This is a genomic window from Bradyrhizobium sp. UFLA05-112 (assembly GCF_053572325.1).
In genome coordinates, this window is the sequence record NZ_JBANBK010000020.1 from 1 (window position 1) to 57,671 (window position 57,671).

Consider the following 57,671-nt stretch of genomic DNA (forward strand, 5'->3'; position numbering starts at 1 on the left):
GGTACATCATGGACAAGAAATGGGCCGAGGCGAACAATGCGGTGGCACCGACGCCGGTCGCCGCCACGACCCCGAGCTACGCCTCGCTGCATGAGAACGGCACAGGCCCCTTCACGATCGAGAGCCATCAGCCCGGCGTAAAGACCGTTTTCAAGGCCAATCCGAACTACTGGAAGAAGCCGGAACATAATCTCAAGGAGATCGTGTTCACGCCGATCGCGTCGGACGCAACGCGCGTTGCGGCACTGTTGTCGGGTGAGGTCGACGTGATCGAACCGGTTCCGATCCAGGACATCCAGCGCGTCAATGCGAGCCCCAATGCGACGGTGCTGTCCGGGCCGGAACTGCGCACGATCTTCATCGGCATGGATGAGTCGCGCGATGAGCTGCTGTTCTCGAACGTCAAGGGCAAGAACCCGTTCAAGGACATCCGCGTCCGCGAGGCCTTCTACAAGGCGATCGACGTCGAGCTGATCAAGAATCGCGTCATGCGCGGGCTTTCGACCCCGTCCGCCCTGATGGTCGCCCCGGAGCTCTATCCCCTGTCGAAGGAGTTCACGCGGCCGAAATTCGATCTCGATGGCGCCAAGAAGCTCTTGACCGAGGCGGGCTATCCCGATGGCTTCGAGGTCACGATGGACTGCCCGAACGACCGCTACGTCAATGACGCCGCGATCTGTCAGGCCGTGGTCGGCATGCTTGCCCGCATCGGTGTCAAGGTGAGCCTGCTGGCGCAGCCCAAGGCGCAGTATTTCGCCAAGGTGCTGAAGCCCGGCGGCTACAAGACCTCCTTCTTCATGCTGGGCTGGACGCCGGCCACGATGGACTCCCAGAACGTGCTGCACGACATCATGGGCTGTCGCGACGATCCGAAGGATCCCAACCGCGGCGAAGCCAATCTCGGCGGCTACTGCAACAAGCAGGTCGACGCACTCACGGACCAGATTCTGGTCGAGCCTGACATGAACAAGCGCAATCAACTGATCAAACAGGCCTTCGAGATCGCCAACAAGGACTACGCCTATATCCCGCTGCATCAGCAGGCGTTGGCCTGGGGCGTATCGAAGAAGGTGAAACTGGTTCAGCGCGCGGACAACCAGGTCCTGCTCTACTGGGCCACCAAGCAGGAAGAGTAAGTGTCGACGAGTTGTGAAGTCCCGGAAGCCTCGGCTTCCGGGACTTGCCGTTTAGGGTTACGCAATGATGCGCACCGCTGAAGAGACGTGAAGGTATCAGATGCTCGCTTTCACGCTTCGCAGGGCAATCCAGGCCGTCGGTGTCATGATCGCCGTAGGCATCATTGCGTTCTCGATGTTCCGCTTCGCCGGCGATCCCGTGAACCAGATGGTGTCGATCGACACCTCGGGCGCCGAGCGCGCCGCGATCCGCCAGTCGCTCGGCCTCGATGATCCCGTGATCGTTCAGTTCGGCCGCTATGTCGCCAATGCAGCGCAGTTCAAATTCGGCATCTCCTACCAGTTCCGCCTTCCGGTCACGAATCTGTTGATGGAGCGGATGCCGGCGACGCTCGAGCTCGCGATCTGCGCCACCATCTTCGCGATGGTAGGCGGCATACTGATGGGCGTCTATTCGGCGCTCCGCCGCGACACCTGGCTCGCGCATGCATTCCAGGCGATCTCGCTGATCGGCATCTCGCTGCCGACTTTCCTGATCGGCGTCCTGCTGATCTATCTGTTCTCGGTGACGCTTGGCTGGCTGCCCTCGTTCGGCCGCGGCGACGTCGTTCATATCGGCTGGTGGACGACGGGGCTTCTCACGCTCTCCGGATTGAAGGCGCTGATCATGCCCTCGATCACGCTTGGCCTGTTCCAGATGACGCTGATCATGCGCCTGGTGCGCGCCGAGATGCTGGAGGTGATGCGCACCGACTATATCCGCTTCGCCCGCGCCCGCGGCCTCACGACACGCGCGATCCATTTCGGCCACGCGTTGCGGAACACGCTGGTTCCTGTGATCACGGTGGCCGGCCTGCAATTTGGCTCGGTAATTGCATTTGCGATCATCACCGAGACGGTATTCCAGTGGCCGGGAATGGGCTTGTTGTTCGTCCAGGCCGTTCAGAATGTCGATATCCCGATCATGGCAGCGTATTTGATGATGGTGTCCCTGATCTTCGTCACCATCAATCTCGTCGTCGACATCCTCTACACCATCGTCGATCCGCGCTTGCGCTCGACGGTCAGCCGGGCACACTGAGATGAGCGAGGCCGTCGTCCAGCACAAAACGGAAGAGCCCCTCGCGCGCAGTGCGGCCCATTCCGGCTGGTTCAAGCGCGCCGTTGAGAGCGACCTGTTCTATTCCTTCCGCCGCTCCAGGATCACCATGATCGCGGCTGCGATCACGCTGCTGTTCTTCCTGCTCGCCATCTTCGCCTCATTGCTGGCCGTGCAGAATCCGTTTGATCCGGCGCAGCTCCAGCTCCTGAATTCGCGCATCTCGCCACTCTGGACCGCCGACGGCCAGAGCCCGTTCCTGCTCGGCACCGACGAGCAGGGCCGCGACGTGCTCTCCGCGATCCTCTACGGGCTGCGGATCTCTCTCGTCGTCGGCGTGCTCGGTGTCGTCTTGTCCGGTGCGCTCGGCATTCTGCTCGGCTTGACCGCGGGCTATTTCGGCGGCGCCGTCGACGGCCTGATCATGCGCGTCGCCGACGTGCAGCTCTCCTTCCCCGCGATCCTGATCGCGCTTCTCGTCAACGGCATCGCCAAATCGGTGCTCGGCAACAAGCTCGACGAGATGAGCATGCTGGGTGTGCTGGTGCTCGCGATCGGCCTGAGCTTCTGGGTGCAATATGCCCGCACGGTGCGCGGCTCGGTGATGGTCGAGAAGAACAAGGATTACGTTGCCGCAGCGCAACTGATCGGCCTCCCCGCCCCCGTGATCATGCTGCGCCATGTGCTGCCGAACACGATGGGGCCGATCCTTGTCATCGCCACCATCAACCTGGCGCTGGCGATCATCACCGAGGCGACGCTGTCGTTCCTCGGCTCGGGCATGCCCGAGACCATGCCCTCGCTCGGCACGCTGATCCGCATCGGCAACAACTATCTGTTCGCCGGCGAATGGTGGATCGTCGCCTTCCCCGGCCTCGCGCTCGCGGCGCTGATCCTCTCCATCAACCTGCTCGGCGACTGGCTGCGCGACGCACTCAATCCCAAGCTCAGGTGAGTCCACCTCGTTCATGACCGACACAGTTCTCTCCGTGCGTAACCTTCAGGTGGAGTTCGCCTCCCGTCGCGGCACGCTGCGCGCGATCGACGACGTCTCCTTTGATATCGCCAAGGGCGAGGTGCTGGGCGTGGTCGGCGAGTCCGGCGCGGGCAAGTCGGTCACCGGGCTCGCCGTGATTGGCCTGATCGATCCGCCCGGCCGCATCGCCGGCGGCGAGATCCTTCTCGCCGGCACGCGCATCGACAACCTGCCGCCGGAGGAAATGCGCCGCGTCCGAGGCAAGCGGATCGGCATGATCTTCCAGGATCCGCTGACCTCGCTGAACCCGCTCTACAAGATCGGCGACCAGATCGTGGAGACGATCCGCACGCATCTGAACCTGTCCGAGCAGGCTGCGCGCCGCCGCGCCATCGATCTCCTCGCCGAGGTCGGCATCCCCGCGCCGGAGAAGCGCATCGACGGCTATCCCCACGAATTCTCCGGTGGCATGCGCCAGCGCGTGGTGATTGCGCTCGCGATCTGCGCCGAGCCGGAGCTGATCATCGCGGACGAGCCGACCACCGCGCTCGACGTCTCCGTGCAGGCGCAGATCATCTCGCTGATCAAGCGGCTCGGACGCGACCACGGCACCGCCGTGATGCTGGTAACCCACGACATGGGCGTGATCGCAGAGACCTCCGACCGCGTCGCGGTGATGTATGCCGGCCGCGTCGCCGAGATCGGCCCGGTGCAGGATGTCGTGAAGAATCCGCTGCACCCCTACGCCAAGGGTCTGATGGGCGCGATCCCGACGCTCGCCGGCGAAGACAAGCGCCTGGTGCAGATCCCCGGCTCCATGCCGCGTCTGTCGGCGATCCCGCGCGGCTGTTCGTTCAATCCGCGCTGCGCCTTTGCGTTCGACCGCTGCCGGGTCGAGCGGCCCGAGCCGCTTGCCCAGGGCGCGCAATCGGTCGCGTGCCATCTCTATGACAACGTCCCCGCGGAGAGCGCAGCATGAGCGCATCCTTCGTCCAGGCCAGGAACTTGCGCCGCGTCTTCGACGTCTCGAAGCCATGGTTGAACCGGGTGATCGAAGGCGGCCATCTCGAATATCTCAAGGCCGTCGACGGCGTCACCTTCGACATCAACAAGGGTGAGACTTTTGCGCTGGTCGGAGAATCCGGCTCGGGCAAGACGACGGTCGCACGGATGGTCGTCGGGCTGTTGCCGCCGAGTTCGGGCCAGGTCCTGATCGACGGCGTCTCGATGACCGATCCGAAGCAGGCGCCGGCGCGTCGCCGCTTGCGCCGCCGCATCCAGATGATCTTCCAGGATCCTTATGCGAGTCTCAATCCGCGTTTCCGGGTCGACGCCATCATCGCCGAGCCGATCCGCGCCTTCGACCTGATCCAGGGCGAGCGCGACATCCAGGCCCGCGTCGGTGAATTGTTGAGCCTGGTGGGGCTGCATCCCGACGACCGGCTGAAATACCCGCATGAGTTCTCCGGCGGCCAGCGCCAGCGCATCGCGATCGCGCGCGTGCTGGCGTCCGACGCCGAGTTCATCGTCTGCGACGAGCCGACCTCGGCGCTCGACGTGTCCGTGCAGGCGCAGATCCTCAACCTGATGCGCGACCTCCAGGACAAGTTCGGCCTCACCTACATGTTCATCAGCCACAATCTTGCAGTCGTTCGCCACATGGCGAGCCGCGTCGGCGTGATGTATCTCGGCCGCATCGTCGAAATCGCCGAAGGCCGTGAGCTGTTCGCGCGCCCGCGCATGCCCTACACCAAGATGCTGCTCGGCGCGGTGCCGGATCTGGCGATGTCCGGCCGCCAGCGTATTCCGGTCAAGGGCGAGATCCCGAATCCGATCAATCCGCCGCCGGGCTGCGCCTTCAATCCGCGCTGCCCTCTCGCCTTCGATCTCTGCCGCAAGAAGACGCCGCAACTGATCGACGGCGTCGCCTGCCACGCCGTCAACACCGCGCCGGTACCGGCGTGACGCGCGCGTGCCATGCTGCCCGCGCAATTGGCAGCGGGTCGTGCCTGTGATCAATTGTGGCCGCAGCAAACAAGAAAAGTGACCCCCCATGGCCAGCAATGTCAATCCCGATCCCTTCACGACGCGGCCCGAGATCGAAGGCACGTTCGGGGTCGTCGCCACCACGCACTGGATCGCGACCGCCGTCGGCATGGCCATCCTCGAAAAAGGCGGCAACGCGTTTGACGCCGGCGTCGCGACCGCCTTCACGCTTCAGGTGGTCGAGCCGCATCTCAACGGCCCCGGCGGGGACGTGCCCATCATCGTGTATGACGTCAAGCGCGGCCGCACCGAGGTGATCTGCGGCCAGGGACCGGCACCGGCGCGCGCCACCATTGCCCACTACAAGAGCGAAGGCCTGGATATGGTGCCCGGCACTGGCCTCCTTGCGGCCTGCGTCCCCGGCACCTTCGAATCGTGGATGCTGCTGCTCCGCGACTACGGCACGATGCGTGTGCGCGACGTGCTTGAGCCCGCGATCTCCTACGCACGCGACGGTTATCCGCTGGTCGAGCGCGCCTGCGCCACGATCAAGACCGTCGAGCAACTGTTCCGCAAGCACTGGCCGACGTCGGCCGCTGTCTATCTTCCGAACGGCGAGGTGCCGAAGCCCGGCACACTCTTCACCAATAAGACTCTCGCGGCGACCTACGCCCGCATTCTCAGCGAAGCCGAAAGCGGCGGCGGTGGCCGCGATGCCGAGATCGAGCGCGCGCGAAACGCCTGGTCGAAAGGCTTTGTCGCGGAGGCCATCGACAGGTTCTGCCGGACGCAGGAGGTGATGGACGTCAGCGGCGCGCCGCATCGTGGCGTTCTCTCGGCCGACGACATGGCGCGCTGGCAACCGACGATCGAGGCGCCGCTGACCTACGACTACGGCCGCTACACCGTCTGCAAGGCCGGCGTCTGGAGTCAGGGTCCGGTCACGCTCCAACAGCTTGCGCTGCTCAAAGGCTTTGCCCTCGACGGGCTCGATCCGACGGGCCCCGAGTTCATCCATGTCCAGATCGAATGCGCCAAGCTCGCTTTCGCTGACCGCGAAAAGTTCTACGGCGATCCCAAGTTCAACGAGATCCCGATCACAACGCTGTTGTCGGATGCCTATAACGACGAGCGCCGCAAGCTCGTCACCGAAAAAGCCTCGCTCGACTTCCGGCCCGGCTCGGTCGAAGGCTTTGGCGGGGTCGTCAAGCTGCGCCGCGCCGAAGGCCAACGCGAGGCGGTCGGCGCGCTCGGCGCCGGCGAGCCCACCGTCGGCAGGTTCGGCGAGGTACGCGGCGACACCGTGCATTTCGACATCATCGACAAGGCCGGCAACGTAGTGTCCTCGACGCCGTCGGGCGGCTGGCTACAATCCTCGCCGGTCATTCCGGAGCTCGGCTTCTGTCTGGGAAGCCGCGCCCAGATGTTCTGGCTGGAGGAAGGTCACCCCGCCTCGCTCGCGCCGGGCAAGCGTCCGCGCACCACGCTGTCGCCGACCATGGCGCTGCGTGACGGCGAGCCGTATCTCGCCTGGGGATCCCCGGGCGGTGACCAGCAGGATCAGTGGATCACGCAGTTCTTCTTGCGGCATGTCCATTGCAACCTCAATCTCCAGGAGGCGATCGACGCGCCGGCATGGCATTCGGAGCATTTCCCGATCTCGTTCTGGCCACGCACCGCGCGACCCGGCGTGCTCGTCGTGGAGAACCGCGTGCCGAAGGCGACGATCGAGAATTTGCGCGAGCGCGGGCATATCGTGGAGGTCGGTCCCGACTGGTCCGAAGGCCGCCTTACCGCCGCATCGCGCGTCGGGGGGCGCCGACGCGCCGCGGCGAATCCACGGGGTATGCAGGGATACGCGGCAGGGCGCTGACCGAGACGAGCACAACATGACCTGGTCGATCATCGCGCGAGATCCTGCCACCGGCCAGTTCGGCATCGCGGTTGCGACGCGCTTCTTCGCCGTCGGCGCGCGCGTCCCCTTCATCGCCGCTGGCCTCGGCGCCATCGCGACGCAGGCTTTCGTCAATCCCTATTATGGCATCGACGGCGTCAAGCTGTTGCGCGAAGGTCTGAATGCGCATGACGTACTCGCGGCGCTGCTCGCGACCGATGATGGCCGTGAAAGCCGCCAAGTCCACATCATGGATGCCAGCGGTGAAGTCGCGGCGCACACCGGCCGCGACTGCATCGACTGGTGCGGACACACGGCGGGAAACGGCTTCTCCATTGCCGGCAACATGCTCGCCGGCCCCGACGTCCTCAGCGAGACGGCAAAGACCTACATCGCCAATGACAGCCTGCCCTTCCCGCGCCGCCTGCTGGCGGCGATGCGGGCCGGAGAAGCCGCCGGCGGCGACAAGCGCGGCAAGCAGTCTGCTGCCTTGCTCATCCATGGCGAGGAGGAATGGTCCGCGCTCGACCTGCGCGTCGACGATCATCTCGATCCGCTTGCCGAACTGGCACGGCTTGAGCAGGTCAGCAACGAACTCTGGGTGCATTTCCGCGCCTCGCTGCCGACGCGCCGGAACCCGGCCGGGATCACCGACCGCGCCGTGGTCGATGCCCGCACCGCAGCGGCCCGCACGACAGAGCAATGAGCGCGGCGCCCCTCATCAAGATCGAGAACCTGCGCGTCCGCTTCCACGGCGACGATGGTCGCATCACCCACGCGGTGGACAGCGTCGATCTCAGCGTCGCCAATGGAGCGACGCTCGGCCTCGTCGGCGAATCCGGTTGCGGCAAGAGCGTGACGTCGCTTGCGATCATGGGACTGTTGCCGAGGCAAACCAGCGAGGTCACCGGCTACATCCGCTTCGATGGCGTTGATCTCCTGCAAAGCTCCGACAAGAGCCTGCGCGACCTGCGCGGCAATCGGCTCGCGATGATCTTCCAGGAACCGATGACCTCGCTCAATCCGAGCTTCACCATCGGCGACCAGATCATCGAGACGATTTTGCGCCACCGCGGCGGCTCGAGGAAGAACGCCCGCGAGCGGGCGATCGAGCTGCTCCGCCGCGTCCACATTCCCTCCCCCGAACGGCGCATCGACGAATACCCGCATAAGCTCTCCGGCGGCATGCGCCAGCGCGTGATGATCGCAATGGCGCTTGCCTGCGACCCGCGCCTTTTGATCGCCGACGAGCCGACCACGGCGCTCGACGTCACCTTGCAGGCTCAGATCCTGGAACTGATGCGCGAATTGAAGGCGGCGAGCGGCGCTGCCATCATCCTGATCACCCATGATCTCGGCGTCGTCGCCGAAGTCTGCGACGAGGTCGCCGTGATGTATGCCGGCGAGATCGTCGAGCGCGCGCCAGTGGACGAGCTGTTCGCCTCGCCGCAGCATCCCTATACCGTCGGCCTGCTCGGCTCGATCCCGCGCCTCGACCACCGCGCCGAGCAGCTTGCAACGATCGAAGGCATGGTGCCGAACATGGCACATCCGCCGGCCGCCTGCCGCTTTGCTGCAAGGTGCCCGTTCATGCTGGAGGCCTGCACGAAAGCGCCGCCGCCGCTTGCCGAAGTGAGCGCCGGCCATCTCTCGCGCTGCATCCGCGCGCCGCTCGAGCAGTTGGTGTCGTGATGGCGCTGCTCGAGGTCGAAAATCTGGTCAAGCATTTCGTTGCCGAGCGCTCGCTGCTCGGCAGGCCCAAGTCCCTGGTCAAGGCCGTCGACGGAGTCAGCTTTGCACTCGAAGCAGGCAAGACGCTGGCGCTGGTCGGCGAATCCGGCTGCGGCAAGTCGACGGTCAGCCGGCTGGTGCTGCGGCTGATCGAGCCGGATGCCGGTAGCGTTCGCTTCGAAGGTCGCGATCTGCTCGCGCTCAACGCCGATGCGCTGCGCGCCTTTCGCCGAAAGGCGCAGATCATCTTTCAGGATCCTTACGCCTCGCTCAACCCGCGCATGACGGTCAGCCAGATCCTGACCGAGCCGCTCGCGCTGCATAATCTCGTCCCGCCATCGCGCCGGCGCGAGCGCGTTGCGGAACTTTTGCAGCTCGTCGGACTGGAATCGCGGCTGGCTCGCCGCTATCCGCATGAATTCTCCGGCGGCCAGCGCCAGCGTATCGCGATTGCGCGGGCGCTCGCGGTCGAGCCCAGGCTGATCATCTGTGACGAGCCGGTCTCGGCGCTCGATGTCTCCATCCGCTCTCAGATCCTGAATCTGCTGCGGGAGCTCCAGGATCGGCTCGGCCTCGCCTACATCTTCGTCTCGCACGATCTTGCCGTGGTGAAGCATATCGCCGACCGTGTTGCCGTGATGAACCTTGGCCACATCGTCGAGACGGCCGACGCCGACGCGCTGTTCGCCGCGCCGCGCCATCCCTATAGCCGCGCACTTCTGTCCGCGATTCCTCTGCCGCAACCGCACGCAAAGCGAAGCACCATCCTGCTCAAGGGCGAGATGCCGAGCGCGCTCGCCCCGCCGGCAGGGTGCCGCTTCCACACCCGCTGCCCGTTCGTGGTCGACCGCTGCCGCAGCGAGGCACCGCAACTTTTGGCTGACAGCAGCGGCCATGCCACTGCATGTCACCGCGTCGCCGAGCTGCCCCCGGCCGATGCCATCCTGCCCGCCCCGCACGCTTTGTCGCCGGCGCTCGCGAAATTGGTTGCCGCCTTCAGCCGAAAGACGGAAGGCGCTGGCCCCTCCGGGGTTGGTATACAAGATGCACCGGCAACACCGAGATAGCCGCCAGTCATGTCAGATGAGTCTTGATAGCCTTGGGGATGATGCAATGAAGATGTTCCGCCTCGCGGCCACCGCCGCCGCATTGCTGGTGTCACTCGGCGCCGCGCAGGCCCAGACCACGCTGCGCATCGGGCTTGCCGAGGACCCCGATATCCTCGATCCGACCATGGCGCGCACCTATGTCGGCCGCATCGTGTTCTCCGCATTCTGCGACAAGCTGTTCGACATCGACGAGAAGCTGAACATCGTGCCGCAGCTCGCGCTGTCGAGCGAGACCGCCGACGACGGCAAGGCGCTCGTCATCAAGCTCCGCCCCGGCGTGAAATTCCACGATGGCGAGCCGTTCGACGCGGAAGCCGCAAAGTTCTCCCTCGAGCGACACCTCACCTTCCCCGGCTCGTTCCGCAAGCCCGAGCTCGCCTCGGTCGACCATGTCGAGGTGGTCGATCCCCTCACCATCAGACTGGTGCTGAAGGCGCCATTCTCGCCGCTGCTCGCGCAGCTCACCGACCGCGCCGGCATGATGGTCTCGCCGAAGGCAGCCAAAGCCGAAGGCGACAAGTTCGGCCTGCATCCGGTCTGCGCCGGTCCCTACAAATTCGTCGAGCGCGTGCAGCAGGACCGCATCGTGTTCGAGAAATTCGCCGACTATTGGAACAAGGACAATGTCTTCATCGACCGCGTCGTGTTCCAGCCAATCGTCGATTCCACGGTGCGGCTTGCCAATTTGAAATCCGGCGGGCTCGACCTGATCGAGCGCGTACTCGCGACCGATCTGAAGGACGTGCGGGCCGACTCGCGGCTGAAGGTCGCGACCGCGATCGAGCTCGGCTATCAGGGCGTCACGCTCAACATCGGCAAGGACAAGGCCAAGGGGCCGCTCAGCCAGTCCGCCAAGGTGCGCCAGGCGCTCGATCTTGCCATCGACCGGGACGCCATCAATCAGGTCGTTTTCAACGGCGAGTTTCAGGTCGGCAACCAATGGGTCAATCCCGACCATCCCTTTTATCAGAAGGCCGTTCCGGTCCGCGCCCGCAACGTGGAGAAGGCCAAGGCGCTGCTGAAGGAAGCCGGCGTGACGCCGCCTGTCAGCGTCGATTTCCTGGTGCCGAAAGGCGCGGAAACCGAAACGCCGGCGCAGGTGATCCAGTCGATGGCGGCGGAAGCCGGGTTCGACATGAAGATCCGTGTCACTGAGTTTGCGACCGGACTCAAGCAGGCCGAGGCCGGCGATTACCAGGCCTTCGTGCTCGCCTGGAGCGGCCGCGTCGATCCCGACGGCAACTCCTACATCTTCCTGCACAGCGACGCGCCGCAAAATTACGGCGCGTGGAATAATGCGCAGGCCGACAAGGCGCTCGAGGAGGCCCGGCTCGTCAGCGATCCCGACAAGCGCAAGGCGATCTATGAGACTCTGGCGAAGCTGGTTCAGGAGGAGGAGCCGATCCTCTATCTCTACCACCGCCGCATCATCATCGCCCACACGACCAGGCTGGAAGGTTACAAGCAGATGCCGGACGGCCTCGTGCGCGTCATCGGCCTCAAGCTGAAGTGACGTCCCGGGGATGCTGAACTTCCTCGCCCGCCGTCTTGCGCAGATCATACCGACGCTGTTCTTCGTGTCGGTGCTGATCTTCTCGCTCCAGCAGCTCCTGCCGGGTGATCCGGCGCTGGTGATGGCCGGCGAAGAGCGGGATCCCGCCGTGATCGCGCAGATCCGCCAGCAATACCGGCTCGATCAGCCGATCCCCGTGCAATACGCCTATTGGGTCAGGGGCGTTCTGACCGGCGACTTCGGGGAGTCCCTGCGCAACAAGATGCCGGTGCGCGCGCTGATCGCGCAGAAGCTGCCCGTGACGTTGCAGCTCGCGTCGATGGCAATTCTGATCGCGTTCCTGATCGGGATCCCCGCAGGCATCGTCTCGGCGGTCAAGAAAGGCACGGCCTGGGACTACGGCGCCAACCTGTTTGCGCTGTGGGGCATCTCGACGCCGAACTTCTGGCTCGGCATCATGCTGATCTTCCTGTTCTCGATCGAGCTCGGCTGGCTGCCGGCCTCCGGCTATATACCGCTGACGGAGGACTGGCGCGCGAGCCTTGCCGCCACGATCATGCCAGCCTTCGTGCTCGGCAATGCCATCGCCGCGATCCTGATGCGGCATACGCGCAGCGCCATGCTCCAGGTGCTGGAGAGCGACTATGTCCGCACCGCGCGCGCCAAAGGCCTCCTGGAGCGGACCGTCATCCTCAAGCACGCCATGCGCAATGCGCTGACGCCGGTGATCACGCTCGGTGCGCTCGAGCTCGGCACACTCTTGTCGGGCGCGGTGCTGACCGAGCAGATCTTTTCCATTCCCGGCTTCGGCAAGCTGATCGTAGACGCCGTGTTCAACCGCGACTACGCAGTCGTGCAGGGCGTGGTGCTGGTCACCGCGACGATCTACATCACGCTCAACCTGATCGCCGACATCGCCTATATCCTCGTCAACCCGCGGCTGAGGGGCTAGGTCATGACCGACGCCGTTCTCTCAGCCCATCCCGTCACTGATACGAGCGAGCTCGACAGCCCCGCACGGCGCGCCCGGCGGCGCCTGTTCAAGCGCAAGGCGGCGGTCATGGGGCTCGTCGTGATGACGACGTTCATCCTGCTGGCCCTGCTGGCGCCGCTGATCGTTCCCTACGATCCCGTCGCCACGAGCTGGAGCCTGGTGCGAAAAGCCCCCACCGCGCTGCATTGGTTCGGCACCGACGAGCTCGGCCGCGACATATTGAGCCGGGTCATCTACGGTGCGCGCGCCTCGCTGCTCGCCGGCGCCATCTCGGTCGCGATTGCGCTTGGCATCGGCGTACCGCTCGGCCTGCTCGCCGGCTACCGCGGCGGCTTCACCGACGCGCTGATCAGCCGGATCACCGATGCGATGCTCGCATGCCCGTTCCTGATCCTGGCTATCGCGCTCGCGGCGTTCCTGGGCCCGAGCCTCGGCAACGCCATGATCGCAATCGGCATCTCGGCCACCCCAGTATTCATCCGCCTGACCCGCGGCCAGGTGTTGAGCGTCAAGGCCGAGGACTATGTCGAGGCGGCGCGCGCGCTCGGCAACCCGTCCTGGCGGATCGCATTCGCTCACATCCTGCCGAACATCCTGCCGGCGCTGCTGGTGCAGGCCACGCTGTCGATCGCCGCGGCGATCATCGCGGAAGCCGCTCTGTCGTTTCTCGGCCTCGGCCAGCAGCCGCCGGCTCCGTCCTGGGGCAGCATGCTCAACGCGGCGCAGCGCTTCCTGACGCAGGCGCCGTGGATGGCGATCTGGCCTGGCCTTGCGATCTTCCTGGTGGTGCTATCCCTGAACCTGCTCGGCGACGGCCTGCGCGACGCGCTCGATCCGCGCCAGCGCTGAGGCGTTCCTCATGGTGAGGAGCGCGCTCTTGCGCGCGTCTCGAACCATGAGGCCCCGCTCTCGCCCCGGGGCCATCCTTCGAGACGCGGCCTGACGGCCGCTCCTCAGGATGAGGATTTCAGATCACGACTTCGCGCACCACGCGCCGGCAATCCATCTCGAATTCGAGATCGACCACCGGCGGCCGCGCGAAATGCCAGGTGAGGCCGGAGCGCAAGGCGCCGCGACGCACCAGCTCGTCGGCCAGCGCGTGGTGGAAATCGCGGATCGAATAGGCCTGCACGGCGGTCGTCTCCTTCCAGCCGAAGCCGAATGCCGCAAGGCGGCTTTCCATCTGCGCGGCGGTGAAGCGGACCTTCTCCGTGATGCCCTCCGGGCTGAGGTCCCGGTAGCGCACGCTGCGCTCGACATAGCTGCCGCTCCCCTCGCGCGCCTCGGCACCGCCGGCGATCACGAAGGTCGGTGTGCTCGATCGCGTCGGCCGCGTGAAGGAGAACGCATGGAAGGAAGGTTCAGTGGGTGGGTCGATCTCGGGACAGACATTGCTGCGTGCCACCGGATTGGTGGTGCCATCGAAGATGCCCCACTCGGACAGCGTCTTGACGTAGTGCAGATTGAAGTTGCGGAAGCCTTCTTCCGTGAACGCGGCCGGCGAGCGCAGCTCGCAGGCGCAGAACGCGGTCAGCGGACGCCCGGCCTCCCGGATCAACTTGGCGGCCAGGGCAAATCCTTCCGCGAGCGGCGCCAGGCGATCCAAGCGAACCCGCTCGATCTCGTAGCCGGGATCGGCGGCGGCACCCGCCGAATACTGGAACACGGACGGAATGAAACGATAGTTGCCGGCAGAGAATTCGCGGGTCATTTTCGAATCCCTATTCCAATTGCATGCGGACGCCCTTGGCGCCGTTGAGCAGGCGCTTGAGGTGGAAGCCGGCCAGCGCATCGTCGGCGTGCATGCCGACCAGCGCGGCGAAGGCTGGCATGGCCGCGACGTCGCCCGCCTCAAGCTTGGCAAAGGCTTCGGAGTATTGCGTCGTCAGAGGTGTTTCGAATCTCGCCGGCGGAAGCGGCTCGAAGGCCCGGAGCGGCTCGCTGCGGCCGCGCAACATGAGGTCGCCTACCGGGCGGCCCCGAAAATTCGCGGCCTCCTTGGCGATGGTGGCGCTGACGCAGATGCGCGTGCCCAGGTACTTGTTGGCGGCTTCCAGCCGTGCCGCCGTGTTGATAGTGTCGCCATAGGCAGTGTAGTCGAAGAAACGGCTGCCGCCGAAATTACCGACCAGCGCGGGCCCGGCATGGACGCCGATGCGTGTCGTGCCGAAATTGACGCCCTTGTCCTTCCAGCGCAGGCGGAAGTCCTCGGCCCATATATCGAGATCGTGGGCGCAGGCGACCGCGCGTGTCGCAAAATCGGGTTGATCCCCGGGGGCATTGAACAGCACTTGAATGGCGTCGCCGATGATCTTCGCAACGGTGCCTTCGTGCTGGAACACGATGTCGGTCATGCCGCCGACATAGGCGTTGAGGAGCCCGCCCAGCGTTTCCGGCGCAGCACTCTCGACCAGCGTCGTGAAACCGGTGATGTCGGTGAAAATGGTCGCCACGTCGCGCCACTGCACCTCCATGCCGTCGCTCTCGCCGCTCGCCGCGGCCAGACGCTTGGCGATCTCGGGCGAGAAGTAGCGCGACAGCGAGGCATGGGCACGCTCGGCTTCCGCCTGCCGGCGCCGCGCCTCGCGCAGCGTCTCGACGTGGCGGATGGTCTTCTGGATCGTCATCTCCAGATCCGCAAAATCAATCGGCTTGGTCAGGAAGTCGAAGGCGCCGCGATTCATCGCGGTCCGGATGTTGCTCATGTCGCCATAGGCAGAGACGATGATCGTCGACTTCTTGTCCTCGGCCTCCTGGAGCTTCTGGAGCAGCGACAGCCCGTCCATCCGCGGCATGTTGATGTCTGATACCACCAGGTCGACATGAGGATGCAGCTCGATCGATTGCAGCGCCTCGATGCCGTCATGGGCAAACATGAAGCTGACAAGCCCCTCGCGAATCTGCCTACGAAACTTCTGGAGGACCAGCGCCTCCAGATCGGGCTCATCATCGACAACGAGAATCGTGGATGTCATGCCGCTTGCTCGAGCCTGGTGTCGATCTCCTGCCGCAGCAGCGCAAAGTCGATCGGCTTGGTCAGAAGCCCGACCGCGCCGCGCTCGATCGCCTTCCGCCGTGTTTCCGCATCGCCGTAGGCCGTGATCATGATCACGGGCACATCCGGACGTGCCGCGCGCACCTTCGGCAACATCTCGAGCCCGCTCATGCCGGGCATATTGATGTCGGAAAGGATCAGGATCAGCGAGGCGTCGCGCACCGCGACGGCGCGTTCGATCGCCACCGGCGCGGACGATGCGAACTCCATCTGGAAACGGCCGGCGCGCAGGTCGCGCCGGAAATGTTGACGAAACAGCGCCTCAACGTCGGGCTCGTCGTCGACGACAAGGATATAGACGTTCAATTCCTGCCTCCGGTATGGCCTTCTGCCAGCATGCGCGGCAGCGTAATGATGAATTCGGTGAAAGCACCCGGCTCAGTGTTTACGTCGACTGTGCCGCCATGCTGTTTCACCACGATGTCGTGACTCATGGACAGGCCAAGCCCGGTTCCCTCGCCGGCCGGCTTGGTGGTGAAGAACGGATTGAACATTTTCTCCTTCACCTCGGGCGGGATGCCGGTGCCGTTGTCGCGGATCCTGATTTCGACCTTGTTGCCGAGATTCCTGGTTGAGGCGCTCAGCGTCGGCTCGAAACCGTCGCCCACCTGCTCCTTCCGTTTGGTCGCGGCATAGAAGCCGTTCGAGATCAGGTTGAGGAAGACGCGGGTGATCTCCTGCGGATAGATGTCGAGCATGCCGGCGGCCGGGTCGAGGTCGCGCTTGAGCGTGATGTTGAAACCCGGCTTTTCGGCACGCGCGCCGTGATAGGCAAGATTGAGGCTCTCCTCGACGAGCGCGTTGATGTCTGCCGCCCGCCGCTCGCCCGAGCCTTCGCGCGAATGCAGCAGCATGTTCTTGACGATGGAATCGGCGCGCTTGCCGTGCTGTACTACTTTCTCGAGGTTACCCTTGAGCATGTAGGTGAGCTCGGCGACCTCCTCCTTGGTCTTGTCGTCGAGGCCTACCGATTGCATGACCTCGTTGAGTTCGTCGATCAACTCCGTCGACACCGAGGAGAAATTGTTGACGAAGTTGAGCGGGTTCTTGATCTCGTGGGCGATGCCGGCGGTGAGCTGCCCCAGCGAAGCCAGCTTTTCGGTCTGGATCAGGCGGTCCTGCGCGGTGCGCAGCTCGTCGAGGGATTGCGAGAGCTCATTGGTGCGCTCACGAAGCTGCTTGAGCAGTCGAGCGTTCTCGATCGCAATGACCGCCTGATTGGCAAAATTCTCCACCAACGCGATCTGCTTGTCGGTGAACGCGCGAACCTCCCGGCGAAAGATCGTGATCACGCCGACCAGCTCGCTCTCCCGCAACAGCGGCACCATGAGCGTCGTGCGCGCACCCCCGACATCGGCGAGCAAGACCGCCATCTCGGATCCGGCACGATAGGCAGGGCCTTCGCGAACGTCGAGGACCTGGGCTACCTGATGCGTCCTGACAACCTGGGCAAGGCCGCTCTCGGGATGTGGAGCAATCGTGCCATCGTGCCGCCGCGTGGCTGCAAATTCCGGGGGAAGATTGTAGTCCGATACCAGACTGTATCGCTCTCCGTCCCAGAGATCCATGACGCCAAAGCTTGCGCCGCAGACCCGCGTTGCATTCTGCAACATCTTGTTGAAGACCGGCTGCAGTTCGCCGGCGGACGAACTGATCGTCTCCAGAACCTCCGAGGTTGCCGTCTGCTGCTGGAGGGATTCACTCAGCTCCGCCGTGCGCTGCTCGACCTTGTTCTCCAGGTCCGCATAGGACTCCTGCAAGCGCGCGCCCATGTCGTTGAACTGGTTGGCGAGCCCTTCCAGCTCGTCGCCGGTCTTGATCGAGATACGCTGCGAGAAGTCGCCACCGCCGATGCGCTCGGCGCCGGTGCGCAGGGCCTGGATCGGGCCGACCATGCGCCGCGCCAGGAAAATCCCTGCGAGCACCGCGAAGATGGATGCTGCGAGCAGCACGATGGCGAGACGTTGCAGGGAGGCATAGAGCGAGGCATAGGCCTCCTCGACCGGAAGCTCCACGAACATGGTCCAGCCCAGCGGCGCGATCGGCGCGGACGCGGTCAGCACCTTCTGTCCCTGGAGATTGGTCGCCTCCTGCAACGAGTCGGGCATGGTCCCGCCACCGGTCTGCGCGGCGCGCACCTGCTCGAGCCTGGACATGTCGGTGTTGCGCAACACCAGGCTGATGTCTGGATGTGCGATCAGCCGGCCCTGCGAGCCAACCACATAGGCATGCCCGTGCTCGCCGACCTTGATCTGCGAGACGACGTCCCAGATCAGCTTGAGATTGACTTCCGCGATGCTGACGCCGGCGTCCTTGCGCGTGCCGGCGAGCGCCAGCGTCATGTAGGGCTCGGATTCTCTCCGGAAATAGACCGGCCCGTAATAGACCTTGTGCGCAACGGCTTCGGTGAATTTCGCGTCATTGGAAAGATCGATCCCGCTATCGACGACGTCCATCGCCAGGCGCGAGACACGCAAGCGCTCCTTGCCGGTCGAATCCACCTGGGCGAGTTCGGTGATGGCCGGAACCTGGCGCAGCAGCCGCAGCGCATCGAAGCGGCGCTGCTCGATCGAGCCGGCCGACCACGGCAGTTGCGTGGTCCAGCCAAGCTGGCTCTCGATCTCCTTGACGAACTGGCTGATCTTGGCGGCGGCCGCCTCGGCCTGCTCGCGCTGAACGCGGATCAGCGCGGCCTTGTGCTCACGATAATAGAAGAACACCTCGAAGAGACCGTTGGCGAGCAGCGCAACCGCCACCACAGCCACGAACAGCCCGACATATTTGGTGAACAGCCGGGTCCGGATCCCGGGCCGCGCGCCGTCACCGGAAGCAACATCGCCCGCCGCTGCGCTACCAGGCAGCGACCGGCCCTGCGGCGTGTCGGGATGGAGGGAAATGCTCATCCCGCCAAACCTAGCAAGAAGGCCCGGGCTTGTCTCTTGCCGCAGCGCACAAGGTTACTCGATGACTTCGTCTGCGAGGGCCAGCAAGGTGGGCGGAATCTCGAGTCCAGTCGCCTTCGCCGTCTTCAGGTTGAGCACCAGGGGATAGCGGGTCGGCTGCTCGAACGGCAAATCGCCGGGGTTCGCTCCATTGAAAATGCGAGCGACCAGTGCTGCCGCCCGCTCGAAACATTCCGACACGTCCGGTCCGTAGGACATCAGCCCGCCGTCGCGGGCGAAATCATCATTTTCGTAGATCGCCGGCAGCTTCCGGACGGCGGCGAACTCGAACACCCGCTTTCGGTTGAGAATGGTGAGCGCATCCGCCACCATCAGGATGCCGTCCGGCAAATCGCCTGACATCACCGAGAAGGCCTCGTCGAAATCGTCGGGCTCGCGGACGCCGAGGGCCTGCACGGTCAGCCCAAGCGCCTGGGCGGCCTTCGCCGATGCCTGATAGCGCATGGTCATGCCGAGGTCGTCCTTGTTCCAGAGCATGGCGACCTTGGTCAGTTTCGGCGACATCTCCTTCAACAACGCCAGCCGCTTGGCACTGAGCGTCGCCGCGACGTCCGAAATGCCGGTGATGTTGCCGCCGGGATGGGCAAGGCTTTCAATGAGCCGGGTCTCGACGGGATCGCCGATGCCGCTTGCCGCGACAATGGGCATGCCCGCCGCCTTGGCGGCTATGGCCGTCGGGTAGCCTATGATGACAATGGCATCGACGCTCCTGGACTTCAGCTCCGCGATCAGCGAGGGGAGCTTGGCAACATCGCCTGCCGCGCCGCGGGGCTCGAGACTGAGATTCTGACCGAGGTTGAAGCCACGCTCGCCGAGCACCTTGATCAGGATCTTGCCGCCCGGTCTCGTCTCCGAAATGGGCACGATCGGTGTCAGCGTGCCGAGACGGTAGGTTTTGCTGCCCTGTGCCGCGACCGAACCCGGACACAACAGCGAAATGCAGCCAAGCCCTCCCAGGAATTCGCGCCGCCTCATCATGCCTTCCCTGCCCTGGTGCAACCTTTGCGCGGCAGAAGTCTAGCAGGGACAAGAAAAAAGCGGCAATGGCGATGTGCCATTGCCGCTCTTCACCTTGGATTGAACGGCCTCAGGTCGGCCGCAGCGCGCTGGAGTCCATATCCAGCGCCTCGATCTGCTTGTTCCGCTCGGATTCGGTCTTGGCGCGGTGGTCGGTCGCGAGCACCACGTAGACTGCCGGCAGCACGAACAGCGTGAACAGCGTGCCGATCGACATGCCGGCCACGACCACGAGGCCGATCGAGAAGCGACTGGCGGCACCCGCGCCGCTCGCGGTCAGCAGCGGGATCAGGCCGGTGACCATCGCGGCCGTCGTCATCAGGATCGGCCGCAGACGGATGCGAGCCGACATCTCGATCGCCGAACGGCGATCGAGCCGTTCGTTGACCTGGAGCTCGTTGGCGAACTCCACCATCAGGATGCCGTGCTTGGTGATCAGGCCGACGAGTGTCAGCAGGCCGACCTGGGTGTAGATGTTCATCGTCGCCGCACCGAAGAACAGCGGGATCAGCGCACCGACGATCGCCATCGGCACCGAGATCATGATGACCAGCGGATCGCGCAGGCTCTCGAACTGCGCCGCCAGCACCAGGAAGATGATGATCAGCGCGAAAGCAAAGGTGATTGCGAGCTGATTGCCTTCCTGCACGTATTGCCTGCTGTCGGCGAGATAGTCGTGGCTGAAGCCTTGCGGCAGCTTCTTGGCCTCGCCTTCGAGGAAGTCGACCGCCGCACCGACGGTGACGCCTGGCATCGGCACGGCCGAGAAGGTCGCCGAGTTCAGCTGATTATAGTGCGTCAGCGAGTTCGGCTCGGTCGAGGTCTCGAGCGACAGGACGGTGGACAGCGGAACCTGCTGGCCGGTGTTGGTCGTGACGTAGTAACCGTCGAGCGCCTCCGGCGAGAGCCGCTTCTCCCGCGGAACCTGCGGGATCACCTGGTAGGAGCGCCCCTCCAGGTTGAAGCGGTTGATGTAGTTGCCGCCGAGCAGCACGGCCAGCGCACTACCGACGTTCTGCATGTTGATGCCGAGGTCCTGCGCCTTGGTACGATCGATCCTCACCTTCACCGTCGGCTGGTTGAAGGCGAGATCGCTATCGGAGACGATGAACATGCCGCTCTTGCGCGCAGCATCCTTCAGCTTCTCCATCTGCTCATAGACGGTCTGGAAGCCCGCGGTCGAGTTGATCACCATCTGCACCGGCAGGCCGCCCGGGCCGCCCGGGAGCGGCGGCAGGTTGAAGGCGAACGCCTGCACGCCCTCGATCTTGGAGAGCTCGGCCTGCACCAGCGGCTTAAGCTTGATCGACGAACGCTGACGCTCGTCCCAGGGCTTGAGCAGCATGCCGGCGATGCCGCCCTGAGGGCCGTTGATGCCGTTCAGCACGAAGCGCAAGTCGGTCTCGGGGAAGCTTTGAAATTTCTTGTCGAGCTTTTCGCCATAGAAATCGAGATAGTCGATATTGGCGTATTTCGGCGCCTTGGTCACCGCGAACACGATGCCCTGGTCTTCTTCCGGCGCCAGCTCCTTCGAGGTGTGCATATAGAGGAAGCCGACGAGGCCGAGGATCGTCAGCGCGAACAGGCCGGTCACCGCCTTGTAGTCGAGCGAGCGGTCGAGCCTGCGGCCGTACCAGCGCGTCACGGCGCCGAACACCTTGTTGACGAGCTTGGCGAAACGGCCCTCTTCGGTGTTCTTGAGCAGCACCGAGCACATCATCGGCGACAGCGTCAGCGCGATGACGCCCGACACGATCACCGACCCCGCCAGCGTGAACGCGAATTCGCGGAACAGCGAGCCGGTGAGGCCGCCGAGGAAGCCGATCGGCGCGTACACGGCTGCAAGCGTGATGGTCATCGAGATGACGGGGCCGACGATTTCGCGCGCGCCTTGCAGGGCCGCCTGCACCGGTGACTTGCCCTCCTCCAGATGGCGGTGGATGTTCTCCACCACCACGATGGCGTCGTCGACCACGAGACCGATCGCGAGCACCATCGCGAGCAGCGTCAGCAGGTTGAAGCTGAAGCCGAATGCGAGCATCAGCGTACAGACGCCGATCATCGACAGGGGGATGGTGACGACGGGAATGATCACCGAGCGGAATGAGGCCAGGAACAGGAAGATCACCACGATGACGATGATCACGGCCTCGCCCAGCGTCTTCTCGACCTCGTCGATCGACGACTGGATGAACTTGGTCGAGTCGTAGGCGACCTTCATCTTCATCGACGGCGGCAGATTGCGCTCGAGCTCGGGGAACAGCGCGCGCACGCCCTTCACCAGCGTCAGCGGGTTGCCTTGCGGGGTGGCCTGCACGCCGATGAAGATCGCGTGCTCGCCATTGAAGGCGACGCTCGCATCCGTGCTCTGGGCAGCAAGCTCGACGGTTGCGATGTCCTCCATCCGGACGAAGCCGCCGTCCTTGGCCTTGACGATCATCTTCCTGAACTGGTTGACGTCGGTCAGGCCCGTGTTCGTCGAGATGTTCGAGACGATCAGATAGCCCTTGGTCTGGCCAGCCGCCGACTGGAAGTTGTTGGCGGTGATCGCGGCCGCGACATCGCCGGGCGACACGTTGCGGCCGGCCATCTTCACTGGATCAAGCCACAGCCGCATCGCAAAGGTCTGGCCGCCCAGAATGTCGGCCGACGCCACGCCGTCGACGGTCGACAGCACCGGCTGCACCACGCGCGTCAGATAGTCCGAGATCGCAGAGCCCGACAGCTCCTCCGAGGAGAAGCCGAGATACATGACGGCCGTGGTCTGGCCGGTCGTCTTGGTAACGATCGGGTCGTTCGATTCCTTCGGGATCAGATATTTGACCGAGTTCACCTTGGCGAGCACCTCGGTGAGCGCCTGGTTCGGATCGAAGTTCAGCTTGATGTAGATCTGGATCGTCGAGGTGCCCTGCACCGAGGACGAGGTGATGTAGTCGACACCCTCGGCCGAGGCGACCGCCTGCTCGATCGGCGTCGTGATGAAGCCCTGGATCAGGTCAGCGGACGCGCCCGGGTACACCGTCGTGACGTTGACGACCGTGTTCGACAGTTTCGGATATTGCCGGATCGGCAGCACCATCGCCGCGCGCAAGCCGATCAGCAGGATCAGCAGGCTGACGACGACCGACAGGACCGGTCGCTTGATGAAGATATCGGTAAAGGCCATCGCGGCGATCTCGAATTCGTTTGCTTGAGTGGCGTGATCCGGCGTCAGGCCGGATCACGCGAGCGCGTCAATCAGTAGCGCGGCGGCTGCGCAGGAACGGCCGGTGCCGGATCGGACGAAATCGCCACCGGCGCACCCGATTGCAGCTTGAGCTGGCCGACGGCGACGACCTTGTCGCCCGGCTTCAGGCCCTTCAGGATCTCGACGCGGCCTTCGACCCGGTTGCCGGTCTGCACGAAGGTGCGCACCGCATTCAGGCTGGTCTTGCCGTCATCCTCCTTCTTCTCGGTGATGACGAACACGGAGTCGCCATAGAGCGTGTAGTCGACCGATGTCTCCGGAACGGTGATCACCGGCGGCTTGTCCGGCAGCACCACGGTGGTGGTCACGAACATGCCTGGCTTGAGGATCTTGCCCGGGTTCGCGATCGTCGCCTGCACGCGGATGTTGCGGGTGTCGCTCGCGATTTGCGGTTCGATGGTGGTGATCTTGCCCTCGAAGACGCGGCCCGGATAGGCATCAACCTTCAGCCGCACGGCCTGGCCGACCTTGAGATTGCCTGAGTCCTTCTCCGTCACCGTGAAGTTGGCCCACAGCACCGACAGATCCGTCAGCGACACGATCGCCGTGCCCGCGGTGAGATACTGGCCGACCTCGACCTTGCGCACGCCGAGATCGCCGGAGAACGGCGCCCGCACCAGCTTCTGCGAGATCAGCGCTTCCGTCTTGGCTATGCCTGCCATCGCCTGATCGTAGGAGGCTTGCGCCTGGTCGACGGTCGCCTGCGGACTGAACTGGCGCGCGGCGAGCTGCTTGGCACGATCGAGCGAGAGTTGCGCGACGGTCGCCTGCGCCTTGAAGTTGGCGAGATCGCCCTGCTCCGGCGCGTCGAACAGCTGCACCAGTGGCGTGCCTTCCTCGACATGCGCGCCCGGCTCGAACTTGATCTCCGTGACACGGCCGTTGACGTCGGCGGTGACATTGACCTGATGCACGGCGGCGAGCTCGCCGACCGCGGTCAACAGATTCGGCACCACCTCGTTCTTCGCCTCGGCCGCGCTGACGCTCACCGGCGGCGGCTTGTTGTTGGCGAAGAACTGCTTGATCATCTGGCCACGGAACGAATTGAACCAGACCAGCCCGCCGACGAGTGCGCCGAGCAGCAAACCGACAATGATGAACCAGCGCACCGGCTTCACCGGGCGCTTGGGCGCCTTGTCGATCGGTTCGCCCGATATCTTGTGTTCAGCCACGATGTTCATGTCATGCACTTTCTGCAATCGCCGCCTTGCCGGCACCCGGCGCCAAAGCGCGGCCCAGATGCGAAGCAATTGCGGCGTCGTTAAGTCCGATACCTCTCAGGAGAAACTCACAGAGCTGCCCTTCCAGATCGTCCGCCTTGCCGTAAGCGAGGCAGGGCGTGGCCGGCAGCCTGGTCAGCGCAGCCGTCATCAGCGAATGGTGCGCGAACCAGAACAGGTTGAGCGGCGCCGTTGCGCAGGGCCTCGCGTCCCCCGCCGCCACCGCACGCTCCAGCGAGGCGACGAAGACGGCTCTGTGTATAAGAGACAGGCTGCGGATCAGCTCGACCAGGGTGGCCGTCGACGGCTCACGCTCAAGAAGCTCCATCAGAGCCGGATCGGCCTCGCACTCGTCGCTGAGGATTTCGGCATAGAGCGCCGCCTTGGACGGAAAATGCTTGAACAGCAGCGCCTCGGAAATGGCAGCCGCGGCCGCCACGCTCTTGGTCGTGGTGCCGGTATACCCGTGACGGGCAAAACAACGTTTAGCGGCACCGAGGATGAGTTGCCTCCTCAGGTCGCTGGTCATACGCAATGAGCTCATGTGAGTGAGTAAGCACTCACCCACGCAAAAGTCAAGCAGGATGCTGCGATGCAACCAAAATGCGTTGGCGACTCAGCGGGATATCGCCCCCTGGGCCGCCGGCACTGAGCTAGATCGGCGGGAACCCGAGGTCGCCGCGCAGCCGGTTGACGATGTAGGTGCCGTCGCGCGTGGGCAGGATCCGGGTCAGTTCGGCACTGTCGATCTTCACATTGGCAAAGCGGGGGCCGGCCGAGACGTCATGGACGGACGCGGCGAAGGCCTCGACCTCCGCCATGGTGGAGATCGCCCGGCTGTCCTTGATACCGCAGGCCTTGGCGACGCCGACGAGATCGGCGGCGGCCGAGGTGTGACTGGTCTGGCCACCGGTCTCGCCATAGCGTTCGTTGTCCAGCACCACGATCGAGAGATTGGCGGGCTTCTGCAGGCCGATGGTGGCAAGACTCCCCATACCCATCAGCATCTCGCCATCGCCGGTGATGACCAGCACCGGCAGTTTTGGCTGGGCCAGCGCCAGCCCCAGGCCAATCATCGCGGCGCCGCCCATGCCGCCCCAGAGATAGAAGTTGCGCGCATGGTCACCGGCGGCGCTGATGTCGTTGGTCGAGGCGCCGAGACCACCGATCGCGACCACATCCCTGCGGTTCGCAAGCAGCGCGGTGACGACCTGGCGGCGATCGAGGAGATTGGTCTTGCTCATTTGGTGAAAACCTTGGCACCGATCAGGCGCTGCGACAGGAGAACGGCGGTCGGCGTCAACGCGTTGTAGGCCTGCGCTGCGGCGGCCTCCAGCACGGCCGGCACTTCGGCGGCCTGCGACGCGCGCAGCACCTTAACGCCGGAGAGTTCGAACACGCCCTGCGTGGTCGATCCCATTGGTACCTGCCAGGGATTGAACTCGCCCCATTCGCCGCGCATCGTCACCAGCGTGAGGAACGGAAAGCGCAGGATCGGGATCAGCGACAGCATGTTGATGCAATTGCCGACCCCGCTCGACTGCATCAGCAGCACGCCGCGCTGTCCGCCGGTCCAAGCGCCGGCAAGCAGCGCCACGCCCTCCTCCTCGGTCGTCAGCGGAATGCCGCGCATGCTGGAGGACGCGAGCACGCGCTCGATGAGTTTGGAGTGTCCGGCATCGGGCACATAAGGCACCTGCCGGACATCGAAGCGCTCCAGGGCCGCGAAGATCTCGTCAGGCCATGACGGCGGGGCATCAGCATCAGTGCGCGCGTGCATTTTGGTGTCCAGTCGGCTAGCAAGTCGGAAGAAGTCTAGACGGACGCACGCGTCGTTCGAAGAACAATAACGGCATATCGGCTTTAACCGGTGAGTATAGCGGGATGAACGCACACGCGAGAGAGCTGGCGGCGAGCTTCGACCTGGAGAAGCTGACCGCGGAATTCTACGACAACCCCTATCCCACCTATCGTGCACTGCGGGAGAACGAGCCGGTCAAGCGCCTGCCGAACGGCACGGTGTTCCTGACGCGCTATGACGATCTGGTCGCCGCCTACAAGAACACGAGATCGTTCAGCTCGGACAAGAAGAAGGAGTTCGCGCCGAAATACGGCGCCTCCCTGCTCTACGAGCACCACACCACGAGCCTCGTCTTCAACGATCCGCCCGCCCACACCCGCGTGCGGCGCCTGATCATGGGCGCGCTGTCGCCGCGCGCGATCGCCAGCATGGAGGTCGATCTGGTTGCGCTGGTCGATCGGCTGCTCGATGCCATCGCTGCCAAAGGCGACTGCGAACTGATCGGCGACTTCGCCGCCTCCATCCCCATCGAGGTGATCGGCAACCTGCTTGACGTCCCCCATGACGAGCGCGAGCCGCTGCGCGGCTGGTCGCTGGCGATTTTGGGCGCGCTCGAGCCAGTCATCTCGCCGGAAGCTTTTGCACGCGGCAATCAAGCGGTGAAGGACTTCCTTGCCTATCTCACAACGCTTGTCGCGCGCCGGCGCCAAAAACCCGGCAATCCCGAGCGCGACGTGCTGACGCGCCTGATCCAGGGAGAAGATAGCGGCGAGGACAATGGCGAACGGCTGACCGAGACCGAGCTGCTGCACAATTGCATCTTCCTGCTCAATGCCGGCCATGAGACGACCACCAACCTCATCGGCAACGGCCTCGTGGCACTCGACCGCCATCCCGACCAGAAGCAGCGGCTGATCCAGAACCCCGAACTGATCAAGACGGCGGTCGAGGAGATGGCGCGCTACGAGAGCTCAAACCAGCTCGGCAACCGCATGACCACCGAGCCGGTCGAGCTCGGCGGCGTGGCGTTGGAGGCCGGCACCTCGATTACGCTGTGCATTGGCGCTGCGAACCGCGATCCCGCGCAATTTCCTGATCCCGAAGTCTTCGACATCGCGCGCGCACCTAACCGCCATCTCGCCTTCGCCACCGGCGCGCATCAATGCGCCGGCATGGCGCTGGCGCGGCTGGAAGGCGCCATCGCGATTTCGCACTTCCTGGCGCGCTTCCCGAACTATGCCTTGAGCGGGAAGCCCGTGCGTGGCGGCCGCGTCCGGTTCCGCGGCTTCCTCAGCGTGCCGTGCTCGATCGGCTGATGGGTGGCGAGGAAACACATGAGCATCGAGAGCTTGCGTAAGCGCTGGGCCGATCCGCTCTTGACGGCGCTGACCGGACTCCTCGTCGTCATGATGTTCGTCGTTGCGCCGCTCCAGGCCCTCGGAATCTTCGCCTTCCAGGTATCCGAGCTCGTACTCGCGCTGCTGCTCGTTTGCGGCATCTTCATCATCTCGGGGAGTCCGATCGCGGTCGCGGCGATGCTGCTCGCACTCGTCATGATCGTCATCGGCGCCGTCCTGCGCTTCCACTCGCCCTCGCTGCTCGACCTCAACCTCTTCGCCGGCTCATGGTTCATCCTCGGCGTCGCGATGGCGTGGGCTGTGGCGCGCGCGACCTTTGCACCCGGGCGCATCAATTTTCATCGCGTCATCGGCGCCGTCCTGCTCTACTTCACCGTCGCCGTGATCTTCGCAGCTCTTTTCACCTTCGTCGGATCGCTCGTGCCGGAAGCCTTTTCCGGCATGAAGGTGCAAGATAGTCCGGCGCTGGCAAGCCAAGTGATCTATTTCAGCTTCGCAACCATGACGACGACCGGCTACGGCGACGTTGCACCCGTGCATCCCATCGTTCGCAGCCTCTGCAATCTCGAAGCCATATTCGGACAGCTCTATCCGGCGACCCTGCTGGCGAGGCTGGTGACGCTGGAGCTCGAGCACCGCGACAAGGAGTGAGTTTCGAAACGTGTCTCGCATTTTCGGCCAAGGCCCGAATGCCTACGGCAGACAAGCTGGAGTGACGGCTGCCTGCGTCGGAAGATCCCAAGGCCGGTGGCCATCAACAACGAACGATTTCGCCAATCGGGTGCAGCCGGCGTTGGACGAGTTCTATGCGACGCTGAGCAGCGAGCAGAAGGCGCTTCAACGCGCTGCCCCGGACGGCAAGCCAGTGATTGCAAGCCAGTGATTTTCGCATCGCTGCCTGAGTACCGATCCTACACCACGCTCCGGTGCCGTTCGATGCAGGTGCGCAACACCTCATCCATCGGCTTGTCCCACCAGTCATTGGAGAAGATCTCGATCTCGGAATAGCCGGCATAGCCTTGGGCCTCGACCGCGGAGCGCACCGATTTGATATCGATCACCCCGTCGCCCATCATGCCGCGGTCGTTGAGGATGTCCTTCGTCGGCACCAGCCAGTCGCAGACATGGAACGCCAGCAGGCGATCCTGGCCCGCGCGCGCGACCTGGCTCATCAGCTCCGGATCCCACCAGATGTGATAGACGTCGAGCGCGACGCCCAACGTACCGCTGCGACCGGGATCGAGCCGGTCGCAGATATCGAGCGCCTGCTTCGTCGTGTTCACGCAGGCGCGGTCCGCGGCATAAGCCGGATGCAACGGCTCGATCGCAAGCGGCAGTCTTGCTTGACTGGCGTAGTCGAGCATTTCACCGAGAGCATCCTCGACCTGCGCACGCGCTGAAACGATATCTTTCGAGGCGCCACTGCCCGGCCGCGAATATTGCGGCAGGCCGCCGACGACCAGCACGATGCAGGAGGCGCCAAGCGCCTTGGCTTCGTCCACGCAGCGGCGATTGTCGTCGCGCACCTCCGTGCGGCGCGCAGCGTCGGACGTGAACATGCCGCCACGGCAATAGCCCGAGAGCTCCAGCCCGGCGTCGCGCACCGCGCGCACGGCACGGTCGAGCCCCACATTGGCGACCTGATCGCGCCAGGGATCGATGGCGCGAATGCCGTGGCGCGCGCAGGCGTCGATGATGGCGACGAGGTCGCCCTGCCTGCGGACCGTCGCCGTGTTCAGCGACAGCCAGCGATGATCGGAAGAGAAGTCGCGCATCAGGCTTCGATTCCGCGTGAGGCCATCACGGTCTTCATCCGCTGTGTCGCGGCTTCCGGATTGGCGAGCAGCCCGGCCTGATCAGCGAGCCGGAACAGCTCGGCCAGATGGAGCGTCGAGCGCGCGCTCTCCTGTCCGCCCACCATGGTGAAGTGATCCTGGTGGCCGTTCAGATAGGCCATGAACACAACGCCGGTCTTGTAGAACCGCGTCGGCGCCTTGAAGATGTGACGCGACAGCGGCACGGTCGGCCCCAGCACGTCGTGGAAACCGGCCTCGTCGCCGGCCGCGAGCCGCGACAGCGCATATGAGGCCGCCGGCGCGATCGCGTCGAAAATACCGAGCAATGCGTGCGAAAAGCCCTCTTCGTCGCCGGCGATCAGCTCCGCATAGTTGAAGTCATCGCCGGTGTACATCTTGATGCGCTGGTCGAGGCGACGGCGCATGTCGATCTCGCGCTGCTTGTCGAGCAGCGAGACTTTGACGCCATCGACTTTGGCGGCATTGCCGTTGATGATGGCGACGGCGGTATCCATCGCCTTGTCCAGATCCGTGGTGCCCCAATAGCCCGTCAGGGCCGGATCGAACATGTCTCCGAGCCAGTGGATGATCACGGGCTCGCGGACTTGCGACAACACACGGTCATAGACCTTGGCGTAGTCGTCGGCATTGCGGCCGAGTCTTGCCAGCGCCCGCGACGCCATCAGGATGATGCGGCCGCCGACCTTCTCGACCGCCGCAATCTGCTCCTCATAGGCGCGGATCACGTCGTCGAGGCCTTTGGCATCCTCGACCGCGAGGTGATCGGTACCCGCCCCCGAGAACACCAGCGCGTTGCGCCGCTTTGCGGCTGCGACCGATCGCGTGATCAATTCCAGCGAGGTCGGCCAGTCCAGCCCCATGCCGCGCTGCGCGGTGTCCATGGCTTCGGCAACACCAAGACCGAGATCCCAGACATGCTCGCGGAAGGCAATGGTCTTGTCCCAGTCGATAGCGGCGGAGAGCCAGGGATCGTTGTCGGCGAGCGGATCAGCCACCATGTGCGCGGCCGAGAACGCAACGCGGTTCAGCGTGCCCTCGAGCTTTGCAGGGAAGCTGCGCGAGGCAGCAAGCCGATAGATCTCGATCGAACGATCCGCCTTCGGCAGTTTCAGCGACAAGGACGATGTCGGCATGACCGGCTTGTTCATGGCTTCCTCCTCAGACCTTGATCGGGGCAACGTCGATCCAGCGCCGCTCCTTCCAGCTCTTCAGCGCACATTCGGCGAGCTGTACTCCCTTGGCGCCTTCGAGCAGCGTGAACTTGTACGGCGCATCCTCGCAGACGTGCCGGATGTACATCTCCCACTGCTCCTTGAAGCCGTTGTCGTAGGAGACATTGTCCGGCAACTTCTGCCAGTCGCCGTAGAAATCATGCAGCCGCTTCTCGTCGGGATTCCACACCGGCCGGGGCGTCGCCTGGCGCGCCTGGATCATGCAGTCGGAGAGGCCCGCCACGGCCGAGCCGAGCGTACCGTCGACCTGGAAGGTGACGAGATCATCGCGATAGACGCGCGTGACCCAGGACATGTTGATATGGGCGATGATGCCGCCCTTGAGCTGGAAGGTGGCGTAGGCGGAGTCATCGGCCGTCGCCTTGTACGTCTGGCCCTGCTCGTCATAGCGTTCGGGAATGTCGGTGTTGCCGATGCAGACCACGCTCTCGACGTCGCCAAAGAGATTGTCGAGCACGTATCGCCAGTGGCAGACCATGTCCAGGATGATGCCGCCGCCATCCTCATTGCGATAGTTCCAGGATGGCCGCTGCGCCTCCTGCCAGCCGCCTTCGAATACCCAATAGCCGAACTCGCCGCGCACCGAGAGGATGCGGCCGAAGAATCCGGAATCGCGCAGGAACGCGAGCTTCTTCAATCCCGGAAGGAACAGCTTGTCCTGCACCGTGCCGTGCTTGACGCCCTTCGCGTTGGCGAGCCGCACCACTTCGACAGCTTCCTCGAAATTGGTCGCAATCGGCTTCTCGCAATAGACGTGCTTGCCGGCGTTGATCGCGCGGGTCAGCAGGTTCGGTCGCGCCTGCGTGGTCGCGGCGTCGAAGAACACGCTATCGTTCTCGTCGGCCAGCGCCGCATCGAGATCGGTGGTCCAGCGCGTGATGTTGAACTGCTTTGCCAGCCGCTCGATCTTGTCGGCGCTGCGGCCGACCAGGATCGGATCGGGCATCACGCGGTCGCCGTTCTTCAGCTTGACGCCGCCCTGGTCGCGGATCGCGACGATCGAGCGGATCAGATGCTGGTTGAGCCCCATGCGGCCGGTGACGCCGTTCATGATGAGGCCGAGGCGTTGCGTGGTCATGCCGATTGCTCCTGGAGTGATCTTGGCTGCTCGAGCGGCGCCAGTGCCGACCAGTCCGGATGGACCGACGTCGCAAAGCCCGGTATGGCGAGCGATCCCGTCAGGAGATCGCCGTCGTGAATGGAAAGGCGGATGCCCCGGCCGGTATCGGCATAGAGATCGGGGTGCGCGACCGCGAACGCCCTTGCTTCGCCTGCGGGCGCATCGCCAAAGCCGTCGGCATAGTGGTGGCCGTTGCGCTCGGCGTGGGTGATGCCGATGAGGGCGCCGAGCGCGAGATCCTGCTGGACTGCAAGGCCGGCCTGGCAGGTCAGGTCCTCGCTGGTGACGAAGAACTTTTCGCCGCCGGCACTCCATTTCGCGGCGCGGGTAGCGTTGATGATCGACTTGTAAAGGCCCTTGCAGGATTTCGACGAAATGCCGCGATAACCGAGCGCCCGCGCTGCCGGGAAGGCATCATAGGAATCGTCGGCCTCGTCGATGATGAAGCTGCGTGCCGCGAGCGAGCCAAGCGGCGTCTGCCGGGTAATATCGCGGGGCATCGGCTGCTCGATGTAGAGCAGTCGCGTCGCGATCGACCGTAGCGCCGCGTCCCGGTCAAGCCGATCGATCAGCGCGTGCAGCGCGGCGAGATCGGCGTATTGTTCGTTGGCGTCGAGCGAAACCTTGTAGCCATGTCCGAGCGTCCCAAGCTCGGTGCCGATGCGCGCCAGCCGCTTCGCATCATCTTGCGGATTGCCGGAAAGCTTGAGCTTGAAATAACGCGCCCCGCGGTTTTCCTGCGCATCAGCGACGCCGCCCTTCCCTTCGATGTTGTCGTCGAGACCAACCGTGTGCCTGACCGCGACCCGCAGCAGCGGCTTACGCTCGCCCAGGAATTTTGCGATGTCGGCGCGGACCAGATCGGGCGCAAGCCGGGCATCGACACCGGCGATGTTCTCGGTCATGCCATCGAAGAAACTTGTCCCGGCTGCCCGCAGCAGCGCATCCAGGACGGCCTTGTCGATCTCGGCGGGGCCGTAGGCAGCCGTGAGCGCTGGGATGTCCCTTTTTGCGCAGGCGGCAACATGCGCGCCGGTACAGACGGCGTGCAGGCCGAATGCGGTATGGAATCCCGATTGCGCCAGATAGAGCTCGCGCGCGATCTCGAGCGAGCGGCGCAACTCATCGACCGTCTGCTCCGGCGAGAGCTCTGGCCGCTTGTCGAACCATTTTGGCACCAGCAGCTCGGCGCTGGCGCCGACTGCGGTTCCCCTACCCGTCCCCTTGCCCTCGACCTCGATCTCGGCCCGCACGAAGATCTGGGGCGTTGCGCTGATGGTGACAGCGCCGAAACGGAACGGCCGCGTGAAGCGCACGGGCCGTTCGAAAAATGCGATGTCTCGCAGCTTCAGGCGCGGGGACATGTTACGGCCTGACGAGGTTGGTGAGCGAGGTTTGGCCGCGGCCGCGGTGCAGCTCTCCCGCTTGCGGGAGAGCTCGGCACGAAGTGCCGGGTGAGGGTTTTCTCCTCTGGAGGGTTTTCGCGAGCGGAAACACCCTCTCCCCAACCCTCCCCCGCAGGCGGGGGAGGAAGCGCACCGTCTTCTTGGCTACGGCCAGAACCAATCGCATTGCCTTAATCCAATGCACCTTGCGTGAAGAAGTGCGTGCGGATGCGTTGCACGAGCTCGGTGAAGACGGGGTCGGCCATCACGTCGAGCGAACGCGGACGCGGCAGCGGCACGTCGTAGATCGCCGCGATCGCGCCCGGCCGCTCGGTCATGACCAGGACTCGGTCAGCGAGGAACACGGCTTCTGAAATGGAATGCGTGATCAGCAGCACCGTCTTGCCGGTCTCGCGCTGGATTCGCATCAGCTCCACGTTCATGCGCTCGCGCGTCAGCGCATCGAGCGCGCCGAACGGCTCGTCCATCAGCATGATCTTGGGATCGTGCACCAGCGCACGGCAGATCGAGGCGCGCTGCTGCATGCCTCCGGAAAGCTGCCAGGGCAGCTTCTTCTCGAACCCTTCGAGGCCGACCAGCTTCAGCAATTGCTTCGCGCGTTCGAGATATTTCGCCCGCGGCAGCCGTTTCATGTCGATCGGCAGCATCACGTTGGTCAAGATGTTGCGCCACGGTAGCAGCAGCGCGTTCTGGAAGACGATGCCGACATTGCCGTGCGGCTTCGTCACCTTCTCGCCGTCGACCAGGATTTCACCGCTCGACGGCGGCAAGAGCCCGGAGATCAGTTTCAGCAACGTGGACTTGCCGCAGCCGGAGGGGCCGACCACGACAAAGAACTCGCCCTCATTGATGTGGAAGTCGAGCGGCCGCAGCGACGGCACGTCGCCGTCGCGCGAACGATAGGTTTTCGACACGCCGGACAGCTTGATGCCCGACGTGTCGCTGCCGGCCCGGTCGCTCACCAGTCGAAGATGAGCGGCCGGCTGCACGTCGCTTGGTTTGGCCGCCGATTTCACGAGTCGCCCTTCGGCAGATAGTCGTTGGTGTAGAACGCCTTCGGGTTCTCCTTGGCCTTGGCATCGAGACCGCCATATTCGACCAAGAGGTTGACCGTATCGGTCATGTTCTGGTCGGTGACCTGGAACGGCCGCTTGTTCTTGGTCTCGGCGGTCCGGTAGAGCGGAATGGTCAGCTCAAAGCCCTGCGTCAGCGTGTCGATCTTGCCGCCCTTCGGATTGGCGTCGAGGATCGACTGCGCGGCGGCCTTCGGGTCCTTCTCAGCGGCTTCCACCGCCTTGGTCGTCGCCGACATGAAGCGGCGGACGAGATCGGCATTGGCCTTCACGTAGTCCGCGTTGGCGATGATGCCCGAGGAGACCATGTTGATGCCGTAGTCGGCAAACTTGATCGGATAAACATCCTTGCCGGTCGCATCCTTGATCTTCATCGACTGGTCCATGACATAGCCGAGGAGGAGGTCGGCCTGGCCGTTGATGACCGCGTTGAGCTTGGTCTGGCCGTCACCGGCAACGGTCTGGAAGTCGCTCTCCTTCAGGCCAGTCTTCTTCAGGAACAACGGCCAGATCTGCGTCATCGAGTCCGCGGGGGTGATCGCTACCGTCTTGCCCTTGATGTCCTCGGGCTTCCTGATGTTCTTGTCGACAAAACCCATCGCCGACATCGGGCTGGTCTGGAGCAGCACGCCGGTCGCGATCACGGGCGCACCCTTGATTGCGGCGCGCATCATGGTGGGAACGTCGACATAGCCGAAGTCGGCGGTCTTGGCCGCAACGGCCTGCGTCGTTGCCGCCGAGCCGCGGCCTTCCTGGATCTCGAGGTCGATGCCTTCAGCGGCGTAAATGCCCTTGGCCTTGCCGTAATAGAACGGCGCGTGCTCGCCATAGACATACCAGTTGAGCATCAGCACGACCTTGTCGGCGGCCTGTGCCGGCGCGACGAAGAGCGCCATCAGCGTCACCGAGACAACTCCTATCCACCGCCTCATCACGTCTCTCCCTTGTCGTTTTGTTTCGGCCGTTGCTGGCCATTCGTTGTTTTAGCTTTTGTTTGAGCATCGGAAAACCGCTGCACACTTTTCCGGATCATGCTCTAAGAGGCAAAAATGACGTCCTCGCGCTGGCTGACATGCCAGGGAATGACGAGGCGCTCGATCCGGTCGACGATCCAGAACAGCACCACGCCGAGCAGCGCCAGGATCACCAGCGCCGCGAACATCGTCGGCAGGTCGAAGGTTCCGATCGAGCGCTGCATGACGTAGCCGATACCGGAATTGGAACCGACGAACTCGCCGACAACTGCGCCAACGACGGCGAGCGTCACGGAGACTTTCAGGCCGGAGAAGATCGCCGGTAGCGCATGCGGCAGGTTCACCGCGCGGAACACCTGGAAGCGACTGCCCTGCATAGCGCGAGCGAGATCGACCATATCAGGATCGACCGACTTGAAGCCCTGCACGGCGGAAACCACCACGGGGAAGAATCCGAGCAGGAATGCGGAAATCACTTTTGGAATGATGCCGAAGCCGAACCAGACCACGAACAGTGGCGCGATCGCGATCTTCGGCACGGACTGCGAGAACACCAGAAGCGGATAGACGTAGCTCTCGACCGTCTTCGAGCCTGCGATCAGCATCGCCACGGGAATGCCGAACAGCGCGGACAGGAGGAAACCGCAGACCGTTGCATAGGTCGTCGGCCAGCACTGTCGCAACAGTTCCGGCCAGTCGGTGCGCAGCACCGCGACGACGTCGGCCGGCGCCGGAATCTGGTAGGCGGGAATCCTGAACAGCCGGATCGCGAGATCCCAGGCAATGACGACGAATACCAGGAACAGGAACGGCCGCACCCAGACCGCGTTCAGCATTTTCGACAGCGCACTCTGCGGTTTGGCCTCCGCCACATCTCACTCCCGGTCTTCTTTTTGGTTCTTGGGTTCGATCTTGGGAGAAATTAACTTGTTGGATAAATACTGTCCAGTGCTTTCCCTGTGGCGTTTTGCGGCTGTTCCCGTTTCTTCGTTTAGATAGCGGAACAGTCGCGCCACGCTTCCAGCGTCATTCCCCGCGAAAGCGGGGAATCCAGTACGCCGCAGCTTCTACGTATCCTCGCACTGCTCTGGAATACTGGATCGCCCGCTTTCGGCTTTCGCGGGCGATGACAGCTGGGGCTATCGAAGCAGTGCGCAGGATGGGTCGAACGGCATGCCGATGACGGCCTCGCGCCGCTGATTTACCCGACGCGTCAAAGGCTTCGCGGAATGCGCAAGGCATCAGACCGGCGGCTACCGGCTACTTTGCATGGGGTTGTTTTCGAGATTTTGGTTTGCCGTCGGCCCCGGCTAGACCGGCTGGTGCTGCGCCACGCGCGGCTTCGGCGCCTTGACCATGTCGAACAATTCCGCCGAGCGCCCGGTCAGTGCCGCCAGCACGAGGCCGACCATGTGCGCGAGCCGCTCCTCCTTGGCGTCTTTCGCGAGCAGGTCGCGGCCGAAAATCACGCTCAGCGTGGCGCTGTTGGAGAGATAGAAGAAGGTGAGCGCCGCGATCGAGATGTAGAGCTGCACCGGATCGACCGCGACCTGGAAGTCGCCGCTCTCGACGCCACGGCGGACCACGGCACGGATCATCTCGACGAAGGGCGAGTGCATCGACTTGACCTTGGTCGAGCGTTTCAGATGTCTTGCGCGCGCGAGGTTCTCGGTCTGGAGCAGCGACAGGAATTCGGGGTTTCGCAGAAAGTAATTCCAGGTGAACTCGATCAGCCGCTTGATGGCCTCGGGCGGATCGAGATGCTCCAGATCGAGCCCCCGCTCCTCGTTGCGTATCTTCTCATAGGCGCCCTCCAGCACCGCGAGATAAAGCTCGTCCTTCTTGCCGACGTGGTAGTAGAGCATGCGCTTGTTGGCGCCGGCCTTGGCCGCGATGCGATCGACGCGGGCACCCGCAAGGCCATGGGCCGAAAACTCCTGCTTGGCGGCTTCGAGGATGCGAAGCCGCATCCCTTCCGGGTCGCGCTGCCATTTGAGAGTTCGTTTTGCCTTCGCCAAACCGCTTGCCCGCCAATACTTGTCCCGATTGCATGTATCACGCGCGCGTGGGTTTGAGAATGCGAGCGATCACGCTGCCGGCTTTGGTGCGCGCTCGAGGAGGATCGTCTGGATGCCGCAGGTGCCGGTGCGCACCGTCATCACCCGCGTGCCCGGCTTTCGGCCGTTGCGCACCTCGCTGACGTCGACGCCCGCGGCGATCAGGCGGGCGCGGGTCGCTTCGATGTCGGCGACGCGCCAGCTCAGGCCCCAGAGCCGGTCATGGGTGAGGTCACCGCCCGCAACCGGCCGCCGCACCACCTCGACGATGAGATCGCCGCAGCGGAAGAACATGAGCTGGCCCCAGTCGTGATGCGAGCGGTCGAGCGCCAGGTCGAGCCCGAGCCGGGCGCCATAGAGCGACGCGGCACGCTCGGAATCCTCGGTCGCGACCACGACGTGGTCGAGCCCTTCGATCGGGCCGACGTCGGTTGCCGCCGAGATCGGGCGCTGCTCGGCGAGCTCGAGAAAGAACATGCGCACGCCGCGCGTGAGTTCGGTGGACGTGCGGGTGCGCCTCCAGTGCAGCACCGCGCCGCTCTCGTCGTCGCGACTCTCGACCTCGGTGACCGGCTCCGGCTTCAGCGCCACCCGGTCGAGCCGCCGGTGCACCTTGCCAATGTCTGCAACGCGGAAGCACAGGCTTGCGAGCATGCCCTCGTGGTCGTCCAGCAGCGCGCGCATCCGGTCGGCGGTGACGCTGAAGCCGCTCGGCGCCATCAATTCCAGCGTCATGTTGTCGAGGGTGAACAGTACGCGGTCGGCACCGTCGCCGGAGTTTTGCCAGGCCGGTGCCCGTGCCAGCAGGGTCTGATACGCAGCCCTGGCGGCGGCGATATCGCTGACCAGGGCGACCACGTGATCGAGGCCGGTGATCATGTTCCCCCCTTAGTTGATCGACCCGGAACAACGGCTCGAAATACGGCATTTGTCCGGGCTTGGCATTGCCCAGTGATGGTCGTATTCCGGCCCTATGCTCACCTCAAGCGCTGAGGGCGGTGCCTTTGCGAATAATTTCCGCGTTCCATCCGCGGAAGCGGTGCTAATGTAATGCCGCCGGCCGGGACCACCCAGCGCATCACGGACAACCAATGCAGGCTCTCTTTATCGGACAGACCTATATCGACGTCACCTTCATTACCGACCACATGCCGACCGGCGACGAGAAGCACGTGGCGGACGCCTACGCGGTCTCCTTCGGTGGTAATGCGGTCACGGCGGCTTTCTGCTGCGCCAAACTGGGAATCGTGCCCGACCTGATCGCGACCGTCGCGAACGACTGGCTTGGCCGCATGTTCCAGGACATGTGCGCCAAATACGCGATCTCGCTGCACAACCGGAAGGTCAACCAGTCCTCGCTGTCCTTCATCATGCCCAAGGACGGCAAGCGGGCGATCGTCCGCTGCCGCGACGATCACCACATCCATCCCTTCCCGATCCTCAATCTCGGCAGTTGTCGCGCGCTGCATATCGACGGCCACCAGCCGGATGCTGCGATCCACTACGCGAAGGTGTGCCGCGAGGCCGGCATTCTGACCTCGCTCGACGGCGGCGGCCTGCGCACCAACACGCATGAGCTCCTTGAATTCATCGATGTTGCAATCGTCGCGGAGCGGCTGTGCGAGCAGATGGATCTGACGCCGGACAAGATGCTCGATTATCTCAAGAGCCGCGGCTGCAAGATCGGCGGCGTCACCATGGGCGAGAAGGGCCTGCTCTGGTACAACGAGACCGGAGCGGTTGACATCATGCCCGCGATGCCGATCCCGCGCGAGCGCGTGATCGACACCAACGGCGCCGGCGACGTGTTCCACGGCGCTTACATCTATTCCTACCTCGCCCATCCCGGTAAAAGCTGGCGCGAGCATTTCGACTTCGCCCGCGCCGCCTCGACCCACAAGATCCAGCGCCTCGGTAACGAGGCCGGACTGCCGACCCTTGTCGACATCGCCAAAGTCAGGCAGGAATTCGAGGTGAGGGTCTAGGCTTCGCTGGGGTTTCACATGGGGCGTGTCTTCGTGGCCGGTAGCATCAACATGGATGTGGTGGCGACCGCCAATCGCCATCCCAGGGTCGGCGAGACCGTCGCCGGCAAAGAGGTGCTGTATTTCCCGGGCGGTAAGGGTGCGAACCAGGCGGTCGCGGCTTCAAGGCTTGGCGCGGGGACGACACTGATCGGCCGGCTCGGCAAGGACTCCTTCGGCACAGAGCTGAAGGCGTTCCTCGAAGGTCAAGGCATCGATCTTGGCTATGTCCAGGAGACGGCGGAGGCCCACACCGGCACCGCCATCATCACGGTCGCCGAGGCCGACAACACCATCGTCGTCATTCCCGGCACCAATGCGCTGGTCAGCGCCGAGGACGTCGGCGTTGTACCCCTGGTGATGGGCGATGTCGCCGTCAGCCAGTTCGAGATTCCGCTGCCCACGATTGCTGCCTTTTTCCGGCGTGCCCGCGCCGCGCAGGCGAAGACGATGCTCAATCCGGCTCCGGCACAGATATTCGGCCGCGACCTGCTCGAACTGGTCGACGTGCTGGTGCTGAACGAGACCGAGCTTGGCCTGCTCGCCGACGTGGCGTTGTCCGACAGCGACGACGTTGCGCGGATCCTAGATGCAGCGCGGCGGCTTCAGGCGAGCCCGGATCAGACCATCTGCGTCACGCTCGGCAAGCGCGGCGTCGTCGCGCTCGCGGGCCGCGAGGAGCTGGTCGTGCCGGGCCGCGTTGTGAAGGCCGTCGACACCACCGGCGCCGGCGATTGCTTCGTCGGCGCGCTGGCCGCTCAGCTTGCAGGTGGCGCGGCCCTGCGCGACGCGCTCGCCTTTGCCAACGCCGCCGCCTCGATCTCCGTGCAGCGTATGGGTGCCGGCCCTTCGATGCCGACGGCGGAAGAAGTTTCGGCTGTCCTCAACGAACGCTGATCAAGCCAGCGCGCTCTTCAGATCGAAGGTCTCGTCCGCGGCGTTCTCGGGAGCGAGCGAGCGGTCCATGCCGAGCAGCCGACGGCCGAACATGTGATCGCCGGCGCGATTGATGGATTCGATGCCGAGCAGCTTGTCGCCCTTGTAGCAGAAAGCCGAGAACGCCTTCTTCGTGGGACCGCCGCGCAGCACGACGCGGTCGTAGCCTGTCGTCAGCCCCGCAATCTGCAGCTTGTCATCGCCCTGGTCGCTCCAGAACCAGGGCTGGCCGTCATAGACCTTTTTGTCACCGGTCAGCCGCGCCGCCACGCAGCGGGCGTGGTCGGTCGCGTTCTGCACCGACTCCAGCCGCAGCGAGCCTCCGAAGCGCGGGCTCGCGAACAGCGCACAATCGCCGACTGCCGAGATGTTCGGATCGGCCGTCAGGAGATATTCGTCGACGATGATGCCCGAGGCGACCGGCAGCCCCGCCTCTGCCGCGAGCTCGATATTGGGCAACACACCGACGCCGACCACGACAAGATCCGCCGGCAGATGCCGGCCGTCGCTCAAGGAGACACCGGTGACCTCGCCGCCCTCGGCCTCGATGCTGGTCGCCTGCACGCCGAGATGGATGCGGATGCCTGCCTCGCGATGGCGCTCCTGGAAATACTCCGAGACCTCCGCCGTCACCGCCCGCGCCATCACGCGCGGTGCGAGCTCGAGCACGTCAACCTCCAGCCCTTTGATCCGGGCGGTAGATGCGAATTCGAGGCCGATGAAGCCGGCACCGATCACCACGACCCGTGTCTTTGACGGGATGATCTTCCGCAACGCCTCGCTTTCATCGAGGATACGCAGGTATTTGACGTCAGGCAGATTGGCGTTGGGCAGATCAAGCAACCGGTTGCGCGCTCCCGTCGCCAGCACGAGGTGGCCGTAGTCGAACGTCTCGCCGGAGGCGAGATGAACCTTGCCCGCGGCGCGGTCGATCGAGGTCGCGCGTCCCGCAATCAGCTCGATCTTCTGGTCGGTATAAAATTTCTCCGGCCGGAACATCAGGCTTTCAGGGCCAGCCGAGCCCTTGATATAGGCCTTGGACAAAGGCGGCCGCTGATAGGGTGGATGCGCCTCGTCATTGATCAGGCAGATGCGACCGGCAAAGCCGGACTGACGGAGCGACGCGGCAACCTGGTAGCCGCCATGGCCCGCGCCGACGATGATCACCGAACCGTCCGTCATCGGAACGGCCCAACTTTCTGGACACGAGCGTTACCCATGTCGTCTCCTCTCTCTCGCTGATTTTGGCTTGCTGGCCTTGTCGGTCGAGGAGCCGGCGCTCGTGTCCGTCCCTAAACGATGGCACCGCCATTTGACCCTATCGTTCCCGGTAACGCAAGAGCGACTGACGGTAGGGATTGTCTCCCCTCGCCTTCTGCGATTTAGTTGCGGCAAAGACCTCTTGCCGGGGATTTGCCATGTCCGCGTCCACCGCCTCCCACCCCGACGATGCCGCCCTGCTGCGCATCGACGGCCCCGTCGCCACCATCACGCTCCACCGCCCCGCAGCGTTCAACTCGATCAATCTCGCGATCGCGCAGAGGCTCGAGCAGCTCGCCGTCGAGATCGAGGCCTCCGATGCGATCAGGGTCATCGTCATCGAAGGCGAAGGCCGCGCCTTTTGCGCCGGCGGCGATCTGCAGACCATCGGTGCTGCGGCCGAAGCTAACACGGTGACACCGGTCGTCGGCGAGCTTTTGAAGCATTATCACGCGTTCATCGAGACGCTCAGGCGCATGCCAAAATTGTCGCTCTCGAGCGTGCACGGCTCGGCCGCCGGTGCCGGCATGGGACTGGCCTTCGTCACCGATCTCTGCATCGCCGCGGAAGATGCCAAGTTCACGCCGGCCTATGCCAAGATCGGCGTCTCGCCCGACGGCGGCAGCACGGTCGGGATTGTAGGAACCGTCGGCACAAGGCGCGCGCTGCAGATCTTCCTTGCGGAGGACAGCTTTACCGCGCAGCAGGCCCACGAATGGGGTCTCGTCGCCAAGGTCGTTCCCGCGGCTGAGCTCAAGGCGGCCACACGGCAGCTCGCAGAGCGCCTCGCGCAAACCCCGCCAGCGGCGATTGCGGGAACAAAGTCGCTCGTCTATCAGGCCACGACGACGCCGGTGAGGCAGCAGCTCGACGCAGAAGAGCACAAGATCATTATGGCGATGCACACGGACGATTTTCGGGTGGCCGTGAAGAAATTCACCAGCAAGGGCAAATAGCCGCCAACCTACTGAGGGCAGAGATAGCCTGTGCCCGCCGGCGATTTGAAGCAACCGACCGACTCGGGAAGCACGTGCCGCGGCAGCCACAAAACCACGCTCGGGAAATAGATCGCAAACGCGATGGTGGCGAAGAACACGACGTAGATCGGCAACGCGGCGCGCAGCGCCTTCGCAAAGCTGATGCCGACGAATTTCGATGCCATCAGCAGCACGAGGCCATAGGGCGGCGTGATCAGGCCGAAGGCGAGCGTTGCGATCAGCACCACGCCCATATGCACGCCGTTGATGTCGCCCGCCTCCGTCAGCGCGTTGACCAGAGGCATGAAAATGATGATGGTCGGCACCGGCTCGATGAAGTCGCCGACGACGGTGAACAGCAGCACCATCAGGAGCATGATCAGGTGCGGATCGTTACCGGCGATGGAGGTGATCCATTCCGCGATGTAGTTCGCGCCGCGCAAATAGGCGAGCATCCAGCCGAACGCGTTGGCGGCGCCGATCGTGATCAGCGGCAGCGCGAAGATCAGCCCGGCAAGGCAGAAATCGTACGGAATCTTCTTGAAGTGGCCGCGGTTCAGTGCGGGGATCACGACCAGGATGATCCAGGCCACGGCGACGACGCCGGCTTCCGTCGGCGTGAACCAGCCGGTCAAGATGCCGCCGAGCAGGATCACCGGGATCATCAGCGGCAAGGCCGCATCGCCGGCAGCGAACACCACCTGCCGCAGCGGCGCGCGCGGCTTGCGCAGGCCCGAGGGGCCAAAGAAATAGCAGTAGATCATCAGGCCGAAGCCGATCATCAGGCCCGGCACCACGCCCGCCATGAACAGGCCGGCGATCGAGACGTTGCCGACGGCGCCATAGACCACCGCGGTGATGCTCGGCGGCACCAGCGCCGCAATGGTCGAGGCCGACGCAATGATCGCAGCGATGAATGCGGGCTCGTAGCCTTCGCGCTTCATCGGGCCTCCCAGCGCACGGCTCATCACGGCGACGTCGGCCGTGGTCGAGCCTGACATTTCCGAGAAGAACATGCTGAAGACGACGACGACCTGGGACAGCCCTCCCCTGATATGCCCGACCAGCGATACCGAGAGGTTCGCGATACGCACCACCACGTTCGCCGAGCTCATGAGTTCGCCGACCAGCAGGAAGAACGGGATCGCCAGCAGTGCCTCGGAATCGACGCCGTCAAAGATCTTCTGAATGATGGCGGCGAGCGAGACGTCGGACAGGATTGCGCCAATGAAGACGCCCGCCATCAGCGAGAACGGCACGGGCACACCGAGATAGCCGAAGAAAAGGAAGCAGAACGACATCAACGCCAGGACGACGGGTGCGCTCACGGCTGCACCCTTCTCTCGCCGGCCGCGGGAGGCGCAGCAACTTCGTCTGGCGGCTCGGGATGATCAAAACCGTTGCGCAGGCCGTTGACGAGCTGCTCGATGGTGAACAGGCCGATCAGGACGCCCGACACCGGAATGATGGCATAGAGCGAGGCGATCGGCGTGCCCGACGGGAGACGAAAACTGCCGAAGCCACGGAGATAGTTGAGATAGCCGTACCAGATCAGGCAGGCGGCGACGCCGAGCACAACGATGCGGATGACGACCTCGACGATCAGCCGCGGCGTGCCATGCATCGCCTCGGAGATCGCGGTGAGATAGAGATGGTCGTTGCGCCGCGTCGCGGCCGCCGTGCCAATGAAGATCGCGTAGATGAACAGCGTCGAGGTGACCTCCTGCAGCCACAGCCAGGGATGACCGATGGTGCGCGTGACGATGTCGGCGGTCACCGAGAGCGAGAAACCGAAGCACAGCACGCCACAAAGCATCATCAGCGCAAGCTCGAGCCAGTCGAGCGAGCGCCATTTCAGATGACGCTGGCGTTGCAATACGAGCTTGTCGGCGATCGCCATTTTGGTCCCCGTCGTCCCGGCGAAAGCCGGGACCCATAGCCCCGAAAGGAAGTTGTTGCGCGAGCTGGCGACTCCAAGTCTTCGCCAAACTCAATCCTGTGGTTTATGGGTCCCGGCCTTCGCCGGGACGACGCAGAGAAAAGCCTGCACGCGGCCTAGTTGATCGACCGGATCAGGTTCTTGATCTTCTCGGCGTGCGGGCCGAGATCCTTGGCGAGCTTGTCGAGATAGGGATCGGCGATCGCCGTAAAGCTCTTCTTGTCGACGTTGTCTACGATCTTGACGCCCATCTTCTTCAGCTTCTCGGCCGCGCTGCGCTCGAGATCGAACGCCTTCTGTGGCTCCTTCGAGCTGATCTCGTTCGCCGCAGTCTGCACCCACTGCTTCTGCTCGGCCGAGAGGCTTTGCCAGAGCTTGTCGGAGACGAACACCAGCGCGTTGTTGGCCTCGTGCTCGGTGATGTTGAGCACCGGCGCCACTTCGTAATGCTTGTTGACGAGATAGACGTTGATGCTGTTCTCGGCGACGTCGACCACGCCGGTTTGCAGCGAAGTGTAGACGCTGCCGAAGGGCATGTGCACGGTCTGGGCGCCATAGGCCGGGAACATTGTGTCCTCCGTCGCGGTCGCCTGCACGCGGACCTTCAGCCCCTTGATGTCACCGACGTTGTGAATCTCCCGCTTGGAGTACATGTGGCGCACGCCTTGCGAGCCCGTCGCAATGACGTGCAGGCCCTGCGTGGTCTCGTCGATCAACGTCTTGAGCGCCTCGAACACTTTCGGGTCGGCCAATCCCTTGATCACGTGATTTTCGTCGCGGAACAGAAAGTGCAGCGACATCACGCCGGCCTGCGGCGAGATCGTCGCGGTGTTGGCGGAGGAGATGATTGCGAATTCGACGTCGCCCGCCTTCACGAGCTGGAGCACCTGCGGCTCCTGGCCGAGCTGCGCGCCGGGATATTGATCGATGATCATGGTGCCCTTGCTCAATTCCTTGAGCTTGTCGGCAAAGAGATCGCCGGCGATCGAATAGCCGGTGTTGCGCGGCTGGTCGTAGGCGAAGCGATAGTGCTTTACCTCCTGTGCGGATGCGCTAGTTGCGAACAGGATCGCGGCCGTTGCCGCCAGCCCAAGCATGGATCGTGCAATCATCGTCTCCCCCTGTTTTATGGTTCGCCGCTTTTGCGGCTGAACGGTTTTGCGGGTGGTCGCTCACCCCTTCTCGGTCTTTTGCTCGGTCTTTGGTCCGGTCCTCTGCATGAAATCGAAGTCACAGCCTTCGTCGGCCTGCAAGATGGTCTCGTTGAACAGCCAAGCATAGCCACGTCTGCTATTGTCCGGCGCGGCCGCTGGCTTCAACGCCGCCCGCCGTCGCGCTAGCTCCGCATCGTCAACCAGAAGCTCGATGCTGCGCTTGGCAACGTCCAGCCGGATCATGTCGCCATTCTTCACCAGAGCAAGCGGCCCGCCGACGGCGGATTCCGGCGTGATGTGGAGCACGATGGTGCCGAAGGCCGTGCCGCTCATGCGCGCGTCGGAGATGCGCACCATGTCCTTGGTGCCACCACGCGCGAGCTTCTTCGGGATCGGCAGGTAACCCGCTTCCGGCATGCCGGGCGCCCCCTTCGGTCCCGCATTGCGCAGCACCAGCACGTCATCGGCGGTGACGTCGAGATCGGGATCATCGACCCGCAGGGTCATGTCCTCGACGGATTCGAACACCACGGCACGCCCGGTGTGCTGCAACAGCTTGGGGCTTGCCGCGGATTGCTTGATGACCGCGCCGCGCGGCGCGAGATTGCCGTGCAGGACGGCAAGCCCGCCCTCGGGCTTGATCGGATTGTCGCGCGGACGGATAGCGTCCTGTCCGGGCACCTCTTCCGCATTGGCAACCACGTCGCGCAGCGTCTGTCCAGAAATCGTCTTGGCGTCGAGATCGATGAGATCGCCAAGCTGCGCGAGCAGCTTCGGCACGCCGCCGGCGTGATGGAAATGCTCCATATAGTGCTCGCCGGACGGTTTGAGATCGACCAGCACCGGCACTTCGCGGCCGAGCTTGTCGAAGGCGTCGAGATCGAGCCGGAGCGGCGAGCGATGCGCCATCGCCGTCAGATGGATCAGGCCGTTGGTCGAGCCGCCGATCGCTTGCAGCACGACCTGCGCATTCCTGAAGGACGCCGGCGTCAGCAATTCACTCGGCTTCGGTCCCTTGGTCTTGGCCATCTCCGCGGCGACCTTGCCGCTCGCCTCCGCCAGGCGGAAGCGCTCGGCGTGCGGCGCCGGGATCGTCGCGCTCATCGGCAGTGAAAGCCCCAGCGCCTCGATCATGCAGGCCATGGTCGAGGCCGTACCCATCACCATGCAGGTGCCGACCGAAGGCGCGAGCCGGCCGTTGACCGCCTCGATCTCGACGTCATCGATATCGCCCGCGCGATATTTCCCCCACAGCCGCCGACAGTCCGTGCAGGCGCCCAGCACCTCGCCCTTGTGGTGGCCGACGACCATTGGCCCCACGGGAATGACGACGGTCGGCAGGTCGGCGCTGATCGCCGCCATCACTTGCGCGGGCAGAGTCTTGTCGCAGCCACCGATTACGATCACCGCGTCCATCGGCTGGGCACGGATCATCTCCTCGGTGTCCATCGCCATCAGATTGCGTAGGTACATCGATGTCGGATGCGCAAAACTCTCCGCGATCGAGATGGTCGGGAACACGAAGGGCATCGCGCCCGACAGCATCACGCCGCGCTTGGCGGCCTCGATGATCTGAGGCACGTTGCCGTGGCACGGATTGTAATCACTGTAGGTGTTGGTGATGCCGACTATCGGGCGCTCGAGCGCGTCGTCGGAATAGCCCATGGCCTTGATGAAGGCCTTGCGCAGGAACAGCGAGAAGCCGGCATCGCCGTAGCTCGTCAGCCCCTTGCGCAAGCCACTCGTCATGACGCCACTCCGTTCGCCTCGCCATTGCCCCATTGTCGTACAGGCCGGCCCCCGATTGTCAACAACAGAGCACAAGTCGGATTATCTGAACCGGATCGCGGACGAGGAGACCAAGCGCTAAAGCGCGCGCTCTGCGCGTTCCACGAGCCGATCCAGAGCGTCGGCAGGCATGACCCACCGCCGCCACTCAGGATCCTCAGTTGCACCGAGACCGCGATAAAATGACCGCGCCAGCACGTTGTCGTTCAGCACGAACCAGCAGAAGCGCTTGTGTCCTGTCGCACGGGCATGCAGCGCCATTTGCCGCATGAGTCTTTGGCCGACACGCCCGCCTCGGCACTCCGGATCAACATAGAGCCATTTCAGCATCAAGAGTGGCCGCAGCGTATGCATAAAAGGGATTTCGTAATGAACGGCCATTCCGGCAAGCGACCCAGGACCTGCATCTGCGACGTAAGCGCCAAACTCGGGCCGCTCACCGAAGCCACGACGTAGCAGCTCCGCTTCATTAAGGCTGAAATTCTGACCACGCTCAAAGCTGACAATCGCACGCATGAGCCGAAGCAGTTCCGGTACGTCGCTCTCATGCATTGGCCGTATTGTGATTGCGGTGGTCGTTCCAGGGCGAGATGTTGCCGATTTCTCCATGTAACGCGCCTTTTTGGCGTCTCCTAGCGCTTGGTCCAGTCGATGATCCGGCTCTTGTCCGCATCGAATTCGATGCTGCAGAACGCGCCGCCCTGGTAGTAGTCGCCGACCGGATCCGGCTTGAGCTTGGCCTGCTCGGCCATTGCGTGCTGCACATGATCCTCGGCGCGGCCGGTCGGACGATAGCCGAATTCGTAGGCCCGATGGTTGTCCCACCAGGCGCGTTCGTTGAGCGAGGCGCCGTAGAAGATCTCGAAATGGATGTCGGGATGCTCGAGGCCAATGCGGCAGAGCTGCACGAGGTCCTCAGGCTTCAGCCAGATCGCGAGCCGGCGCTGGTCGAGCGGCTTCTCGCCGAAATTGCCGATGCGCAGGCAGGTGACCTTCAGGCCATGCTTGTCGGCATAGAGCGCGCCGACCGCTTCACCGAATACCTTGCTGACGCCGTAACGGCTGTCGGGACGCGGGGTGACGTCGGTGCCGATCTTGTGATGGCGGGGGTAGAAGCCGACCGCATGGTTGGATGACGCGAAGACCACGCGCTTGACGCCCTTCTTCCGCGCCGCCTCGAACAGGTTGTAGCCGCCGATGATATTGGCCTGGAGGATATCGTCCCAGGATCCCTCGACCGAATAGCCGCCGAAATGCAGGATGCCATCGACGCCATCGCAGATCGCCTCGCATTGCGCGAGATCGGCAAGGTCCGCCGCCTTGAACGTCTCGTTGGCGCCGAGATCGGCAGGCGGCTTGATGTCGGAGAGCAGGAGATCCGGATAGATCGGCGGCAGCAATTTGCGCATTGCGCTGCCGATTCCACCCGAAGCTCCCGTCATCAAAATACGCGGCATTTCTTCCCTCGTTGGTAGCGACCGGTTTGCGGTCTTGGGTCACTGATGATAGCAGACTTGGCCTGAGGGGACGCAACAACGAGAACTGCAAATGTCCGATGCATCGGTGCAATCCCAAGGTTGGCGGCCGGCGACCTATTACCCCGACCCGGCGATAACTGCACTAGACCCAAGGTTTGAGAAATACTGGCTGAAACCCGCGGCCGTGGAACGCCTCGCCACCGGCCTGCGCTGGGCCGAGGGACCGGTGTGGTTCGGCGACGGGCGATATCTCTTATGCAGCGACATCCCCAACCAGCGCATCATCAAATGGGAGGAGGAAACCGGAGCGGTCTCCATTTTCCGAAAACCCTCCAATTTCGCGAACGGCAATACGCGCGATCGGCAGGGTCGGCTGATCACCTGCGAGCACGGTGGGCGCCGGGTGGTGCGCACCGAATATGACGGCTCGATCACGGTGCTGATGGATTCGTTTGGCGGCAAGCGGCTGAACTCGCCAAACGACGTCGTCGTGAAATCCGACGGCGCGATCTGGTTCACCGATCCGGTGTTCGGCCTGCTCGGCAATTACGAGGGCCACAAGGCGGAGTCGGAGATCGAGCCGAACGTCTACCGGCTCGATCCCGTGAGCGGCAAGGCAACAATCGTGGCCGAGGGCGTGCTCGGCCCGAACGGGCTGTGCTTCTCGCCGGATGAGAAGATCCTCTACGTGGTGGAATCGCGCGGGCAACCGAACCGCAAAATCCTCGCCTATGACGTCTCGCCCGATGGCACCACGGTTTCCAACAAGCGCGTGCTCATCGATGCAGGGCCGGGCACGCCGGACGGAATGCGCTGCGACATCGACGGCAATCTCTGGTGCGGCTGGGGCATGGGCGATCCCGAGCTCGACGGCGTCGTGGTGTTCGCGCCCGACGGCGTGATGATCGGTCGCATCGCCCTGCCCGAACGCTGCGCCAATCTCTGCTTCGGCGGCGTCAAGCGCAACCGACTGTTCATGGCGGCGAGCCAGTCGATCTACGCGCTGTACGTGAACACGCAGGGGGCACTGGGGGGATAGTCTCTCCGCCGTTGCCGGAATCGTAGGGTGGGCAAAGTGACTTGTCCGCCGTAGCGCGAAGAGCGAAGGCGGAAGCGTGCCCACCACTTCTCGTTCATTACGCGACGGTGGGCACGTCGCTACACTCCTTTGCCCACCCTAAGAATTCTCTCGTTGTCGAAACACCGTCAGCAAAACGAAAAACGCCGGAGCGGTGTCCCGCTCCGGCGTCATGTTTGTTCAGACTACGAGGCTTACGCCGCGTTGAAGCCGGCGACAGCCTTCACCTCGAGGAAGTCTTCGAGACCGTACTTGCCCCACTCGCGGCCGTTGCCCGACTGCTTGTAGCCGCCGAACGGCGCGGAGCGATCGTTGGGCACGCCCTGGAGGTTGACGTTGCCGGCGCGGATCTGGCGGGCAACGCGCTTCGCGCTCTCGACCGTATCGGCCGAGACGTAGCCCGCAAGGCCATAGGGCGTGTCGTTGGCGATCTGCACGGCCTCGGCTTCGTCCTTGGCGCCGATGATGGTCAGCACCGGTCCAAAAATCTCCTCCTTCGCGATCGTCATATCGCTGGTGACGTCGGCGAAGATGGTCGGGCGAACGTAGAAGCCCTTGTTGACGCCCTCGGGCAGGCCCGGGCCACCGGCGACGAGCGTTGCGCCCTCGTCGATGCCCTTCTTGATCAGCGCCTGGATCTTGTCCCACTGGCCGCGGTTGACGACGGGGCCGATGGTGGTGCCTTCGCCGCGCGGATCGCCAGCCTTGGTCTTGTCGGCGACCGCCTTCGCGATCGCGGCCACTTCCTTCATCTTGGACAGCGGCACGATCATGCGCGAGGGCGCGTTGCAGGACTGGCCGGAGTTGTTGAACATGTGCATCACGCCGCCGGTCACCGCCTTCGTGAGGTCGGCGCCCTCGAGGATGACGTTCGGCGACTTGCCGCCGAGTTCCTGGCTGACGCGCTTCACGGTCGGAGCTGCGCGCTTGGCCACATCGATGCCGGCGCGGGTCGAACCGGTGAACGAGATCATGTCGATATCGGGATGCTCGCTCATGGCGGCGCCGACCTCGGGGCCGAGGCCGTTGACGAGGTTGAACACGCCCTTCGGCACGCCGGCTTCATGGAGGATTTCCGCGAAGATCAGCGCCGAGGTCGGCGTAAACTCCGACGGCTTCAGGATCATGGTGCAGCCGGCGGCGAGCGCGGGCGCCACCTTGCAGGCGATCTGGTTGAGCGGCCAGTTCCAGGGCGTGATCATGCCGACCACGCCGACCGGCTCACGCAGCACCATGGCGGTGCCAACCGGCTCCTCGAAATGATAGTTCTTGAGCACGTCGAGCGTGGTCATGAGATGGCCAAGGCCCGCGCCGGCCTGGAGTTTTTCCGCCATCGGCAGCGGCGCGCCCATCTCGTCGGACACGGCGGCGCCAATCTCCTTGAGACGGCCTTTGTAGATCTCGATGACCTTGGAGAGCAGCGCGACGCGCTCCTCGCGGCTGGTCTGGGAATAGGTGACGAAGGCGCGCTTGGCGGCAGCGACAGCCTTGTCCACGTCGGCCTTGGAGCCGAGCGCAACCTCATACATCGCCTCTTCCGTCGCCGGATTGACGACCGGAGTGGACTTCTTGACGGCGGGATCGACCCAGGCGCCATCGATGTAGAATTGCAAGCGATTGACCATTGTGAACCTCTTCTTGGGGAGCATTGGAGGGGCGTTTCGGCAGCTATCCTTGCACGAAAACCCGGGTTGTTGAACCCGCCCTCAGCTTGACCTGCGTTGCGGCGGACGCGCGGGAATATGATCGCGCGACCGGGAACTGGCAAGGTCTCGGTTGAATGTCGTCCTGGCGAAAGCCAGGATCCCCGCGCGAGCGCCCGCGCTCGTCGCGATTACCCCAGGGAGCAGTTTGGCGAAGGCTCGTTGCCGTGGGACGACCACGATCGGCGATCGATGGACCTCGCGGTATGGGCCCTGGCTTTCGCCAGGGCGAGGACACACTTCACACCGCCATCTTCCGATGCAGCACCGGCGCGCCGGTGGTGAGGCTTTCGGCCGCATCGATGATGGCGTTCGCGTCCAGGCCATAATGGCGGTAGAGGTCGGCGATGGTGCCGGTCTGGCCGAACTGTTCGACGCCGAGCGCCTCGACGCGATGGCCGCGGACGCTGCCGAGCCAGCCGAGCGTGGCCGGGTGGCCGTCGATCACGGTCACGAGACCGCAATCGCGCGGCAATGGCGCAAGCAGCTTTTCGATATGGCTCAAATGCTGCACGCCGCGGCGGTCGCGCCGCAATTTCCGCGCGGCGGTCCAGCCAGCGTGAAGGCGGTCGGCCGAGGTGATCGCAAGCAGGCCTATGTCGCGCCGGCTTTCGCCGACGAAGCCGGTCGCCTCGATCGCCTCCGGCGCCACCGTGCCGGTGTAGGCGATTACGATTTCGGCATTGGGGCCCGGCTTGCGCAACCAATAGGCGCCGTCGGTGATGCCCTGAGCGAGCTCCGGAGTCATGATTCGCTGCGCTTGCTCGATGGTGCGCGTCGACAGACGCAAGTAGACCGAGCCACCCTCGCCCGCCTCGCGCTGCATGTGGTCAAAACCCCAGCCCATGATCACGGCGAGCTCGTCGACGAAGGCCGGCTCGAACGATGCGAGCCCATCCTGCGCCATGCCGATCAGCGGCGTTGCGATCGACTGATGCGCACCGCCTTCGGGTGCGAGCGTGACACCGGAGGGCGTTGCCGCCACCATGAAGCGAGCATCCTGATAGCAGGCGTAGTTCAGCGCATCGAGGCCGCGCTCGATGAAGGGATCGTAGAGCGTGCCGACCGGCAGCAAGCGCTCGCCATTGATCTGGTGCGAGAGCCCCAGGGCCGACATCATGATGAACAGGTTCATCTCTGCGATGCCAAGCTCGAGATGCTGCCCCTTGGGCGATGCGTCCCAGTTGAACGTGGATGGAATTTTCTCGCTGCGGAATAAATCCGCCTTCTCGGCGCGCGCAAACAGGCCGCGCCGGTTCACCCAGGGACCGAGATTGGTCGAGACGGTAACGTCGGGCGACGTCGTGACGATGCGCTCCGCAAGCTCGCTGTCGGTGCGCGCGATCTCGTTCAGCACAAGCCCAAAACCCTGCTGGGTCGACATCTGCGCCGACGGCTTGAAGGTGAGCTGAGAGGGCACTTCGACGGCGGGCGCGGTCAGCCGGCGGCCATCCTGGTTGAAGGGCACGCGCGCGAGGAAGGCTTCGAGCCCGGCAGCGCCCTGCGCCATGCCCTCGAACTTGTCCCACTCGTGACCGGGGCGAATGTTCTGGCTCTCGCGAAACTTCTCCATCTGCGCAACCGTCATCAGGCCGGCATGGTTGTCCTTGTGGCCCTGGAACGGCAGACCGACGCCCTTGATGGTGTAGGCAATGAAGCAGACCGGGCGATCGTGATCGATCTTTTCGAACGCCTCCAGCATGCTCGCCATGTCGTGTCCGCCAAGGTTCGACATCAACGCCAGCAGTTCATCATCGCTGCGCCGGTCGATCAGCTTGGTGATCGGCCCCTGGTCACCGATCTCGTCATGCAGGTGCTTGCGGAAGGCCGCGCCGCCCTGGAAGCACAGCGCCGCGTAGAGCGCGTTCGGGCAGTTGTCGATCCACGCTTTAAGCGCTTCGCCACCGGGCTCGGCAAAAGCCTCGCGCATCAGCCGGCCGTATTTCACGATGACCACGTCCCAGCCGAAATTGCGGAACATGGTCTCGAACTTTTCCCAGAGCCCCTCGCGCACGACGGCGTCGAGCGACTGCCTGTTGTAATCGACCACCCACCAGGTGTTGCGCAGGCCGTGCTTCCACCCCTCGGCGAGCGCCTCGAAAATGTTGCCCTCGTCCATCTCGGCGTCGCCGACCAGCGCGATCATCCGCCCTTCGCGGCGATCCTTCATCCAGCCATGCGCCTTGACGTAGTCCTGCACCAGCGACGAGAACAGCGTCTGCGCGACACCGAGACCCACCGAGCCGGTCGAGAAATCGACGTCGTCGATGTCCTTGGTGCGCGAGGGATAGGACTGCGCGCCCTTGAAGCCGCGGAAATTCTCCAGCTTCTCGCGGGTCTGCCGGCCAAACAGATACTGGATGGCGTGGAACACCGGGCTTGCGTGCGGCTTCACCGCGACGCGATCCTCAGGTCTGAGCACGTGGAAATACAGCGCCGACATGATGGTCGCGAGCGAGGCGGATGAGGCCTGATGGCCGCCGACCTTCAGGCCGTCCGCGTTGGCGCGGATGTGGTTTGCATGATGGATGGTCCATGACGACAGCCACAGCACCTTGCGGGCGAGCGCGGACAAGGTGTCGAGGCGGGCGGAATCGACGGGCATGGCGATGCTCCGGAAAATGATGGACTATGATACGCCTGCGGCAGCCGGCAAAATTCTCAATTTTTGGCGCCACGCCCGCCCAAGTTGGGATATTTTACCAAAGAATAGCCACTCCACATAGGTTTCATCCCAATGCCCGAGCTTGACGCCATCGACCGAAAGATCCTCGCCCTGCTCCAGGCCGACAGCCGGCTGACCATGCAGGAACTCGCCGACAAGGTCGGCTTGTCGGTCTCGCCCTGCCATCGCCGGGTCAAGCTACTGGAGGAGCGCGGCGTCATCACGCGCTACATCGCAACCGTCGACCAGAAGGCGCTGGGGCTGCACGTCAGCGTCTTCATCTCGATCAAGCTGGCTCGGCAGAAGGAGGAGGACCTCAATCGCTTTGCGCGCGCGATCTCGAAATGGGACGAGGTTTTGGAATGCTACCTGATGACCGGCAACCGCGACTACCTCTTGCGCGTCGTCGCCGCCGACCTGTCGTCCTATGAGGCGTTCCTGAAGAACAAGCTGACCCGGCTCGACGGCATCGCCTCGATCGAGTCGAGCTTTGCGCTAAGCCAGGTGAAATATTCGATCGCACTACCCGTGTGACGGCAGCCTCGCTGACCCAATCCGCCCGGGGCAAACGCCTGCCCGATCCCCGGTGTCACATTGGCGCAACAAAGCCCGCCGATGGTCAGCCCCTGGCACTCTAGCCGAGAGTAAGGATCCATGACTGCAGCCGACCGCACCTCCGAAGCCGCCAAGCGCGACCGCATTATCCAGGAAATGGCCGACGACCTCGACGAGGAGCTTGAACTCGAGCTTGACGACAGCCGCCTCGACAAGCTCCTGAGCGAGACCGATACCCCCGGTCCGACCATGGACCGCAGGGCTTATTTCAGGGAGCTGCTCCGCCTCCAGGGCGAGCTCATCAAGCTGCAGGACTGGGTGCAGAGCGAGAAGAAGAAGGTCGTCATTCTGTTCGAGGGCCGCGACTCCGCCGGCAAGGGCGGCGTCATCAAGCGCATCACCCAGCGCCTCAATCCTCGCGTCTGCCGGGTCGCCGCGCTTCCAGCCCCCAGTGAGCGCGAGCGCACGCAATGGTACTTCCAGCGCTACGTGTCGCATTTGCCCGCAGGCGGAGAGATCGTACTATTCGACCGGAGCTGGTACAACCGCGCGGGCGTGGAGCGCGTGATGGGCTTCTGCAGCGAGGAACAGTACGAGGAGTTCTTCCAGTCGGTACCGGAATTCGAGCGGCTGCTGATCCGCTCCGGCATCATCCTGCTCAAATACTGGTTCTCCATCACCGACGACGAGCAGCAGTTCCGCTTCTCCATGCGCATCCAGGATCCGCTGAAGCAGTGGAAGCTGAGCCCGATGGACGTCGAGGCACGCAGCCGCTGGGAGCTGTACACCAAGGCCAAGGAGACGATGCTGGAGCGCACCCACCTGCCGGATTCGCCATGGTGGATCGTCGACGCCGTGGACAAGAAGCGCGCGCGGCTCAACTGCATCTCGCATCTGCTCAGCCAGATCCCCTACCAGGAGGTCTCGCGCGTGCCGGTGACGCTGCCGCCGCGCGTCCGCAACCCCGACTATCACCGCGGGCCAATTCCGGACGAGATGTACGTGCCCGCGAAATATTGACGGCGCCGGCAGCAGCCACCGGCAACCGGCCTTCGGGATGAGGACCACGAGATGCCCGTGCCGAGCGATTTGAGCGTGACTAGTGAGACCTTGCTTCGTCGCCGCAATCGCTCCGGCCCGTGGCTGCTGCTCGCGAGCATCCTTTCGGCGGTGACGGTGGTTCTCGCCGTTGCCTATTGGGCTTGGCAGCCGGCGAGCTTGCGCATCGCCGTCGGCCCGCCCGGCAGCGACGACCAGACGGTGATACAGGCGCTCGCGAGGGCCTTCGATGCGAAGGGTGGCGCCGTGCGGCTGGCGCCGATCGAGACGGACGGCGCGTTGCAAAGCCTCAACCTGCTTGGCGGCGGCAAGAGCGATCTAGCGGTAGCGCGCGGCGACCTCGACATGCCACCCGACACCAACTCGGTGGCGATCCTGCGCCGAAACTTCGTGGTGCTGTGGGCGCCGACGGGCCGCAAGGGCGCGGCGAAATCAAAGGTGACCGAGATCGCAGGCCTTAGCGGTCGTCGCATCGGTGTCGTGGGCCTCGGCGATGCCAACATCATCTTGCTGCGCGTGATCCTGGCAGAATCCGGCGTCAATCCGCAGAAGGTGACGGTGGTACAGTTCGGTACCGACCACATCTCCGAAATGACGCAGGACACCACGCTCGACGCATTCATGATGGTCGGCGCGCTCGATGCGAAAGTGATCGCGGACACGATCGCCGCAACGGCGCGGGCGCGCGGCGAGCCAAAATTCCTCGGCGTCGACGTTTCCGACGCGATCGCCGAACGGCATCCGCTCTATGAATCCGAGGAAATACCGGCTGGCGCGTTCGCTTCGTCACCGCAACGGCCCGACGACAAGATTGACACCATCGCCGTCAACCACCTGATCGTGGCGCCGAGCTCGCTCTCCGAGGATACGGTCGCTGCCTTCACCCGCGAGCTGTTCACGATCCGGCCGTCACTCGCGAAGGAGTTGCCCAGCGTCAGCCACATCCAGAAGCCGGACACCGACAAGGACGCCGCGCTGCCAGCCCATCCCGGCGCTGCCGCCTATATCGACAGCAACGAGCGCAGCTTCATGGACAAGTACAGCGACTACATCTGGGGCGCGGTGCTGATCCTCTCCGGCCTCGGCTCGGTGGCCGCGTGGCTGCGTCATTACCTGCGGCGCGATGAGCGCAAGCTGAACACGCTGCACCGTGACCGCTTGCTCGGCGCGATCGTGAGCGTGCGCGAGGCTTCGTCCCTCGATGAACTTGCGGCCATGCAACGCGCCGCGGACGACATTCTGCGCGAGACGCTGATCTGCCACGAGGACGGCGCCATTGAAGACGGCGATCTCGCCGCCTTCGGGCTCGTGCTGGCGCAATTCCATCAGGCGATCATCGATCGCCGAGCCCTAATCAGCGATAGGGCCGAGGGACCTGCAAAGCCCGATGGCCCCGCGCTTCAGCTCGCCGCTACCTCCACGGCTCCACGATGATCTTGGTTTGCGCCTCGGGATTGGCGAGATCGGCGAAGGCTTTGGGCACGCCGTCGATGCCGACCTTGGCCGTCACCATCGCGGCCGCCTCCACCTCGCCCTCCGCGATTAGGCGTAGCGAATAGGCGAACTCCTCTGGCGTGTAGCCGACGACTTATTGGACGTTGAGCTCTTCATGATGCCGAGCATCGGCTCGCTCTTGTCGCTCTCGATGCAGCCCGTACCCGGCTCCTCCCATTCTTGTCGGAGCCGTTGATAGCACAAAGCCAGCCCTTCAGATTGCGTCAGGCGTTCGGCGAACGCTCCTCGCGCACCAAGAGCTGGGCCCGGCGGACACGCTCGCGATGGGCGATATAGAGGCCGCTCGCGACGATGAACGCCGCGCCCGTGATGGTCCAGACGTCCGGCAACTCACCGAAGATGAAGAAGCCCAAAATGCTGACCCACAGCAATTGCGTGTAGGAGAACGGCGCCAGCACCGAAGCATCGCCATAGCGATAAGCGAGCACGATGATCCACTGGCCAACCGTGGAGGCGATGCCGATGAAGATACCGAGCCCGATGGCAGTCCAGCTCGGCGTGACCCAGACGAACGGCACCATCGCGGTCAGGAGGGCAACGCCCGTGAGCGCGGAATAGGCCATCGTGGTGAGGACAGCTTCCCGCCCGCTGATCATGCGCGTCAGGATCAGCGCAGCCGCCCAGCAAAACGCCGAGACGATCGGGAAGAACGCGGCGACGTGAAATGCGCTTGAGCCGGGCCGCAAAATGATCGTAACGCCGACGAGGCCGAGCGCAGTTGCGAGCCAGCGGCGCAGGCCGACCTTCTCACTCAGGAAGATG

Annotated in this window: 50 protein-coding genes (1 of these 50 running past the window's edge); 21 read left to right on the forward strand and 29 right to left on the reverse strand. The window is 64.0% G+C overall.

Annotated features, from left to right (window positions below; genetic code table 11):
• From SO180_RS14175 to SO180_RS14230, 12 genes are all read left to right on the forward strand, one after another.
• Positions 1-1,136, forward strand: a 1,136-nt coding sequence (locus tag SO180_RS14175) for an ABC transporter substrate-binding protein (RefSeq protein WP_449379444.1), incomplete at its 5' end; no start/stop codon positions are given.
• A 100-nt stretch (positions 1,137-1,236) separates the two neighbouring features.
• The gene (locus SO180_RS14180) at positions 1,237-2,217 is read left to right on the forward strand and encodes an ABC transporter permease (protein WP_449379445.1); all 981 of its coding nucleotides are present in this window, start codon (positions 1,237-1,239) and stop codon (positions 2,215-2,217) included.
• Position 2,218: 1 nt separating this feature from the next.
• The gene (locus SO180_RS14185) at positions 2,219-3,190 is read left to right on the forward strand and encodes an ABC transporter permease (protein ID WP_449379446.1); all 972 of its coding nucleotides are present in this window, start codon (positions 2,219-2,221) and stop codon (positions 3,188-3,190) included.
• 13 nt (positions 3,191-3,203) lie between these two features.
• The gene (locus SO180_RS14190) at positions 3,204-4,190 is read left to right on the forward strand and encodes an ABC transporter ATP-binding protein (RefSeq protein WP_449379447.1); all 987 of its coding nucleotides are present in this window, start codon (positions 3,204-3,206) and stop codon (positions 4,188-4,190) included.
• Positions 4,187-5,176 (forward strand): ABC transporter ATP-binding protein, encoded by a 990-nt coding sequence (locus SO180_RS14195; RefSeq protein ID WP_449379448.1) that lies wholly within the window; start codon positions 4,187-4,189, stop codon positions 5,174-5,176. Before SO180_RS14190 ends, SO180_RS14195 begins: the two co-directional genes overlap by 4 nt.
• Before the next feature lie 88 nt (positions 5,177-5,264).
• On the forward strand, positions 5,265-7,070 hold the full coding sequence (locus tag SO180_RS14200; RefSeq protein ID WP_449379449.1) for a gamma-glutamyltransferase family protein: 1,806 nt from the start codon (positions 5,265-5,267) through the stop codon (positions 7,068-7,070).
• A gap of 16 nt (positions 7,071-7,086) precedes the next feature.
• Positions 7,087-7,797 (forward strand): DUF1028 domain-containing protein, encoded by a 711-nt coding sequence (locus tag SO180_RS14205; RefSeq protein WP_449379450.1) that lies wholly within the window; start codon positions 7,087-7,089, stop codon positions 7,795-7,797.
• Entirely contained in the window at positions 7,794-8,783 is a 990-nt protein-coding gene (locus tag SO180_RS14210; RefSeq protein ID WP_449379451.1) for an ABC transporter ATP-binding protein, read from the forward strand. Before SO180_RS14205 ends, SO180_RS14210 begins: the two co-directional genes overlap by 4 nt.
• Positions 8,783-9,889, forward strand: a complete 1,107-nt coding sequence (locus tag SO180_RS14215; RefSeq protein WP_449379540.1) for an ABC transporter ATP-binding protein — start codon at positions 8,783-8,785, stop codon at positions 9,887-9,889. Before SO180_RS14210 ends, SO180_RS14215 begins: the two co-directional genes overlap by 1 nt.
• Positions 9,890-9,935: 46 nt before the next feature.
• Positions 9,936-11,444, forward strand: a complete 1,509-nt coding sequence (locus tag SO180_RS14220) for an ABC transporter substrate-binding protein (protein WP_449379452.1) — start codon at positions 9,936-9,938, stop codon at positions 11,442-11,444.
• A 10-nt stretch (positions 11,445-11,454) separates the two neighbouring features.
• The gene (locus SO180_RS14225) at positions 11,455-12,396 is read left to right on the forward strand and encodes an ABC transporter permease (protein WP_449379453.1); all 942 of its coding nucleotides are present in this window, start codon (positions 11,455-11,457) and stop codon (positions 12,394-12,396) included.
• A 3-nt stretch (positions 12,397-12,399) separates the two neighbouring features.
• The gene (locus SO180_RS14230; RefSeq protein ID WP_449379454.1) at positions 12,400-13,287 is read left to right on the forward strand and encodes an ABC transporter permease; all 888 of its coding nucleotides are present in this window, start codon (positions 12,400-12,402) and stop codon (positions 13,285-13,287) included.
• Between the two features lie 118 nt (positions 13,288-13,405).
• On the opposite strand, the gene cnbZ is transcribed toward SO180_RS14230, so the two are convergent.
• The 10 genes from cnbZ to SO180_RS14280 form a co-directional block, all read right to left on the reverse strand.
• Positions 13,406-14,149 (reverse strand): 2-amino-5-chloromuconate deaminase CnbZ, encoded by a 744-nt coding sequence (gene cnbZ / locus SO180_RS14235; protein ID WP_449379455.1) that lies wholly within the window; start codon positions 14,147-14,149, stop codon positions 13,406-13,408.
• A gap of 10 nt (positions 14,150-14,159) precedes the next feature.
• On the reverse strand, positions 14,160-15,413 hold the full coding sequence (locus SO180_RS14240) for an adenylate/guanylate cyclase domain-containing protein (RefSeq protein ID WP_449379456.1): 1,254 nt from the start codon (positions 15,411-15,413) through the stop codon (positions 14,160-14,162).
• Positions 15,410-15,799, reverse strand: a complete 390-nt coding sequence (locus SO180_RS14245) for a response regulator (RefSeq protein ID WP_449379457.1) — start codon at positions 15,797-15,799, stop codon at positions 15,410-15,412. The genes SO180_RS14240 and SO180_RS14245 overlap by 4 nt, the downstream gene beginning before the upstream one ends.
• Positions 15,796-18,396 (reverse strand): sensor histidine kinase, encoded by a 2,601-nt coding sequence (locus tag SO180_RS14250; protein ID WP_449379458.1) that lies wholly within the window; start codon positions 18,394-18,396, stop codon positions 15,796-15,798. Before SO180_RS14250 ends, SO180_RS14245 begins: the two co-directional genes overlap by 4 nt.
• A gap of 54 nt (positions 18,397-18,450) precedes the next feature.
• A complete protein-coding gene (locus SO180_RS14255) occupies positions 18,451-19,431 on the reverse strand; it encodes an ABC transporter substrate-binding protein (RefSeq protein ID WP_449379459.1) in 981 nt (326 codons plus the stop codon).
• Between the two features lie 112 nt (positions 19,432-19,543).
• Positions 19,544-22,639, reverse strand: coding sequence for a MexW/MexI family multidrug efflux RND transporter permease subunit (locus SO180_RS14260; RefSeq protein ID WP_449379460.1), 3,096 nt, complete (start codon positions 22,637-22,639; stop codon positions 19,544-19,546).
• A gap of 71 nt (positions 22,640-22,710) precedes the next feature.
• A complete protein-coding gene (locus tag SO180_RS14265) occupies positions 22,711-23,901 on the reverse strand; it encodes an efflux RND transporter periplasmic adaptor subunit (protein WP_449379461.1) in 1,191 nt (396 codons plus the stop codon).
• A gap of 1 nt (position 23,902) precedes the next feature.
• Positions 23,903-24,484 (reverse strand): TetR/AcrR family transcriptional regulator, encoded by a 582-nt coding sequence (locus SO180_RS14270; RefSeq protein ID WP_449379541.1) that lies wholly within the window; start codon positions 24,482-24,484, stop codon positions 23,903-23,905.
• Between the two features lie 109 nt (positions 24,485-24,593).
• The gene (locus tag SO180_RS14275) at positions 24,594-25,184 is read right to left on the reverse strand and encodes a thiamine pyrophosphate-dependent enzyme (protein ID WP_449379462.1); all 591 of its coding nucleotides are present in this window, start codon (positions 25,182-25,184) and stop codon (positions 24,594-24,596) included.
• A complete protein-coding gene (locus SO180_RS14280) occupies positions 25,181-25,720 on the reverse strand; it encodes a phosphonopyruvate decarboxylase (RefSeq protein WP_449379463.1) in 540 nt (179 codons plus the stop codon). Before SO180_RS14280 ends, SO180_RS14275 begins: the two co-directional genes overlap by 4 nt.
• A 104-nt stretch (positions 25,721-25,824) precedes the next feature.
• Here SO180_RS14280 and SO180_RS14285 point away from each other — a divergent pair, with 104 nt between their 5' ends.
• Positions 25,825-27,057: a cytochrome P450 gene (locus SO180_RS14285; RefSeq protein ID WP_449379464.1), complete on the forward strand. Its 1,233-nt coding sequence runs from the start codon at positions 25,825-25,827 to the stop codon at positions 27,055-27,057.
• A gap of 18 nt (positions 27,058-27,075) precedes the next feature.
• Positions 27,076-27,750, forward strand: a complete 675-nt coding sequence (locus tag SO180_RS14290) for an ion channel (protein WP_449379465.1) — start codon at positions 27,076-27,078, stop codon at positions 27,748-27,750.
• Positions 27,751-28,010: 260 nt separating this feature from the next.
• Here SO180_RS14290 and SO180_RS14295 read toward each other — a convergent pair whose 3' ends face one another.
• The 9 genes from SO180_RS14295 to SO180_RS14335 form a co-directional block, all read right to left on the reverse strand.
• Positions 28,011-28,874, reverse strand: a complete 864-nt coding sequence (locus SO180_RS14295) for a sugar phosphate isomerase/epimerase family protein (protein WP_449379466.1) — start codon at positions 28,872-28,874, stop codon at positions 28,011-28,013.
• Entirely contained in the window at positions 28,874-30,064 is a 1,191-nt protein-coding gene (locus tag SO180_RS14300) for a dihydrodipicolinate synthase family protein (protein WP_449379467.1), read from the reverse strand. Before SO180_RS14300 ends, SO180_RS14295 begins: the two co-directional genes overlap by 1 nt.
• 10 nt (positions 30,065-30,074) lie before the next feature.
• Positions 30,075-31,226, reverse strand: a complete 1,152-nt coding sequence (locus tag SO180_RS14305; protein ID WP_449379468.1) for a Gfo/Idh/MocA family protein — start codon at positions 31,224-31,226, stop codon at positions 30,075-30,077.
• Positions 31,223-32,632: a hypothetical protein gene (locus tag SO180_RS14310; RefSeq protein ID WP_449379469.1), complete on the reverse strand. Its 1,410-nt coding sequence runs from the start codon at positions 32,630-32,632 to the stop codon at positions 31,223-31,225. Before SO180_RS14310 ends, SO180_RS14305 begins: the two co-directional genes overlap by 4 nt.
• A 212-nt stretch (positions 32,633-32,844) precedes the next feature.
• Positions 32,845-33,690: an ABC transporter ATP-binding protein gene (locus SO180_RS14315; protein WP_449379470.1), complete on the reverse strand. Its 846-nt coding sequence runs from the start codon at positions 33,688-33,690 to the stop codon at positions 32,845-32,847.
• On the reverse strand, positions 33,687-34,679 hold the full coding sequence (locus tag SO180_RS14320; RefSeq protein WP_449379471.1) for an ABC transporter substrate-binding protein: 993 nt from the start codon (positions 34,677-34,679) through the stop codon (positions 33,687-33,689). The genes SO180_RS14315 and SO180_RS14320 overlap by 4 nt, the downstream gene beginning before the upstream one ends.
• Positions 34,680-34,783: 104 nt before the next feature.
• Complete coding sequence (locus SO180_RS14325; RefSeq protein WP_449379472.1) at positions 34,784-35,593, reverse strand: ABC transporter permease; 810 nt, start codon at positions 35,591-35,593, stop codon at positions 34,784-34,786.
• Positions 35,594-36,031: 438 nt separating this feature from the next.
• The gene (locus SO180_RS14330) at positions 36,032-36,739 is read right to left on the reverse strand and encodes a TetR/AcrR family transcriptional regulator (protein ID WP_449379473.1); all 708 of its coding nucleotides are present in this window, start codon (positions 36,737-36,739) and stop codon (positions 36,032-36,034) included.
• Between the two features lie 69 nt (positions 36,740-36,808).
• Positions 36,809-37,657 (reverse strand): VOC family protein, encoded by an 849-nt coding sequence (locus tag SO180_RS14335; protein ID WP_449379474.1) that lies wholly within the window; start codon positions 37,655-37,657, stop codon positions 36,809-36,811.
• A 212-nt stretch (positions 37,658-37,869) separates the two neighbouring features.
• Between SO180_RS14335 and SO180_RS14340 the strand changes: the two genes are divergently transcribed.
• Positions 37,870-38,763, forward strand: coding sequence for a sugar kinase (locus SO180_RS14340; protein WP_449379475.1), 894 nt, complete (start codon positions 37,870-37,872; stop codon positions 38,761-38,763).
• An 18-nt stretch (positions 38,764-38,781) separates the two neighbouring features.
• Positions 38,782-39,699 (forward strand): ribokinase, encoded by a 918-nt coding sequence (locus tag SO180_RS14345; protein ID WP_449379476.1) that lies wholly within the window; start codon positions 38,782-38,784, stop codon positions 39,697-39,699.
• On the opposite strand, the gene SO180_RS14350 is transcribed toward SO180_RS14345, so the two are convergent.
• A complete protein-coding gene (locus tag SO180_RS14350) occupies positions 39,700-40,920 on the reverse strand; it encodes an NAD(P)/FAD-dependent oxidoreductase (protein WP_449379477.1) in 1,221 nt (406 codons plus the stop codon). It abuts the gene before it with no gap.
• Between the two features lie 236 nt (positions 40,921-41,156).
• On the opposite strand from SO180_RS14350, the gene SO180_RS14355 reads away from it, so the two are divergent.
• Positions 41,157-41,954, forward strand: a complete 798-nt coding sequence (locus SO180_RS14355) for an enoyl-CoA hydratase/isomerase family protein (protein ID WP_449379478.1) — start codon at positions 41,157-41,159, stop codon at positions 41,952-41,954.
• Positions 41,955-41,962: 8 nt separating this feature from the next.
• Here SO180_RS14355 and SO180_RS14360 read toward each other — a convergent pair whose 3' ends face one another.
• The 6 genes from SO180_RS14360 to SO180_RS14385 form a co-directional block, all read right to left on the reverse strand.
• A complete protein-coding gene (locus SO180_RS14360; protein WP_449379479.1) occupies positions 41,963-43,303 on the reverse strand; it encodes a TRAP transporter large permease in 1,341 nt (446 codons plus the stop codon).
• Positions 43,300-43,875: a TRAP transporter small permease gene (locus SO180_RS14365; protein ID WP_449379480.1), complete on the reverse strand. Its 576-nt coding sequence runs from the start codon at positions 43,873-43,875 to the stop codon at positions 43,300-43,302. Before SO180_RS14365 ends, SO180_RS14360 begins: the two co-directional genes overlap by 4 nt.
• A 155-nt stretch (positions 43,876-44,030) precedes the next feature.
• Positions 44,031-45,026 (reverse strand): TRAP transporter substrate-binding protein, encoded by a 996-nt coding sequence (locus SO180_RS14370; RefSeq protein WP_449379481.1) that lies wholly within the window; start codon positions 45,024-45,026, stop codon positions 44,031-44,033.
• A gap of 60 nt (positions 45,027-45,086) precedes the next feature.
• Positions 45,087-46,817, reverse strand: a complete 1,731-nt coding sequence (locus SO180_RS14375) for an IlvD/Edd family dehydratase (protein ID WP_449379482.1) — start codon at positions 46,815-46,817, stop codon at positions 45,087-45,089.
• Between the two features lie 117 nt (positions 46,818-46,934).
• Entirely contained in the window at positions 46,935-47,408 is a 474-nt protein-coding gene (locus tag SO180_RS14380) for a GNAT family N-acetyltransferase (RefSeq protein ID WP_449379483.1), read from the reverse strand.
• Between the two features lie 80 nt (positions 47,409-47,488).
• A complete protein-coding gene (locus SO180_RS14385; protein WP_449379484.1) occupies positions 47,489-48,313 on the reverse strand; it encodes an NAD-dependent epimerase/dehydratase family protein in 825 nt (274 codons plus the stop codon).
• A 91-nt stretch (positions 48,314-48,404) separates the two neighbouring features.
• On the opposite strand from SO180_RS14385, the gene SO180_RS14390 reads away from it, so the two are divergent.
• On the forward strand, positions 48,405-49,373 hold the full coding sequence (locus SO180_RS14390; protein ID WP_449379485.1) for an SMP-30/gluconolactonase/LRE family protein: 969 nt from the start codon (positions 48,405-48,407) through the stop codon (positions 49,371-49,373).
• Between the two features lie 233 nt (positions 49,374-49,606).
• Here SO180_RS14390 and SO180_RS14395 read toward each other — a convergent pair whose 3' ends face one another.
• Complete coding sequence (locus SO180_RS14395; protein ID WP_449379486.1) at positions 49,607-51,037, reverse strand: aldehyde dehydrogenase family protein; 1,431 nt, start codon at positions 51,035-51,037, stop codon at positions 49,607-49,609.
• A 319-nt stretch (positions 51,038-51,356) separates the two neighbouring features.
• The gene (locus SO180_RS14400; RefSeq protein ID WP_449379487.1) at positions 51,357-53,720 is read right to left on the reverse strand and encodes a transketolase; all 2,364 of its coding nucleotides are present in this window, start codon (positions 53,718-53,720) and stop codon (positions 51,357-51,359) included.
• Between the two features lie 132 nt (positions 53,721-53,852).
• On the opposite strand from SO180_RS14400, the gene SO180_RS14405 reads away from it, so the two are divergent.
• The 3 genes from SO180_RS14405 to SO180_RS14415 all read left to right on the forward strand — a co-directional run bounded on the left by SO180_RS14405 (position 53,853) and on the right by SO180_RS14415 (position 56,828).
• Positions 53,853-54,314 carry an Lrp/AsnC family transcriptional regulator gene (locus tag SO180_RS14405; protein WP_449379488.1) on the forward strand — a complete coding sequence of 154 codons (462 nt, stop codon included), beginning with the start codon at positions 53,853-53,855 and terminating at the stop codon, positions 54,312-54,314.
• A gap of 120 nt (positions 54,315-54,434) precedes the next feature.
• A complete protein-coding gene (ppk2, locus tag SO180_RS14410; RefSeq protein ID WP_449379489.1) occupies positions 54,435-55,355 on the forward strand; it encodes a polyphosphate kinase 2 in 921 nt (306 codons plus the stop codon).
• Positions 55,356-55,430: 75 nt separating this feature from the next.
• Positions 55,431-56,828, forward strand: a complete 1,398-nt coding sequence (locus SO180_RS14415; RefSeq protein WP_449379490.1) for a TAXI family TRAP transporter solute-binding subunit — start codon at positions 55,431-55,433, stop codon at positions 56,826-56,828.
• A 284-nt stretch (positions 56,829-57,112) separates the two neighbouring features.
• Here SO180_RS14415 and SO180_RS14420 read toward each other — a convergent pair whose 3' ends face one another.
• Positions 57,113-57,671 carry the 3' portion of a DMT family transporter gene (locus tag SO180_RS14420; RefSeq protein WP_449379542.1) on the reverse strand. Its footprint extends 383 nt past the window's final position, so 559 of the gene's 942 nt are visible here — the last part of the coding sequence; the start codon falls outside the window, past its right edge — the gene reads right to left on this strand; its stop codon occupies positions 57,113-57,115.

Bases quoted from the DNA above. Each gene is read 5' to 3' on its own strand.
- SO180_RS14355 (WP_449379478.1), top strand. From the start codon at position 41,157: ATGTCCGCGTCCACCGCCTCCCACCCCGACGATGCCGCCCTGCTGCGC.
- SO180_RS14210 (WP_449379451.1), top strand. From the start codon at position 7,794: ATGAGCGCGGCGCCCCTCATCAAGATCGAGAACCTGCGCGTCCGCTTC.
- SO180_RS14305 (WP_449379468.1), bottom strand. From the start codon at position 31,226: ATGACCACGCAACGCCTCGGCCTCATCATGAACGGCGTCACCGGCCGC.
- SO180_RS14180 (WP_449379445.1), top strand. From the start codon at position 1,237: ATGCTCGCTTTCACGCTTCGCAGGGCAATCCAGGCCGTCGGTGTCATG.
- SO180_RS14195 (WP_449379448.1), top strand. From the start codon at position 4,187: ATGAGCGCATCCTTCGTCCAGGCCAGGAACTTGCGCCGCGTCTTCGAC.
- SO180_RS14350 (WP_449379477.1), bottom strand. From the start codon at position 40,920: ATGACGGACGGTTCGGTGATCATCGTCGGCGCGGGCCATGGCGGCTAC.
- SO180_RS14405 (WP_449379488.1), top strand. From the start codon at position 53,853: ATGCCCGAGCTTGACGCCATCGACCGAAAGATCCTCGCCCTGCTCCAG.
- SO180_RS14260 (WP_449379460.1), bottom strand. From the start codon at position 22,639: ATGGCCTTTACCGATATCTTCATCAAGCGACCGGTCCTGTCGGTCGTC.
- SO180_RS14395 (WP_449379486.1), bottom strand. From the start codon at position 51,037: ATGGTCAATCGCTTGCAATTCTACATCGATGGCGCCTGGGTCGATCCC.
- SO180_RS14240 (WP_449379456.1), bottom strand. From the start codon at position 15,413: ATGACATCCACGATTCTCGTTGTCGATGATGAGCCCGATCTGGAGGCG.
- SO180_RS14335 (WP_449379474.1), bottom strand. From the start codon at position 37,657: ATGATCACCGGCCTCGATCACGTGGTCGCCCTGGTCAGCGATATCGCC.
- SO180_RS14205 (WP_449379450.1), top strand. From the start codon at position 7,087: ATGACCTGGTCGATCATCGCGCGAGATCCTGCCACCGGCCAGTTCGGC.
- cnbZ (WP_449379455.1), bottom strand. From the start codon at position 14,149: ATGACCCGCGAATTCTCTGCCGGCAACTATCGTTTCATTCCGTCCGTG.
- SO180_RS14280 (WP_449379463.1), bottom strand. From the start codon at position 25,720: ATGCACGCGCGCACTGATGCTGATGCCCCGCCGTCATGGCCTGACGAG.
- SO180_RS14230 (WP_449379454.1), top strand. From the start codon at position 12,400: ATGACCGACGCCGTTCTCTCAGCCCATCCCGTCACTGATACGAGCGAG.
- SO180_RS14250 (WP_449379458.1), bottom strand. From the start codon at position 18,396: ATGAGCATTTCCCTCCATCCCGACACGCCGCAGGGCCGGTCGCTGCCT.
- SO180_RS14220 (WP_449379452.1), top strand. From the start codon at position 9,936: ATGAAGATGTTCCGCCTCGCGGCCACCGCCGCCGCATTGCTGGTGTCA.
- SO180_RS14185 (WP_449379446.1), top strand. From the start codon at position 2,219: ATGAGCGAGGCCGTCGTCCAGCACAAAACGGAAGAGCCCCTCGCGCGC.
- SO180_RS14225 (WP_449379453.1), top strand. From the start codon at position 11,455: ATGCTGAACTTCCTCGCCCGCCGTCTTGCGCAGATCATACCGACGCTG.
- SO180_RS14270 (WP_449379541.1), bottom strand. From the start codon at position 24,484: ATGAGCTCATTGCGTATGACCAGCGACCTGAGGAGGCAACTCATCCTC.
- SO180_RS14385 (WP_449379484.1), bottom strand. From the start codon at position 48,313: ATGCCGCGTATTTTGATGACGGGAGCTTCGGGTGGAATCGGCAGCGCA.
- SO180_RS14345 (WP_449379476.1), top strand. From the start codon at position 38,782: ATGGGGCGTGTCTTCGTGGCCGGTAGCATCAACATGGATGTGGTGGCG.
- SO180_RS14365 (WP_449379480.1), bottom strand. From the start codon at position 43,875: ATGGCGATCGCCGACAAGCTCGTATTGCAACGCCAGCGTCATCTGAAA.
- SO180_RS14320 (WP_449379471.1), bottom strand. From the start codon at position 34,679: ATGAGGCGGTGGATAGGAGTTGTCTCGGTGACGCTGATGGCGCTCTTC.
- SO180_RS14200 (WP_449379449.1), top strand. From the start codon at position 5,265: ATGGCCAGCAATGTCAATCCCGATCCCTTCACGACGCGGCCCGAGATC.
- SO180_RS14390 (WP_449379485.1), top strand. From the start codon at position 48,405: ATGTCCGATGCATCGGTGCAATCCCAAGGTTGGCGGCCGGCGACCTAT.
- SO180_RS14370 (WP_449379481.1), bottom strand. From the start codon at position 45,026: ATGATTGCACGATCCATGCTTGGGCTGGCGGCAACGGCCGCGATCCTG.
- SO180_RS14400 (WP_449379487.1), bottom strand. From the start codon at position 53,720: ATGCCCGTCGATTCCGCCCGCCTCGACACCTTGTCCGCGCTCGCCCGC.
- SO180_RS14340 (WP_449379475.1), top strand. From the start codon at position 37,870: ATGCAGGCTCTCTTTATCGGACAGACCTATATCGACGTCACCTTCATT.
- ppk2 (WP_449379489.1), top strand. From the start codon at position 54,435: ATGACTGCAGCCGACCGCACCTCCGAAGCCGCCAAGCGCGACCGCATT.
- SO180_RS14310 (WP_449379469.1), bottom strand. From the start codon at position 32,632: ATGTCCCCGCGCCTGAAGCTGCGAGACATCGCATTTTTCGAACGGCCC.
- SO180_RS14265 (WP_449379461.1), bottom strand. From the start codon at position 23,901: ATGAACATCGTGGCTGAACACAAGATATCGGGCGAACCGATCGACAAG.
- SO180_RS14295 (WP_449379466.1), bottom strand. From the start codon at position 28,874: ATGCGCGACTTCTCTTCCGATCATCGCTGGCTGTCGCTGAACACGGCG.
- SO180_RS14380 (WP_449379483.1), bottom strand. From the start codon at position 47,408: ATGCATGAGAGCGACGTACCGGAACTGCTTCGGCTCATGCGTGCGATT.
- SO180_RS14275 (WP_449379462.1), bottom strand. From the start codon at position 25,184: ATGAGCAAGACCAATCTCCTCGATCGCCGCCAGGTCGTCACCGCGCTG.
- SO180_RS14255 (WP_449379459.1), bottom strand. From the start codon at position 19,431: ATGAGGCGGCGCGAATTCCTGGGAGGGCTTGGCTGCATTTCGCTGTTG.
- SO180_RS14215 (WP_449379540.1), top strand. From the start codon at position 8,783: ATGGCGCTGCTCGAGGTCGAAAATCTGGTCAAGCATTTCGTTGCCGAG.
- SO180_RS14290 (WP_449379465.1), top strand. From the start codon at position 27,076: ATGAGCATCGAGAGCTTGCGTAAGCGCTGGGCCGATCCGCTCTTGACG.
- SO180_RS14190 (WP_449379447.1), top strand. From the start codon at position 3,204: ATGACCGACACAGTTCTCTCCGTGCGTAACCTTCAGGTGGAGTTCGCC.
- SO180_RS14300 (WP_449379467.1), bottom strand. From the start codon at position 30,064: ATGAACAAGCCGGTCATGCCGACATCGTCCTTGTCGCTGAAACTGCCG.
- SO180_RS14375 (WP_449379482.1), bottom strand. From the start codon at position 46,817: ATGACGAGTGGCTTGCGCAAGGGGCTGACGAGCTACGGCGATGCCGGC.
- SO180_RS14285 (WP_449379464.1), top strand. From the start codon at position 25,825: ATGAACGCACACGCGAGAGAGCTGGCGGCGAGCTTCGACCTGGAGAAG.